Annotated in this window: 54 protein-coding genes and 2 pseudogenes (2 of these 56 cut by a window edge); 38 read left to right on the top strand and 18 right to left on the bottom strand. The window is 71.2% G+C overall.

From position 1 onward, the window contains the following. Positions 1-350 carry the beginning of an alpha/beta fold hydrolase gene (locus ACH4OW_RS20450; RefSeq protein ID WP_398029387.1) on the bottom strand. 541 nt of this gene lie to the left of the window's left edge, so only the first 350 of its 891 coding nucleotides appear in the window; its start codon is at positions 348-350; the stop codon falls past the left edge of the window. A 139-nt stretch (positions 351-489) separates the two neighbouring features. On the opposite strand from ACH4OW_RS20450, the gene ACH4OW_RS20445 reads away from it, so the two are divergent. Continuing rightward, positions 490-1,152, top strand: coding sequence for a TetR/AcrR family transcriptional regulator (locus ACH4OW_RS20445; protein WP_360124777.1), 663 nt, complete (start codon positions 490-492; stop codon positions 1,150-1,152). Positions 1,153-1,159: 7 nt separating this feature from the next. Here the strand turns inward: ACH4OW_RS20445 and ACH4OW_RS20440 are convergent, their stop codons facing one another. Next, complete coding sequence (locus ACH4OW_RS20440; protein ID WP_398029385.1) at positions 1,160-2,056, bottom strand: MaoC family dehydratase; 897 nt, start codon at positions 2,054-2,056, stop codon at positions 1,160-1,162. A 169-nt stretch (positions 2,057-2,225) separates the two neighbouring features. Here ACH4OW_RS20440 and ACH4OW_RS20435 point away from each other — a divergent pair, with 169 nt between their 5' ends. The 6 genes and pseudogenes from ACH4OW_RS20435 (at position 2,226) to ACH4OW_RS20410 (ending at position 8,030) form a co-directional block, all read left to right on the top strand. Next, positions 2,226-3,437, top strand: a complete 1,212-nt coding sequence (locus tag ACH4OW_RS20435) for a helix-turn-helix domain-containing protein (protein ID WP_398029383.1) — start codon at positions 2,226-2,228, stop codon at positions 3,435-3,437. A 94-nt stretch (positions 3,438-3,531) separates the two neighbouring features. Then, positions 3,532-4,017 (top strand): hypothetical protein, encoded by a 486-nt coding sequence (locus ACH4OW_RS20430; protein WP_398029381.1) that lies wholly within the window; start codon positions 3,532-3,534, stop codon positions 4,015-4,017. A gap of 27 nt (positions 4,018-4,044) precedes the next feature. Next, positions 4,045-4,737: pseudogene (locus ACH4OW_RS20425) on the top strand (methyltransferase domain-containing protein); the annotation flags it as partial. Between the two features lie 140 nt (positions 4,738-4,877). Then, positions 4,878-5,261, top strand: a complete 384-nt coding sequence (locus ACH4OW_RS20420; RefSeq protein WP_398029510.1) for a hypothetical protein — start codon at positions 4,878-4,880, stop codon at positions 5,259-5,261. A 59-nt stretch (positions 5,262-5,320) separates the two neighbouring features. Continuing rightward, positions 5,321-5,878: a signal peptidase II gene (gene lspA, locus ACH4OW_RS20415; protein ID WP_398029379.1), complete on the top strand. Its 558-nt coding sequence runs from the start codon at positions 5,321-5,323 to the stop codon at positions 5,876-5,878. 229 nt (positions 5,879-6,107) lie between these two features. Further along, positions 6,108-8,030, top strand: coding sequence for an AMP-dependent synthetase/ligase (locus ACH4OW_RS20410; RefSeq protein ID WP_398029377.1), 1,923 nt, complete (start codon positions 6,108-6,110; stop codon positions 8,028-8,030). A 137-nt stretch (positions 8,031-8,167) separates the two neighbouring features. Here ACH4OW_RS20410 and ACH4OW_RS20405 read toward each other — a convergent pair whose 3' ends face one another. The 3 genes from ACH4OW_RS20405 to ACH4OW_RS20395 all read right to left on the bottom strand — a co-directional run bounded on the left by ACH4OW_RS20405 (position 8,168) and on the right by ACH4OW_RS20395 (position 10,869). Continuing rightward, entirely contained in the window at positions 8,168-9,364 is a 1,197-nt protein-coding gene (locus tag ACH4OW_RS20405; RefSeq protein ID WP_398029375.1) for a lipase family protein, read from the bottom strand. A gap of 84 nt (positions 9,365-9,448) precedes the next feature. Next, a complete protein-coding gene (locus tag ACH4OW_RS20400; RefSeq protein WP_398029373.1) occupies positions 9,449-10,516 on the bottom strand; it encodes an AraC family transcriptional regulator in 1,068 nt (355 codons plus the stop codon). A gap of 149 nt (positions 10,517-10,665) precedes the next feature. Next, complete coding sequence (locus tag ACH4OW_RS20395) at positions 10,666-10,869, bottom strand: cold-shock protein (protein WP_003984261.1); 204 nt, start codon at positions 10,867-10,869, stop codon at positions 10,666-10,668. Positions 10,870-11,118: 249 nt separating this feature from the next. Between ACH4OW_RS20395 and ACH4OW_RS20390 the strand changes: the two genes are divergently transcribed. After that, positions 11,119-12,018 carry a menaquinone biosynthetic enzyme MqnA/MqnD family protein gene (locus ACH4OW_RS20390; protein WP_398029371.1) on the top strand — a complete coding sequence of 300 codons (900 nt, stop codon included), beginning with the start codon at positions 11,119-11,121 and terminating at the stop codon, positions 12,016-12,018. 138 nt (positions 12,019-12,156) lie between these two features. On the opposite strand, the gene ACH4OW_RS20385 is transcribed toward ACH4OW_RS20390, so the two are convergent. After that, entirely contained in the window at positions 12,157-13,248 is a 1,092-nt protein-coding gene (locus tag ACH4OW_RS20385; protein ID WP_398029370.1) for an alpha/beta hydrolase, read from the bottom strand. A 157-nt stretch (positions 13,249-13,405) separates the two neighbouring features. On the opposite strand from ACH4OW_RS20385, the gene ACH4OW_RS20380 reads away from it, so the two are divergent. The 5 genes from ACH4OW_RS20380 (at position 13,406) to ACH4OW_RS20360 (ending at position 18,746) form a co-directional block, all read left to right on the top strand. Continuing rightward, positions 13,406-15,220, top strand: a complete 1,815-nt coding sequence (locus ACH4OW_RS20380; RefSeq protein ID WP_398029368.1) for a serine/threonine-protein kinase — start codon at positions 13,406-13,408, stop codon at positions 15,218-15,220. A 94-nt stretch (positions 15,221-15,314) separates the two neighbouring features. Beyond that, complete coding sequence (mqnC, locus tag ACH4OW_RS20375) at positions 15,315-16,514, top strand: cyclic dehypoxanthinyl futalosine synthase (RefSeq protein ID WP_360124750.1); 1,200 nt, start codon at positions 15,315-15,317, stop codon at positions 16,512-16,514. 31 nt (positions 16,515-16,545) lie between these two features. Next, entirely contained in the window at positions 16,546-17,091 is a 546-nt protein-coding gene (locus ACH4OW_RS20370) for a hypothetical protein (protein ID WP_398029365.1), read from the top strand. A gap of 120 nt (positions 17,092-17,211) precedes the next feature. Beyond that, a complete protein-coding gene (locus ACH4OW_RS20365; protein WP_360124744.1) occupies positions 17,212-17,820 on the top strand; it encodes a Uma2 family endonuclease in 609 nt (202 codons plus the stop codon). A gap of 227 nt (positions 17,821-18,047) precedes the next feature. Next, a complete protein-coding gene (locus ACH4OW_RS20360; RefSeq protein ID WP_360124741.1) occupies positions 18,048-18,746 on the top strand; it encodes a demethylmenaquinone methyltransferase in 699 nt (232 codons plus the stop codon). 95 nt (positions 18,747-18,841) lie between these two features. On the opposite strand, the gene ACH4OW_RS20355 is transcribed toward ACH4OW_RS20360, so the two are convergent. Further along, positions 18,842-19,471: a GNAT family N-acetyltransferase gene (locus ACH4OW_RS20355; RefSeq protein WP_398029363.1), complete on the bottom strand. Its 630-nt coding sequence runs from the start codon at positions 19,469-19,471 to the stop codon at positions 18,842-18,844. A gap of 137 nt (positions 19,472-19,608) precedes the next feature. Between ACH4OW_RS20355 and ACH4OW_RS20350 the strand changes: the two genes are divergently transcribed. The 4 genes from ACH4OW_RS20350 (at position 19,609) to ACH4OW_RS20335 (ending at position 22,916) form a co-directional block, all read left to right on the top strand. Beyond that, complete coding sequence (locus ACH4OW_RS20350; RefSeq protein ID WP_360125017.1) at positions 19,609-20,892, top strand: geranylgeranyl reductase family protein; 1,284 nt, start codon at positions 19,609-19,611, stop codon at positions 20,890-20,892. A 118-nt stretch (positions 20,893-21,010) separates the two neighbouring features. Beyond that, a complete protein-coding gene (locus ACH4OW_RS20345) occupies positions 21,011-21,367 on the top strand; it encodes a hypothetical protein (RefSeq protein ID WP_398029361.1) in 357 nt (118 codons plus the stop codon). After that, entirely contained in the window at positions 21,364-21,615 is a 252-nt protein-coding gene (locus tag ACH4OW_RS20340) for a hypothetical protein (RefSeq protein ID WP_398029359.1), read from the top strand. The genes ACH4OW_RS20345 and ACH4OW_RS20340 overlap by 4 nt, the downstream gene beginning before the upstream one ends. Before the next feature lie 113 nt (positions 21,616-21,728). Continuing rightward, the gene (locus ACH4OW_RS20335; protein ID WP_398029358.1) at positions 21,729-22,916 is read left to right on the top strand and encodes a DUF418 domain-containing protein; all 1,188 of its coding nucleotides are present in this window, start codon (positions 21,729-21,731) and stop codon (positions 22,914-22,916) included. On the opposite strand, the gene ACH4OW_RS20330 is transcribed toward ACH4OW_RS20335, so the two are convergent. From ACH4OW_RS20330 to ACH4OW_RS20315, 4 genes and pseudogenes are all read right to left on the bottom strand, one after another. Continuing rightward, positions 22,837-23,817 carry a hypothetical protein gene (locus tag ACH4OW_RS20330; RefSeq protein WP_398029356.1) on the bottom strand — a complete coding sequence of 327 codons (981 nt, stop codon included), beginning with the start codon at positions 23,815-23,817 and terminating at the stop codon, positions 22,837-22,839. The genes ACH4OW_RS20335 and ACH4OW_RS20330 overlap by 80 nt on opposite strands. A gap of 237 nt (positions 23,818-24,054) precedes the next feature. Continuing rightward, complete coding sequence (locus tag ACH4OW_RS20325; RefSeq protein WP_398029508.1) at positions 24,055-24,204, bottom strand: hypothetical protein; 150 nt, start codon at positions 24,202-24,204, stop codon at positions 24,055-24,057. A 61-nt stretch (positions 24,205-24,265) separates the two neighbouring features. Further along, positions 24,266-24,457 (bottom strand): annotated as a pseudogene (locus ACH4OW_RS20320) (DUF397 domain-containing protein); the annotation flags it as partial. Next, the gene (locus tag ACH4OW_RS20315; RefSeq protein WP_360124727.1) at positions 24,447-25,280 is read right to left on the bottom strand and encodes a helix-turn-helix transcriptional regulator; all 834 of its coding nucleotides are present in this window, start codon (positions 25,278-25,280) and stop codon (positions 24,447-24,449) included. The pseudogene ACH4OW_RS20320 and the gene ACH4OW_RS20315, both read right to left, overlap by 11 nt. A gap of 128 nt (positions 25,281-25,408) precedes the next feature. Here ACH4OW_RS20315 and ACH4OW_RS20310 point away from each other — a divergent pair, with 128 nt between their 5' ends. Beyond that, positions 25,409-25,552, top strand: a complete 144-nt coding sequence (locus ACH4OW_RS20310) for a hypothetical protein (RefSeq protein WP_360124724.1) — start codon at positions 25,409-25,411, stop codon at positions 25,550-25,552. Between the two features lie 130 nt (positions 25,553-25,682). On the opposite strand, the gene ACH4OW_RS20305 is transcribed toward ACH4OW_RS20310, so the two are convergent. Together ACH4OW_RS20305 and ACH4OW_RS20300 are read right to left on the bottom strand one after the other, a co-directional pair. After that, entirely contained in the window at positions 25,683-26,789 is a 1,107-nt protein-coding gene (locus ACH4OW_RS20305) for a hypothetical protein (protein WP_398029353.1), read from the bottom strand. 414 nt (positions 26,790-27,203) lie between these two features. Next, complete coding sequence (locus ACH4OW_RS20300; RefSeq protein ID WP_360124715.1) at positions 27,204-28,019, bottom strand: NlpC/P60 family protein; 816 nt, start codon at positions 28,017-28,019, stop codon at positions 27,204-27,206. Positions 28,020-28,779: 760 nt separating this feature from the next. On the opposite strand from ACH4OW_RS20300, the gene ACH4OW_RS20295 reads away from it, so the two are divergent. From ACH4OW_RS20295 to nuoN, 14 genes are all read left to right on the top strand, one after another. Next, complete coding sequence (locus ACH4OW_RS20295) at positions 28,780-29,139, top strand: NADH-quinone oxidoreductase subunit A (RefSeq protein WP_030022241.1); 360 nt, start codon at positions 28,780-28,782, stop codon at positions 29,137-29,139. Positions 29,140-29,148: 9 nt separating this feature from the next. Then, positions 29,149-29,703, top strand: coding sequence for an NADH-quinone oxidoreductase subunit B family protein (locus ACH4OW_RS20290; protein ID WP_360124712.1), 555 nt, complete (start codon positions 29,149-29,151; stop codon positions 29,701-29,703). A 107-nt stretch (positions 29,704-29,810) separates the two neighbouring features. After that, positions 29,811-30,509: an NADH-quinone oxidoreductase subunit C gene (locus tag ACH4OW_RS20285; RefSeq protein ID WP_360125016.1), complete on the top strand. Its 699-nt coding sequence runs from the start codon at positions 29,811-29,813 to the stop codon at positions 30,507-30,509. Next, a complete protein-coding gene (locus ACH4OW_RS20280; RefSeq protein WP_360124709.1) occupies positions 30,509-31,831 on the top strand; it encodes an NADH-quinone oxidoreductase subunit D in 1,323 nt (440 codons plus the stop codon). Before ACH4OW_RS20285 ends, ACH4OW_RS20280 begins: the two co-directional genes overlap by 1 nt. Before the next feature lie 17 nt (positions 31,832-31,848). Beyond that, positions 31,849-32,703 (top strand): NADH-quinone oxidoreductase subunit NuoE, encoded by an 855-nt coding sequence (nuoE, locus tag ACH4OW_RS20275; protein ID WP_398029501.1) that lies wholly within the window; start codon positions 31,849-31,851, stop codon positions 32,701-32,703. Then, entirely contained in the window at positions 32,703-34,058 is a 1,356-nt protein-coding gene (nuoF, locus tag ACH4OW_RS20270) for an NADH-quinone oxidoreductase subunit NuoF (protein ID WP_398029349.1), read from the top strand. Before nuoE ends, nuoF begins: the two co-directional genes overlap by 1 nt. Next, complete coding sequence (locus ACH4OW_RS20265; RefSeq protein ID WP_398029347.1) at positions 34,055-36,583, top strand: NADH-quinone oxidoreductase subunit G; 2,529 nt, start codon at positions 34,055-34,057, stop codon at positions 36,581-36,583. The genes nuoF and ACH4OW_RS20265 overlap by 4 nt, the downstream gene beginning before the upstream one ends. Beyond that, positions 36,580-37,959 carry an NADH-quinone oxidoreductase subunit NuoH gene (gene nuoH / locus ACH4OW_RS20260; protein ID WP_360124700.1) on the top strand — a complete coding sequence of 460 codons (1,380 nt, stop codon included), beginning with the start codon at positions 36,580-36,582 and terminating at the stop codon, positions 37,957-37,959. Before ACH4OW_RS20265 ends, nuoH begins: the two co-directional genes overlap by 4 nt. Then, a complete protein-coding gene (gene nuoI, locus ACH4OW_RS20255; protein ID WP_398029345.1) occupies positions 37,952-38,599 on the top strand; it encodes an NADH-quinone oxidoreductase subunit NuoI in 648 nt (215 codons plus the stop codon). Before nuoH ends, nuoI begins: the two co-directional genes overlap by 8 nt. Continuing rightward, on the top strand, positions 38,599-39,408 hold the full coding sequence (locus ACH4OW_RS20250) for an NADH-quinone oxidoreductase subunit J (protein ID WP_398029343.1): 810 nt from the start codon (positions 38,599-38,601) through the stop codon (positions 39,406-39,408). Before nuoI ends, ACH4OW_RS20250 begins: the two co-directional genes overlap by 1 nt. Further along, a complete protein-coding gene (gene nuoK / locus ACH4OW_RS20245; RefSeq protein ID WP_003983361.1) occupies positions 39,405-39,704 on the top strand; it encodes an NADH-quinone oxidoreductase subunit NuoK in 300 nt (99 codons plus the stop codon). Before ACH4OW_RS20250 ends, nuoK begins: the two co-directional genes overlap by 4 nt. Before the next feature lie 12 nt (positions 39,705-39,716). Then, positions 39,717-41,663 carry an NADH-quinone oxidoreductase subunit L gene (nuoL, locus tag ACH4OW_RS20240; protein ID WP_398029341.1) on the top strand — a complete coding sequence of 649 codons (1,947 nt, stop codon included), beginning with the start codon at positions 39,717-39,719 and terminating at the stop codon, positions 41,661-41,663. A gap of 3 nt (positions 41,664-41,666) precedes the next feature. Continuing rightward, positions 41,667-43,298, top strand: coding sequence for an NADH-quinone oxidoreductase subunit M (locus ACH4OW_RS20235; RefSeq protein WP_398029339.1), 1,632 nt, complete (start codon positions 41,667-41,669; stop codon positions 43,296-43,298). Further along, positions 43,295-44,947 (top strand): NADH-quinone oxidoreductase subunit NuoN, encoded by a 1,653-nt coding sequence (gene nuoN, locus ACH4OW_RS20230; protein ID WP_360124685.1) that lies wholly within the window; start codon positions 43,295-43,297, stop codon positions 44,945-44,947. Before ACH4OW_RS20235 ends, nuoN begins: the two co-directional genes overlap by 4 nt. 178 nt (positions 44,948-45,125) lie before the next feature. On the opposite strand, the gene ACH4OW_RS20225 is transcribed toward nuoN, so the two are convergent. The 4 genes from ACH4OW_RS20225 to fahA all read right to left on the bottom strand — a co-directional run bounded on the left by ACH4OW_RS20225 (position 45,126) and on the right by fahA (position 48,157). Further along, positions 45,126-45,467 carry a hypothetical protein gene (locus ACH4OW_RS20225; RefSeq protein ID WP_398029337.1) on the bottom strand — a complete coding sequence of 114 codons (342 nt, stop codon included), beginning with the start codon at positions 45,465-45,467 and terminating at the stop codon, positions 45,126-45,128. A gap of 155 nt (positions 45,468-45,622) precedes the next feature. Continuing rightward, complete coding sequence (locus tag ACH4OW_RS20220; RefSeq protein WP_398029335.1) at positions 45,623-46,105, bottom strand: hypothetical protein; 483 nt, start codon at positions 46,103-46,105, stop codon at positions 45,623-45,625. A gap of 175 nt (positions 46,106-46,280) precedes the next feature. Next, positions 46,281-46,961, bottom strand: a complete 681-nt coding sequence (locus tag ACH4OW_RS20215) for a GPP34 family phosphoprotein (protein WP_398029333.1) — start codon at positions 46,959-46,961, stop codon at positions 46,281-46,283. Beyond that, the gene (gene fahA, locus ACH4OW_RS20210; protein ID WP_398029331.1) at positions 46,958-48,157 is read right to left on the bottom strand and encodes a fumarylacetoacetase; all 1,200 of its coding nucleotides are present in this window, start codon (positions 48,155-48,157) and stop codon (positions 46,958-46,960) included. The genes ACH4OW_RS20215 and fahA overlap by 4 nt, the downstream gene beginning before the upstream one ends. A 308-nt stretch (positions 48,158-48,465) precedes the next feature. Between fahA and ACH4OW_RS20205 the strand changes: the two genes are divergently transcribed. From ACH4OW_RS20205 to ACH4OW_RS20180, 6 genes are all read left to right on the top strand, one after another. After that, positions 48,466-49,722 carry an ATP-grasp domain-containing protein gene (locus ACH4OW_RS20205; RefSeq protein WP_398029329.1) on the top strand — a complete coding sequence of 419 codons (1,257 nt, stop codon included), beginning with the start codon at positions 48,466-48,468 and terminating at the stop codon, positions 49,720-49,722. Positions 49,723-49,845: 123 nt separating this feature from the next. Beyond that, positions 49,846-51,045, top strand: coding sequence for an FAD-dependent oxidoreductase (locus ACH4OW_RS20200; protein ID WP_398029327.1), 1,200 nt, complete (start codon positions 49,846-49,848; stop codon positions 51,043-51,045). A gap of 518 nt (positions 51,046-51,563) precedes the next feature. Continuing rightward, positions 51,564-52,577: a polyprenyl synthetase family protein gene (locus ACH4OW_RS20195; protein WP_360124664.1), complete on the top strand. Its 1,014-nt coding sequence runs from the start codon at positions 51,564-51,566 to the stop codon at positions 52,575-52,577. Positions 52,578-52,861: 284 nt separating this feature from the next. Beyond that, the gene (locus ACH4OW_RS20190) at positions 52,862-54,154 is read left to right on the top strand and encodes a DUF2092 domain-containing protein (protein ID WP_360124661.1); all 1,293 of its coding nucleotides are present in this window, start codon (positions 52,862-52,864) and stop codon (positions 54,152-54,154) included. A 51-nt stretch (positions 54,155-54,205) separates the two neighbouring features. Beyond that, positions 54,206-55,189, top strand: a complete 984-nt coding sequence (locus ACH4OW_RS20185) for an ABC transporter ATP-binding protein (RefSeq protein WP_398029324.1) — start codon at positions 54,206-54,208, stop codon at positions 55,187-55,189. Beyond that, the gene (locus ACH4OW_RS20180; RefSeq protein WP_398029322.1) at positions 55,176-56,051 is read left to right on the top strand and encodes an ABC transporter permease; all 876 of its coding nucleotides are present in this window, start codon (positions 55,176-55,178) and stop codon (positions 56,049-56,051) included. The genes ACH4OW_RS20185 and ACH4OW_RS20180 overlap by 14 nt, the downstream gene beginning before the upstream one ends. A 51-nt stretch (positions 56,052-56,102) precedes the next feature. Here the strand turns inward: ACH4OW_RS20180 and ACH4OW_RS20175 are convergent, their stop codons facing one another. After that, positions 56,103-56,802: the 3' portion of a M28 family peptidase gene (locus tag ACH4OW_RS20175; RefSeq protein ID WP_398029320.1), read on the bottom strand. Its footprint extends 626 nt past the window's final position; the window shows 700 of its 1,326 coding nt (coding positions 627-1,326); its start codon lies off the right edge, out of view; it ends in the stop codon at positions 56,103-56,105.

Raw genomic sequence — 56,802 nt, 5'->3', positions numbered from 1 at the left:
TGGTCGGCGAGCACGAGCTGCGTCAGCAGCCCGCCCAGCGAGAGGCCCACCAGGTGGGCCCGCTCGATCCCGAGGCCGTCGAGGACCGCGACGGCGTCCTGTGCCAGGTCGGCGATGCGGTACGGCTGCCGGTCGAAGGACCAGGTGGAACGGCCGGTGTCGCGGTGGTCGTAACGGATGACGCGGTGGTGGACGGCGAGCGCGTCGACGAACGGCTCGGGCCAGCCCAGGCCGGACGCCTGCGCACCCATGACGAGCAGCAGCGCGGGCGCGTCCGCCGGGCCGCGCTGCTCGGTCCACAGGCGTACGCCGGGGGCCGCGTCCACGAACTGCTGGTGAACCTGCTGCATGGTGGGGTCCTCTCGTAGCTCTCAACGCGACGAACCGTATCGTCTCGTGAGGGGAGCGATCACGTCAAGACCCACCCGCCAAGCCGGGGATCCGTAAACTTACTTGGCGGTAAAGGGGTGGGAAGGAAGGTCAATCGGCGTGGGAGCTGTGAAGAGCAAGCGGATGCCACGAGCCGTACGGGAGCAGCAGATGCTCGACGCGGCCGTGCTGACCTTCGCGCGGCGCGGTTACCGCGCGGCCTCGATGGACGAGATCGCCGAGGTGGCCGGCGTGTCGAAGCCGCTGGTCTACCTGTACCTCAACTCCAAGGAGGAGCTGTTCAGCGCCGTGCTCCGGCGGGAGTCGGCGGCACTGGCCGCGGCCGTGCGGGCGGCGGTGGAGCCGGACGCGCCCGCCGACCGGCAGCTGTGGAGCGGGCTGAAAGGTTTCTTCGCGCATACGGCCGAACACCCGGACGGCTGGGCGGTCCTGCACCAGCAGGCCCGCACGCACGGCGAGCCGTTCGCCCGTGAAGTCGCCGCGATGCGGGCGGAGATCGTCACCTTCGTCACCGCGATGATCGGCGCGGCCGCCCAGGAGGCGGGCTGCGACCGGGAACTGGCCGCACGGGAGGTCTCGGGCCTGGCCCACGCCCTGGTGGGCGCGGCCGAATCGCTCGCCGACTGGGCCAACGTCCGCAGCGGCGACCTGCCGACGGGCGAACGCCCCCCGGCCAAGGACACGGCGGCCACGCTGATGAACTTCGCGTGGGCGGGCCTGGGCCGCCTGATGGCGGGCGAGCGCTGGTCGCCGGAGCGCTGACCGCTCCTCACGCCCCCGTCTCCACCTGCCCCTCCAGGTGGACGCGCGCCCGGTCGTCCGGGCCGCCGAGCAGCTGGAACGAGCCGCCGGTGCGGGTGGTCTCGTACGCGTACGAGACGGTGGCCGGAAGCAGCACCGGTGCGCGGAAACCGGCCGAGATGCGAAACGCCGGCGTACCGGGCGGCACGGCCTCGGCGGCGCAGCGCGCGAACGTCCACATGCCGTGCGCGATGGCGCGCGGGAAGCCGAGCGCGCGGGCCGTCAGGGCGTGCAGGTGGATCGGGTTGTAATCGCCGGACACGGCGGCATGCCGGCGGCCCAGGTCCGCGGGCAGCCGCCAGGTGGCCCGCACGGGAAGGCTCCGCGGCTCCGGTTCCGGCTCCTGCTCCGGGGGTGCGGCGCTCTCCGGCATGCGGTGCCGCGCCAGGTAGCCGCTCCGGTCGTGCCAGACCAGCGCCCCCGCCCGGCGCGCCTCGGTGATCATCACGACCTCGGTGCCCCGCCGGTGCGCCCGCAGCCCGCTCGCGAACACCGTCAGCTCCAGCGTGTCGGCGGGGTGCAGCGGAACGTACTGCGTGATCTCGATACCGGTGTGCACGAGCCCGAGCATCGGCAGCGGAAACTCCCGCGCGCTCATCAGCCGGGCGGCCAGCGGGAACCCGAGCACGTGCGGGTATGTGACGGGCAGCGGCTCGGTGGCCTGGAACCCGCAGACCCGCGCGTACGAAGCGGCCCGCCCCAGCCCGACCCGCACCGCGGGCAGCACCAGCCGCGTGCGCGGCACCCCGGCGTCCGCCCGCGGCCGCTTGCCGAACCCGGTCAGCACCCCTTTGGCCAGCACCGGCAGCAGACGCGGCGCCCGCGGCAGATCCACCCTGGCGGCCCCGGGCGCCATGTCGGTCATGAACCCACCTCTGCCTCCGCACGCGACTTTACTTCGAAGTAAGGTTACTGGCTGGTCAGTTGTTGGTCGAGGGGGTTGGTCACGACGCGTGGTGAGGCGCCTACGTACGGCCCTACCATCGGCAGCGGGAGCCCACTCCTCCCACCCGCGCCGACCCGCCGAGGTGAACGTGAGCAACTGGGCCGAATTGACGACCGGTAAGCGGATCAAGCACCTAAGGGGCTGCGATCTCACTCAACAAGGGCTGGCAGATGTCGCAGGCGTCTCCCTCGCTCTGGTGCAGAAGGCCGAGCAGGATCGCGGTGAGCTGTCCGTCGGTTCGCTGCTCAAGATCGCCGGCGCGCTCAAGACCGACGTAGGAGTGATCCTCGGGCAGCAGGCGCCGCGCCGAGGTATGAACCGGGGCGACCGAGCGTCGTTGCGGCAACTGTCCGACGCCGTGCATGAAAGTGCCCTCGGCGAGTGGGAAGGGGTCGACGATCCGAGCACCGTGGGCGAATTGAGCAAGGTCCGGGACCTGGCCTGGGATGCCTACTGGCGCAGCGACACTTCGAAGGTGAGTGCTCTCGCGGCGCAAGTTCTCATGGAGGGGCAAGTTCGGTACGCCGGCGCGACGGGTGCCGAGCGGGAGAGGCTGGGGCTGGTCCTGGCCAGCACGTACCGAGTAGCCGCTTCGTGCGCGACTGGGTTCGGACAACGGGACCTCGCGCTCAGTGCCCTGACGTCGGCGAAACTGCTCGCCCGGGATGCCGGCGATCCGATGATGACGGCACTGCTCGAATCCACGTTGTCCTGGGTGTACTTGCGTAGCGCCAAGACGCCCCGGGCTGTGGCTGTGGCCGAACGGGCGGCACTCGCGATCGAGCCCTCGTTCAGCAAGGTGAACCGACCTCAACTGCTCGCATACGGGCGGCTTATGATTTCGGCAGCCGTGGCGTCTTCCCGGCGCGACGATGAAAGCGCTGCCGACGACTACATCTCGCAGGCGCATGCCGCTGCGGCGAGGCTCGGCCGTGACGAAGCCCTGTACGGGACGCACTTCGGGCCGACAGCGGCAAAGGCGGAGGCTGTCGGTATTCATGTCGCCCTCGGCAACTACGGCCGCGCGCTCAACCTCGCCAATCAGCGCGACATGACTGACCTGCCCAAGCACATGTCCAAGGTGGCGCGTAACCGCTACAAGCTGGATGTCGCGTTGGCGCAGTGCGCATCCGGCTTGCATGACCAGGCGGGCAACACCCTCGTCGAGGTCGGCCTCGACGCCCCGGAGTGGGTCAAGCACCAAGCGCTGCCCGGTGTCATCGGCAAGCGTCTCGCCAAGGTGTCGACGGCGCGCGTCCGTACCATCAGCGAACTCATCGGCGTTCCCTTGATCAGCTGAGCCCTACGGAGCGTAGGAGCGGCAGTTGGGCAACCTCGTGAGGTCGTATGACTCGTCACTTCACGGTGTGTAATCAGGCCGCCACGATAAGCGCGTGTCCAGCACTCAAAGCACACCACGACAGGGGCCGCCGACGCCGGCCCGACGAACCACAGGCGACCTGCGCCGCCGTCGCGGTATCGCAGACGCCGCGACCGGCCTCGCATCGAGCGGTCCCGAAGTGCCCGCCGACGACTCGGGGGTCGAGCGGTTCCGTTGCGTCATCTACCTGTGCGGAGCTCCGAGCACCGACATGGACGGCCCGCGCGAGGAGTGCGAGGGGTACGCCGAGATGTTCGGCTGGGAGGTCGTGGCCGTGGTCGAGGAGCGTCAAGGGCTGCTGTCGCCGACGGGGCGCCCCGGGCTTCTGCGGGCCGTCGGCCGGATCGCGTGCGGCGAGGCGGGCGCGCTGCTCACACCTCTTCGCACGATGATCTCGCCGCTTTCCCGCGAGTACGACGAGGTGGCGCGCGAGATCGAGAAGGCGGGCGGATTCCTGCACGTCATGGACCGGCTCGGACGAGGGTGGCAACGCCAATGACGGCCAGGGCCCGGCGGAGGGCGGCCAGTGAGTGAGCGCGGTGGCGCGGAGGCCGGGCCGGGTGGGCTGGCCTCCGCGCTTGTGGAGAAGGGGGCCCTGTCCTCCGACTGGCTGGCCGCGTACGAGGCGGTGCCTCGCCACCTGTTCGTGCCCGACAGGCTGTGGCCGGGGCGGGCGAGCGGGGTCGGCCAGGGCGAGTGCGTCGACCGGCGGTCGGATCCGGACCTGTGGTGGCGGAAGGTCTACGCGGACATCCCCCTGACCACGCAGTGGGACGACGGTGCGTACGCGGGCGACGGCAAGGGGCGGGCTCCCACCTCGTCCAACTCCATGCCGCGCATGGTGTTCTCGATGCTTGCCGCGCTGGGTGTGGAGGACGGGGACCGGGTGCTGGAGGTCGGCACCGGAACTGGTTGGAACGCCGCGCTGCTCGCACATCGGCTCGGCTCCGAGCGTGTCGTGACCGTTGAGGTGGACGCGGCCGTGGCGGAGGAGGCCCGGCGGCGGTTGGCGGCGAGCGGCCTGGCGCCCTGGTCGGTGGTCGGCGACGGGGCGACAGGGCATCCGGAGCGGGCCCCTTACGACCGGGTGATCGCGACGTGCTCGATCGGTTCGCTTCCGTACGCGTGGGTGGAGCAGTGCCGGCCCGGCGGGGTCGTCGTCGCTCCGTGGGGGCCTCCGTACGGCGGGCAGGGCATCGCCCGCCTGGTGGTCGCCGAGGACGGTACGGCGTCCGGTGCGTTCGTCATGCCCTCGGCGTTCATGCGCATGCGGGACCAGCGGGAGGCGGTCCCGTCGCGACGGGCGTACCTGGGTGACGCCGAGTGGCCGGCGGGGGGGGGCGGGAGGGCGTGTCGTGCTTGTCGCCCGACGACATGGGCGACTGGATTCACATGTTCACCATCGGCGTCCAGGTGCCGGATCTGTTCTGCCGCCCCGAGTGGGGCGAGGACGGTGCCTACCGGCTGTGGCTGTTCGACAGGGCGGCCACCTCCTGGGCCACGGCGGATTTCGAGAAGGGCCGAACCCGTTACGCCATGGTGCAGTCCGGGCCGCGGCGGCTGTGGGAGGAGGTCGAGGCGGTCATGGAATGGTGGAAGGAGAACGGCGAGCCGGGGTTTGACCGGTACGGGCTGACCGTTTCGCGGCAGGGGCAGCGGGTGTGGCTCGACGAACCGGGCCATGCGGTGCCGGTGCGGCTGCCGCCCCCCGCCCCCGGGCCTCTCGCGGAGGCCGTGTCGTAGTCTCGTTCACGATCAGGGCCGGGCAGGGTGTGCCGGTGGGGACAGTTCGGGGGAGTTTCGTGACAGAGGCTGAGCAGGCCGCCGGGGCGGCTGTGGGCGGCCGGGACGGGGAAACGGCGGCCGTGGAGCGGCGCGGGCGGCGCATTCCCATGCTGCTGGCGGTCACCGCGTTCGTCTACCTTCTCGACCTGGGCAGCAAGCTGCTGGTGGTCGCGAAGCTGGAGGACCACGATCCGGTCGAGTTGATCGGTACGTGGCTCAGGCTGCGGGTGCTCCGCAACCGTGGTGCCGCCTTCGGGTTCGGCGAGGCGATGACCATCGTCTTCACGCTCGTCGCCGCTGCCGTCATCGTCGTCGTCATCCGCCTGGCCCGCAGGCTCTACAGCGCGCCGTGGGCCATCGCGCTCGGGCTGCTGCTGGGCGGTGCCCTGGGCAATCTGACCGACCGGGTCTTCCGCTCGCCCGGCGGCCTCCAGGGGGGCGTGGTCGACTTCATCGCCGCCGAGAGTTTCGCGGTGTTCAACATCGCCGACTCGGCGATCTGCTGCGGCTGCGTCCTGCTGGTGTTCCTGTCCTTCCGCGGTGTGGAGGCGGACGGCACGGTGCGCAAGGACTGAGGCACCGGCTTCCAGGCCCTGGCGGGTGCCGCGCGGGAAATGTGCGCGGACTCTGGCCAACTTCCCGGCCCGGCGCTAACTTACGCCCAAGTAAGGTTACTGATCGGTCAGGCGTGGGCGTAGGGCATGGCCACCGGTGCGGCGGCGGCCCTCGGGCTGTGAACGGCGCGTGTTCTCGGGGGGTCGGAGCCGTCCGGCGAGTGCCCCACCGTGAGACGAGGAGCCGCTCGTGTCGAATCGGGAACTGCAAGGCGAACCTCCGGCCCCCGCACTGGTGGAGCCGCGCAAGGCGGTACGGGGCGGGGTCGTGCGGGAGGTGTCCGTACCGCCGCTGGCGCCGCGGGTGCGGACCGGGTCGCTGGGGGACATCCCTTTCGACAACGCGGCGCAGGCGCCCGGCGAAGCCGTGCTGTCGCGCAAGAAGGCGGCGCGCGAGTCCGGGGGCGCGTGGCGGGACGTGAGCGCCGCCGAGTTCGCCGGCGAGGTGCTCGCCCTGGCCAAGGGGCTGATCGCGCACGGTCTGCGCCCCGGCGACCGGCTGGCGATCATGGCCCGTACGACCTACGAGTGGACCCTCGTCGACTTCGCCGCCTGGGCGGCCGGGCTGGTCACCGTCCCCATCTACCCGACCTCCTCCGCCCACCAGGCGCACTGGATTTTGCACGACTCCGGCGCCGCGGCCTGCGTCGTGGAGAGCGTCGAGCAGACCCGGCTGGTGAGCGGCGTGCGCTCGCACCTGCCGGGGCTGGAGCACCTGTGGCAGTTCGACACCGGGGCGGTGGCGCAGATCGTCTCGGCGGGTCGGGGGCTGCCGGACGATCTGGTGACCGAGCGGCGGGCGGGCGTCGGCCCCGGCAGCATCGCCACCCTCGTCTACACCTCCGGCACCACCGGCCGTCCCAAGGGCTGTGTGCTGACCCACGCCAACTTCTTCACCGAGGTGGACAACGCGACCGAACTGCTGCACCCGGTCTTCAAGTCGGTGAGCCGGGAGCCCGCCTCGACCCTGCTGTTCCTGCCCCTGTCGCACGTCTTCGGGCGGATGGTCGCGGTCGGCTGCCTGCGCGCCCGGGTACGGCTCGGCCACGCGCCCAGCATCCGTACCGAGGACCTCCTCGCCGACCTGGCCGCCTTCCGGCCGACGTTCCTGCTGGCGGTCCCGTACGTCCTGGAGAAGGTCTACAACACCGGGCGCGCGACCGCCGAGAAGATGGGCCGGGCCGCCTCCTTCGACCGTGCGGCCCGCATCGCCCGGCGGTACGGGGAAGCCGTCGAGGCCGGGGAGCACGGCACCGGCAGCGGGCCCGGCGTGGCGCTGAAGGCCGCCAGGCAGCTGTACGACCCGCTGGTCTACCGCCGTATCCGCGCCGCGCTCGGCGGCAAGGTCCGCTACGCGATCTGCGGCGGCTCGCCGCTCGGGCACCGGCTGGCGGCCTTCTACGCGGGCGCGGGCATCGAGATCTTCGAGGGCTACGGGCTGACGGAGACCACCGCCGCGGCCACCCTCACCCCGCCGCTCAAGCCCCGGATCGGCACGGTGGGCTGGCCGCTGCCCGGCAGCGCCGTACGGATCGCCGAGGACGGCGAGGTGCTGCTGCGTGGCGGCCAGGTCTTCTCCGGCTACTGGGACGCGGCGGCCGGCGGCCCGCGGCCGGCCGGGCACGGCGACTGGCTGGCGACCGGCGACATCGGTGCGCTGGACGCCGACGGCTACCTCACCATCACCGGCCGCAAGAAGGAACTGATCGTCACGACCGGCGGCAAGAACGTCGCGCCGGCCCCGCTGGAGGACCGGCTGCGGGCGCACCCGCTCGTCGGCCAGTGCATGGTGGTCGGCGACGGCCGCCCGTACGTCACCGCACTGATCACGCTGGAGGCGGACGGGCTGGCGCACTGGCGGCAGATGAAGCGGAAGCAGGGGGTCGCGATCGATGAACTGGTGCACGACCACGCGCTGTTGGCAGAGATGCAGGCGGCGGTGGACGACGCCAACAAGCTGGTGTCGCGGGCCGAGTCGATCCGCCGGTTCACCGTGCTGCCGGTGGACTTCACGGAGGAGAACGACCACCTCACCCCGTCCTTGAAGCTGAAGCGGGCCGCCATAGCGCGCGACTTCGCCAAGGAGATACAGGAGTTGTACGAGCGCCGTTGAGCCGCCCGTCTCCTGACGCGCCGTTAACTGACCCCCGGGTAACCTCGGACGGGGCCGGCCCGGCAGACTGGAACCCCGTGTCACCTCTGTGGGGGAGGTGGCACGGGGTTCCCCGCCGCGGGCCGGTCGCCCAGCTCTCAGCCGCAGTTGCCGCCGTCCGGTGCGCCGGCGAAGCGCGCGGCCAGCCAGTCGGCGGCCGGGACGGCGCCCGCGACCGCGCCGGCGACGTGCTCGCCCAGCGGTACCGCGGACCACCGCACGCCCGCGCCCCTGCCGCACCAGTCGGCGCGCAGCCGCTTGCCGACGCCGTACGGGATCAGCTCGTCGAGCGTGCCGTGGTAGAGGAAGACCGGCGCGTCCGGCTTGCGCGTGCCGAGGTCGGAGGAGCGCAGCCGCCGCTGCCAGTCGGCCTCGTGCAGCGGGTTCCTGACGGTGACGTCGGAGATCTTCTTGAAGGCTCCGGCGATGGCGTCGATCGCCACGCAGTGCTTCTTCACGAAGCCGACGTAGTACCGGCCCTTGTCGTTGAGGTACTTCGCCAGGTCCAGTTCGGGGAAGGCGGCGTCCTGGCCGACGGCGGCCATCAGGATCAGCCCCGCGCCCACGTTGCCGTCGTTGAAATCGGCGACCTTGAGCAGGTCGGCCGGGACGCCGCCGGCCGCGGTGCCCTTGACCTTCAGCTCGGGCGCGTACGCAGCGTGCAGCTCGGCCGCCCAGCCGGACGCCTGGCCGCCCTGCGAATAGCCCATGATCCCGACAGGGGAGTCCGCGGTGACGCCCGCCGCGACGGCGCCGGGCAGCCGCTGGGCGGCGCGGGCCGCGTCCAGGACGGCCTGCCCCTCGGCGCGGCCGACGGTGTACGTGTGCTCGCCCGGCGTGCCCAGACCCTCGTAGTCGGTGACGGCGACCGCCCAGCCGCGGGCCGTGAGCAGCTGGACGAGGTTGGCCTCGGCGGTGGTGCCCTTGGGGAAACCGGCCGAGGGCGCGCACTGGTCCGCGATGCCGACCGTGCCGACGGCGTAGGTGACCAGCGGGCGGGGCCCCGTACGGCCGTCGTCGGGGACGATGACGGTGCCGGACACGACGTTCGGGGCGCCTTCGGCGGTGGTCGAGCGGTACTCCACGTGCCAGGCGCGCGTGTGCGTCGGCTGGCCCGGCAGGGGGTGGAACGAGGTGGGGGAGGAGGTCACGATGTCGCCGGGGCGCGCGCTGTCCCGCTGGGCGGCCGCGGTGTTCGTGAGGCCGAGCGAGAGGGCGAGCGCCGTGGCGGCGGCGAGGGCGGTGGAGCGCAGCGCGCGGGGCGCGCGCCGCGCATGGGGGGTGCGTGGCACCATGCGGCTCTCCCAACGGTCCGGAGGTGCGAAACGGTTGGGGTGACCGTAGTGACGGGAGGGCGGGCCGGGAGCTGACCGGGACGCTCAGCTTTGCTGACCCGGCGGAGCGCTCCACGCGACGTCCCGGGCGGTGTGCGGGCGCAGCCGGTACGCGCCCGGCGTGGTGCCCGTCCACCGCCGGAACGCCCGGTGGAACGCGGTGTCAGCGGAGAACCCGAGCCGCGCCGCCAGCTCGGCGATCGGCTCCCGCCCCGCCACCAGCGAGCTGATCGCCGCGTCCCGGCGCACCACGTCCTTCAACCGCCGGTACGAGGTCCCCTCCTCCTGGAGCCGGCGGCGCAGCGTCGCCGGGCTCACCGCCAGGCGGGCCGCCACCTCGGCGGCTTCCGGCAGCCGCGCCGGGCCCGCGGTGCGCAGCGCCTGGCCGAGCGTGCGCCGCACCCGCTCGGTGACGGTCGTGCCGTACTCCCGCAGGCTCAGCAGGTCGGCGGGCGCCCGCCGCAGCAGCGCCGTCAGCGCGGCCTCGTCGCGTACGACCGGGGCGGCCAGCCAGCGGGCGTCGAAGGCCGCCGCGGTGCAGGGCGCCCCGAACCGCACCTCGCAGCCGAACAAAAGTCCGTATTCGTGGGCGTGGGCGGGCGCCGGGTAGGCGAAGTGGGCCCGGCGCAGCGGTATGCGGCGGCCGATCAGCCAGCTGGAGAGCCGGTGCCAGATGATCATCACGCACTCGGAGAGGAAATCGCCCTCGTCGTACGGGCGCAGATCGCTGCGGAGCGCGAAGACCGCGGCGCCGTCGGCGGACCCGGGTGTCACCGCCATCTCGGGCCCGCCGGGGAACAGCCCGTAGAACTGCACGGCCCGCTCCAGCGCCGTACCGAGGTCGGGGCAGCCCAGGCAGGCCAGGCCCATCATCGCGAAGGTGCCGTGCCGGCTGGGCGCCGGGCCGAGCCCCAGGAACTCGTCGCCGGTCGCCCGCCGTACCTCCCTGACCAGCCGGGAGAACCGGTCCGGGGCGACGCGCGCCCGCTCGTCCCCGAGGAGCAGCGGTGGTATCCGGGCCGCCTGGAGGAGGGGGACGGTGTCGATGCCGAGCCGCCGCGCACCGCTCAGCGCGGCCCGTACGTGGTGCACCGCGATGGTTGCCCCGGTCATGACAAATCACGGTAGCCGCAGTGCGCGCGGAGGTCAGGGGTGGCGACCGCGAAAAAGCAAAGGCAGGGGCCCCGTCCCCCTCCCCGAAGGGAGGGAGCGGGGCCCCTTGGGTACTGCTAGAACGACCGCGATCGGTCGGACCGGGCAAATCAGACCGGCGTGACGTTCTCCGCCTGCGGACCCTTCGGGCCCTGCGTGACGTCGAAGTTCACCTGCTGGTTCTCCTCCAGGGAGCGGAAGCCAGAGGCGTTGATCGCAGAGTAGTGAACGAAGACATCCGGGCCGCCGCCGTCCTGGGCGATGAAGCCGAAGCCCTTTTCAGCGTTGAACCACTTCACGGTTCCGGTAGCCATAAGCCCTCCTTGGGCCAAAGGGTTGCCCTGCTCCAGAACCTGCAAGAAGTCTGAAAACTACAAAAGCCTGCGGCGTCACATGCTCCGCAGGCTCTGTACTGCAAGGGAAACCAAACTGCAACTTGCGCTGAGCCTAGCACGGGCCGCTGTTGAGGCGGAAGAGCCAAAGATCACGTTTACCGGTGCGGTGCGGCGGCTACAGACGGACCCGCCGCATCGTTCGGCGCACATCAGGTCTAGCCTCCGCATGTGGACAATTCAACCGTTGGAGACGCATCCGCAGGAGCCGCCGCCGGCCACCGCCGGTCTCGGCCGCGGGTGGGTCACATCCAGTTCCTGAACTGCATGCCCCTGTACTGGGGCCTCGCGCGTACGGGCACGCTGCTCGACCTGGAGCTCACGAAGGACACCCCGGAAAAGCTCAGCGAACAGCTGGTTCGCGGCGATCTCGACATCGCCCCGGTGACCCTCGTGGAGTTCCTGCGGGCCGCCGACGACCTGGTCGCCTTCCCCAACCTGGCGGTCGGCTGCGACGGCCCGGTCATGTCCTGCGTGATCGTCTCGCAGAAGCCCCTGGAGGAGTTGGACGGGGTCCGGGTCGCGCTCGGCTCGACCTCCCGTACGTCTGTACGGCTGGCCCAGCTGCTGCTGGCCGAGAAGATCGGCGTGACCCCCGACTACTACACCTGCCCGCCCGACCTCGGCCTGATGATGCAGGAGGCGGACGCCGCGGTGCTGATCGGGGACGCGGCGCTGCGCGCGAACCTGCACGACGCGCCACGGCTCGGCCTCCAGGTGCACGACCTGGGGCAGATGTGGAAGGAGTGGACGGGCCTGCCGTTCGTCTTCGCCGTGTGGGCGACCCGGCGCGACTACCTGGAGCGCGAACCGGAGGTCGTGCACAAGGTGCACGAGGCGTTCCTGGCCTCCCGCGACCTGTCGCTGGAGGAGGTCGGCAAGGTGGCGGAGCAGGCCGCGCGCTGGGAGACCTTCGACGAGAAGGTGCTGGAACGCTACTTCACGACGCTGGACTTCCGTTTCGGTCCGGACCAGTTGCGCGGTGTGGCGGAATTCGCCCGCCGGACGGGAGAATCGACCGGGTATCCGGCGGATGTGCGGGTGGATCTGCTGGCGGAACCACCGCGTTAGGCACCGAATGCCGGGCGGTGAATTCCGGGCATACGGAAGGCGTACAGAACGCGTACGGAGGGCGTAGGAGTTCCGTAGGGAAGCCGGACGCCCTCCGTAGCGAAAATGGAGAAAGTCGTACGAATTGCCGTTCGCGGGTTATGCCGCGGGCGTCGGCCCCGGCATCACCTTGCTGATCCATTCCATGGTTCCGTCATCCATGCCGCGCACATACGTCTTGGCGTTGTGGTCGCCACCTTCGATCACCTGTAGGCGGGTCTTGATCGGCCCCTTGCCGTAATTCTTCATAAAAGCCTCCAGCTTGGCCCGGCCGCTCTCCTTGGTCCCGATCTGGAAGGCGATGTGCACGTCCGGCGCCCCCGGCTTCGCCAGCAGTTCCTTGGCCAGCTGTGCCGGGTCGTTGGCCCGCTGCTCCTTCGGGTGGCCGCGCCACAGCGGCGAGTCCGGCCGGGTGTCGGGGCCGCTGGCGATCACGGCCTTGAAGCGGTCGGGGTGCTGGAGCACCTGCTTGAGGCCGACGAAGCCGCCGGACGAGGAGCCCATGAACGCCCAGCCGTCCCGGGACGCGAAGGTACGGAAATTGGCCTTGACCAGGTCCGGCACGTCGTCCGACATCCAGGTGCCCATCTTCGGCTGCCCCGGGATGTCGCTGCCGTCGTAGTAGTTCTTGTCGTCCGCGTTCAGGACCGGCATGACGACGATGAACGGCTTGCTCTTGCCCGACTTCGCCCACTCGCTGATGCTGCTCTGCAGCTTCAGGTCGGTTCCCATCCAGTAATTGACCGGGTAGCCGGGGCCGCCGGGCAGCGCGACGAGCACCGGAAACGCGCTCTTGGCGTACCTCTCCTCGTAGTACTCCTTGGGCGCCCACACCCAGACCTTGCCCGTGAAACCGGACTTCTTCCCGTGCAGCGTGGTCACACCGATCCTGGTCCCGTCGTCCAGCGTGTTCGCCGTCGTGAACCGCGCCGGCGGGCCCGTGGGCATCCGCACACCCGGGTCGGCCGCGCCGGCGGACCCGCCGCCCGCACCGCCGCCCTCCGGACGGGGCTGGTCGAACGACATCGGCTTGCCGTTGCCGGAGAAGACGCCGAAGTGCTTGAGCACGGGCACGGCGGCCAGCCCGAGGACGGCCACGACCGCACCGGCCAGAAGCAACCGCCGCTTGCGCCGGCGCGGCCCGCGGTGGCCGGGCCCGCGCGGGGGCCGCTCCCCGGAAGGATGCTGCACTGAGGTACTCCGGTCGGTGCGCTGCCCCGTAGGACAAGTCGGACGGTTGCTGGCGTTTCACCTCTTTGGAGCCGCAAACGGCTGTACGGGTTCACCGGACCTGGCATGACCTGGGTCATAGGCTGGGGCGTCCGGGCCGGCAGGGGGAGGCGAAGCCATGGAGCCGCTGGGAGCGGACGATCCGCGCGTCATCGGTGCGTACCGGCTGCTGGGCCGGCTCGGCGCGGGCGGCATGGGCCGGGTCTACCTCGGACGCAGCGCGGGCGGCCGCACCGTCGCGGTGAAGTCCGTACACGCCAGGTTCGCGGTCGACGACCGGTTCAGGGCCCGCTTCCGGCGCGAGATCGAATCCGCGCGCCGGGTCGGCGGCGCCTGGACCGCGCCCGTACTGGACGCCGACCCGGACGCGCCCGTCCCCTGGGTGGCCACCGGCTACGTGGCCGGCCCCTCGCTCACCCGGGCCGTCGACGACTTCGGCCCGCTGGACGAGCACGCCGTACGGGCGCTGGGCACCGGGCTCGCCGAGGCGCTGGCCGTCGTGCACGCCCTCGGCCTGGTGCACCGTGACGTCAAACCGTCCAACGTCATGCTCACCCTCGACGGCCCGCTGCTGATCGACTTCGGCATCGCCCGCGCCACGGACGGCGGCGCCTCCCTGACCACCACCGGCGTCTCGGTCGGCTCGCCCGGCTACATGGCGCCCGAGCAGATCCTCGGCCGGGACGTCACCGGCGCCTGCGACGTCTTCTCGCTCGGCGCGGTGCTGGCCTTCGCGGCGACCGGCACCGGCCCGTTCACCGGGGACAGCTCCGCGGCCCTCCTCTACAAGGTCGTCCACGAGGAAGCCGAGCTGGGTGCGCAGCTCACCGGCGAGCTGCGCGAGGTGACCGCGGCCTGCCTGGCGAAGGAGCCCGGCGACCGGCCCACCCCGCAGGACATCGCGCGGCGGCTGGGCCGGGCAGCGGACGGGGCGGCCGCGCCGGGGCGCACCGGATGGCTCCCGGCGCCCCTCGTGGAGCGGGTCAGCCGGCAGGTGGTGGAGCTGCTGAACCTGGACGCGCGCACCGGGGACCCCGGCAGCGCCGGCTCCTTCGGCCCGCCCGACCCTTCGTACGACGCGCTCCCGGCCGCCTCGAACGGTGCGGTTTCGAACGGGGCGGCCTCGAACGGGGCGGTCTCGCACGGTGCGGCCTCGCCCACCCCGCCCCCGCCCTCGTACCAAGCGACGAACCCGCACCCCTCCTACGCCGCCCCCACCGCCCCCACCGCCTCCGCCCAGCGCCCGGCCCCCGTGGCAGCCGCCATCCCGCCCCAGCAGCCCGCCTGGCCGGCCGCCGGGCCGCCCACGCCGCCCCCCATGCCCGCCGAGCCGCCCGCCGCCGTCAAGGAACGCCGCCTCAGCCTCGGCGGCGTCGCGGGCCGCCGCCGGCTCAGCTGCACGCTTGTACTCTCCGTGGCCGGCGCGCTCGCCGCGGCGACGACCGCCGCGTTCGTCTTCCAGGTGCTGCCCGGTCAAGGCGGTGACGACCACAAGGACGCCACCGCGAAGCCGCCCGGCAGCGGACAGACCCCGTCCCCGGGGAACACCCGGCCGCCCGGGGACGCCCTCCCCGGGAAGACGGCCGTTCCCCAGCCCTTCCTCGGCACGTGGACCGGCACGGTCCTCACCCGCCACAACCTCCCCAACGGCACCATCACCAGCACCATCACCCCCGGCGTCAAGGGCGACTACGTGGTCCGCACCACGTACGACTTCGTGATCGCCCAGTGCGAGGCCAAGGCGAAACTGGTGTCCGCCACCGCCACCACGCTGACCCTGGAGGAGCGCGCGGACGGCAAACCGGGCCCCGGCTGCACCGGCGCGAAGGCCGCCGTGACGTACACCCTGGACAAGGACGGCACGCTCTCCTTCGCCTCCGACGACGAGGCGGGCGGCCGGCCGCGCGCGTCCTTGAAGAAGGCCGGCGGCTGAGCGGCCGGCGGTGCCACCCCGGCCGCCGCAGGTGGTGTCAGAGTGCTGGCGTACGCTGGTTCGGTCGTTATGCCCGCCTCCGAAGGGACGCCCGGTGACCGAGAACGCCGACCTTCAGTCCGTACTCGACCGCGCCGCGGCAGGCGGGCGGATCACGCCCGAGGAAGCGCTCGACCTGTACCGCTCCGCGCCGCTGCACGCGCTGGGCGCCGCCGCCGACGCCGTGCGCCGCCGCCGCTACGCCGGCACGGAGCACATCGCGACGTACATCATCGAGCGCAACATCAACTACACCAACGTGTGCGTGACGGCCTGCAAGTTCTGCGCGTTCTACGCCGCGCCCAAGGACACCGCCAAGGGCTGGACCCGCGACCTCGACGACATCCTGCGCCGCTGCGCCGAGACCGTCGAGCTGGGCGGCACCCAGATCATGTTCCAGGGCGGCCACCACCCCGACTACGGCGTCGAGTACTACGAAGAGCACTTCTCCGCCATCAAGAAGGCGTTCCCCCAGCTGGTCATCCACTCCCTCGGCGCCTCCGAGGTCGAGCACATGGCCCGCATCTCCAAGGTCTCCGTCGAGGACGCCATCCGCCGCATCCACGCCGCGGGCCTGGACTCCTTCGCCGGCGCCGGCGCCGAGCTGCTGCCGGAGCGCCCGCGCAAGGCCATCGCCCCGCTCAAGGAGTCCGGCGAACGCTGGCTGGAGATCATGGAGACCGCCCACAACCTGGGCGTCGAGTCGACCTCCACCATGCTCATGGGCACCGGCGAGACCAACGCCGAGCGCATCGAGCACCTGCGCATGATCCGCGACGTCCAGGACCGCACGGGCGGCTTCCGCGCCTTCATCCCGTACACCTACCAGCCCGAGAACAACCACCTCAAGGGCCGCACCCAGGCGACGATCTTCGAGTACCTGCGCATGATCGCCATCGCCCGGATCTTCCTCGACAACGTCGCCCACATCCAGGGCTCCTGGCTGACCACCGGCAAGGAGATCGGCCAGCTCTCCCTGCACTACGGCGCCGACGACCTCGGCTCGATCATGCTGGAGGAGAACGTGGTCTCCTCCGCCGGTGCCAAGCACCGCTCCAACCGCCAGGAGATCATCGACCTGATCCGCAAGGCCGGCCGCGTCCCCGCGCAGCGCGCGACCACCTACGAGCACCTGGTCGTGCACGACGACCCGGCCAACGACCCGGTCGACGAGCGCGTCGCCTCGCACATCTCCTCCACCGCCATCGAAGGCGGCACGGCGCACCCCGAGCTGAAGCTCGTCGAAGCCAACTGAGGCCAGGCCAGGACCCGCCCGTGAGCCCCGCGTGCTGACGATCCACCGCGTGCACGGCGTCCGCCGCGCCCCCGACGGCGCCACGGACCCCGGGCACGCGGTCGTCGTCTCCGGCGACCGCGTCGAGGCCGTCGGCCCGTACGAGGAGCTGTACGAGCGCTACGGCGACCGTGCCCGCGTACGCGACTGGAACGGCGTCCTGACACCGGGACGCCACGAACCCGACGGCGCGGCGCTGCTCGAAACCGCCTACCACCCCGACCCGCGCGAGGCCGGCGACCTGGGCACCGCCCCCCTCACCGGCGCCGCGCTCACCGCCCTCGGCATGACCGAAACCCGCTGGGGCGCGAGCGCCCGCCGGGGCGTGCAGCGCCTGCTCGCCACCGGCACGACATCCATCGCGGGCCCCTTCACCCGCCCCGCCGTCCGCACCGCGGTAGCCCGCTCCGGCCTCCGCGACCAGCCCGGCCCGCGGCCCCTCACCCCCGGCGCCCCGGCCGACTTCGCCGTGTTCGCGGAGGACGGCCGGTGCCTGGTGACGGTGCTGGGCGGGCGGCTGGTGTACCGGGGACGCTGAGCGCCAACCCCGCCAACCCGTCACCGCCGAGAAGCCCGCCCGTCACTTCGTGTGACGGTACTGTCGTATTCAGGACCGTGATCCGCACTCGCGTCCACACTCGCGTCCATGGGAGCAGTGATGAGCACTGACCGGCGGCTGGAGAAGGCGACTCCGGAGACCTGGATGAACCCGCCCGGGGGGCGGTGGGCATACGACCAGGTGAAGCATCTGGAGCTCCCCTTCGACTGGGAACTCGTGGACGGAGTGATCGTGGTTCGGGGGATGGCCAATTGGTGGCACGACGAAGTCCGGGACGAACTGCGAGACCGCTTCAAATCGGCCGTGCCCGACCCGGACCACGGGGTCAACGTCGAGCGCTGCGTCATGCTGGACGACTTCATCGTGATCAAGCCTGATGTCGTGATCTACGACAGGCGTGGCCTCGACCTCTTCACCATGGACTGCACACCGGCCGCCCACGTGAGACTCGCGGTGGAAGTGGTGTCGCCCGGCTCGGCGGTCGACGACCGGGTTCGCAAGCCGGCGCTCTACGCAGCGGCGGGAGTGCCGTACTTCTGGCGCGTGGAGCGGGGTGCCGACAATTGCCCCGAGGTGCACGAGTACTGGCTGCACTCCGGCACGGGCGAATACGTGTCGGCCCCCGAGCACCCTTGCCACAAGGGAAAGCTGGAGACCGACCGCCCCTTCCCGATCGGCATCGACCTGATGAGTGTCGTCGGCTTCTGACCCCGTCAGAATCCCGTGAAGGCGCCCGCGTCCTGCGTCAGGGCCCCGTCAACACAACCGGAACCCCGCCTCCCGCCCGGCAGGATCTTTCTCGCGGGGACGGCCGATTCGGCCGCTCACGATGCTTCGCGCACGACGCTGCACCGCTGGACCGCCCGGATGTTCTGAGGGGGGCATCGGGCCGTCCCCGTCCAAAGCCTTCCGGAGCCGTAGGGGACAATGGCCGGGTGACCCGAGCCTCTCTGGACAAGCAGCCGCACGACGTCGCCGCGATGTTCGACGACGTGGCGGCGCGCTACGACCTCACCAACGACGTGCTCTCCCTCGGGCAGGCGCGGCTGTGGCGCAAGGAGGTGGAGCGGGCCGTCGCGGCACGCCCCGCCGAGCGCGTGCTCGACCTCGCCGCCGGTACGGGCACCTCCTCGCTGCCCTTCACCCGCACCGGCGCCTACGTCGTCCCCTGCGACTTCTCCGTCGGCATGCTGGGCGAGGGCAAGAAGCGCCGCCCGTGGATGCCGTTCGTGGCCGGCGACGGGATGCAACTCCCCTTCGCCGACGACGTCTTCGACGCCGTCACCATCTCCTTCGGGCTGCGCAACGTGCAGGACACCGATGCCGCGCTCGGCGAGCTGTACCGGGTCACCAAGCCCGGCGGCCGCGTCGTCATCTGCGAGTTCAGCGAGCCGACGTGGGGCCCGTTCCGTACGGTCTACACCGAGTACCTGATGCGCGCGCTGCCGCCGGTCGCGCGCGCGGTGAGCAGCAACCCCGACGCGTACGTCTACCTGGCCGAGTCCATCCGCTCCTGGCCCAACCAGCCGGCGCTGGCGGCACGCCTCCAGCAGGCGGGCTGGGCGGAGGTGGCCTGGCGCAACCTGACCGGCGGCATCGTCGCCATGCACCGGGGCACGAAGCCGGGCGCGTAACGACACGTAGCGACGCGCAACGGCGGAGGGGGCCACGGCCGCACGGACCCGACGGCCCCCTCACCTCTCGCCCCCCTCGCCCCCCTACCTCCTCCTCACAGGTCCAGCCGGAAGCAGTACCCCTCCCGCCCGGACGGCGTACGGAACGTTTCCGCATGCCGCATCCCGAGCCGCCGCGTCACCGCGACGGACCGCTCGTTGCCGGCCGCCACCATCGCGACCACGCTCCGTACCCCCGCGGCCCGTACGGCCTCCAGGGCCGCATGCGCGGCCTGGGTGGCGTACCCCCGGCCCCAGTACGCGCGGCCCAGCCGCCAGCCGATCTCGACCTCACCCACCGGCCCCCAGTCGTGCGGCCACGGCTGCGCGCCCGTGAAGCCCAGGACGGCGCCGTCCGCCTCCCCCTCCGTACCGACCATCGAGTACATACAGAACCCGTGCTCGGCGTGGTGGCGGCGCTGCCGCGCGGCCAGCTCCTGATACTCGGACAGCTCGGCCGGGGCGCCGCCGTGGAACTCCATCACCTTGGGATGGTCGAACACCCGGTGCCAGTGCCAGGCGTCCTCCTCGGCCGGGACCCGCAGCGTGAATCCCGTGGCGGACTGCGGCGCCGACGCCGACTGCGACTGCGACTGCGACTGCGACGGAGGCTGTGACTGCGACGGAGGCTGTGACTGCGACGGCGGCTGCGTGTGCGGCTGTGCCTCTTGCCGTGGTTCGAGCATGGACCAACCAACCCTTCAGATCCTGATCACATACGCCCCCATAGACTGCAGGGGCCCAGTGCCGGTCGGCACCCAGATATCGACTTCCGGGAGACCCCGCCGTGACCGAGTCCGCGACTGAGTCCGTGAGCGAGTCCGTGACCACCCCCCGCTCCGAGTACACCGCGGACGTCATCGTCGTCGGGGCCGGCCCCGCCGGCTCGACGACCGCGTACCACCTCGCCAAGTCGGGCCTGGACGTCCTCCTCCTGGAGAAGACAGCCTTCCCGCGCGAGAAGGTCTGCGGCGACGGCCTCACGCCCCGCGCCACCAAGCAGCTGATCTCCATGGGGATCGACATCTCCGAGGAAGCCGGCTGGCTGCGCAACAAGGGCCTGCGCATCATCGGCGGCGGCAACCGCCTCCAGCTCGACTGGCCCGAGCTGGCCTCCTACCCGGACTACGGCCTGGTCCGCAAGCGCGACGACTTCGACGAGCAGCTGGCGCAGCAGGCGCAGAAGGCCGGTGCGCGCCTGTACGAGCGCTGCAACGTCGGCGCGCCGGTGATCAACGACCTGACCGGCCGTATCGAGGGCGTCCAGGCCAAGCTGGGCGAGGAGAAGACGCCGGTCACCTTCCACGCCCCGATCGTGGTCGCCGCCGACGGCAACTCCACCCGCCTCTCCCTGGCGATGGGCCTGCACCGCCGCGAGGACCGCCCGATGGGCGTCGCGGTCCGCACGTACTTCACCTCGCCCCGCCACGACGACGACTACCTCGAATCCTGGCTGGAACTGTGGGACCGCCGCGGCGCCCAGGACCGCCTGCTCCCCGGCTACGGCTGGATCTTCGGCATGGGCGACGGCACGAGCAACGTCGGACTCGGCGTCCTGAACACCTCCGCCGCCTTCAAGGAGCTGGACTGGCGCGAGATCCTCAAGGCGTGGTGCGCTTCCATGCCCGCCGACTGGGGCTACACCCCGGAGAACATGACCGGGCCGATCCGCGGCGCCGCGCTCCCCATGGCCTTCAACCGCCAGCCGCACTACACCAAGGGCCTGCTCCTGGTGGGTGACGCGGGCGGTCTGGTCAACCCGTTCAACGGCGAGGGCATCGCGTACGCCATGGAGTCCGGCGCCATCGCCGCCGAGGTGATCGTCCAGGCCCAGGCCCGCGCCACGTACGCCCAGCGCGAGCTGGCCCTCCAGCGCTACCCGAAGATCCTCAAGGAGACCTACGGCGGCTACTACTCCCTCGGCCGCGCCTTCGTGAAGCTCATCGGCAACCCGAAGGTCATGAAGATCGCCACCCAGCGCGGCCTCACCCACCCCCTCCTGATGCGCTTCACCCTCAAAATGCTCGCCAACCTCACCGACCCCACCGGCGGCGACGCCATGGACCGCGTAATCAACGGCCTGAGCAAGGTCGCCCCCAAGGCGTAGGGGGGGCGGTCGTACGGGGCGAGTGCGCGTATTCACGCCCGGGCAGCGCGGGTGGGCGTAGCGTGGATGTCCCAGCGAGCGTGGCGCCTCAGGGGGCGCGCGGTGAGGGAGGTGCGGTGTGACTGAGCCCGCAGGCCGGGGGGACGGCGACGCCTACGCCCCGAGGCCCGGCCGGAGCCCCGACGCGCTGCGGCTGGCGTTGGCGCGTCTCGCACCGCACCGGCTGGCCGAGATGGAGCAGCAGAAGAACGAAGCCTTCGAACTCGCCGCCAAGACGGAAAGCCTCGGCCCGATCCGTGGGTGGCTGACCGTATGGGCGGGTGAGGTCGAGGTGGAGCGGCGCCCCGACCTGCTGTCCAGGCGCCGTGCCGCGGAGCACTCCCTCCAGACGCTCGACCGCGGCGACCCGGATTGGAGCGCTGCCAGGGACGAACTGGTGGCCGTCCTCCGCGAGGCCCGCGAGGCGTCGGGGTGAGCTGGGGCTGGGAGTACAGCCCAAGCGAGGAACACGTCGCCGACGGTGCTCCTCCTGCTCTGTTGGTACAGATCGAGGAGAAGGCGGCCGAGCTGCTCCGCGCTGCAGAAGCTCTGTACGTGCACGGGACGGCGTACGAAGGTCTGTCGCCACAGGGCGGTACCGCCTTCGTCGAGGGCGGCATGTTCGATTACCAGGTGCTGCCGAGGCACGAGCGGGTCTACATCCTCCAAGTGACCGCCTGGTAGAGCGCCGTTCCTGCATCGAATGATGTACCCCCTTCTCGTCGTTGGGGACGAAGAAATGGGAGGTTGGCGCCCTGACGATGGTGTGAAAGTGGGCACCGGGGGCGGGAGACGGCGTGGTGGAGACGGTTGGGGTTGCGGGGCGTCCGGTGGCGGGCGGGGTGGGGGCTCGCGGGGCGCGGTTGCCGTTGTTGGACGTGTTGCGCGGGGTGGCGATCCTCGGGACGTTGATGACCAACGTCTGGATCTTCGCGTCGCCCGGCGCGGAGTGGGGCGGCGTCCTCAACGGCAGTGCCGCCGGGGCGGGGGCGGCGGAGGGGGCCTTCCGGTTTCTGGCGGACGGCAAGTTCCTGTCGATGCTGACGATTCTCTTCGGCGTCGGCCTGGCCATCCAGTTCCAGTCCGCCGCGAAGCGCGGCCTGCGGTGGCCCGGCCGGTACAAGTGGCGCGCGCTTTTCCTGTTCGTCGAGGGCACCGTGCACTTCGTGCTCGTCTTCGCGTGGGACGTGCTGATGGGGTACGCGGTCGTCGCCCTGTTGGTGGCCTGGCAGCTCACTCGTTCCGTACGTACGCAGCGGGTCCTGATGTGGACGGCGGCAGCTGTGCATGTGGCGGTGTTGGGGTTGTTGACCGTCTTCGCGATGGGGGGCGGAAAGGGAGAGGGAGATGGCGGGAGTGGGGGTGGGGTTAGTGGGCTTGTTGTCGGGTTGTATGCCGAGGGAGGGTATGGGGAGCAGGTCCTGTTTCGGTTGGAGAACGCGATCGCTCTGCGCATGGAGCCGGTGATCTCTTTCGCGTTGCTGGTCTTTCTCTTTCACCTCGGCGTGCGGCTTTTCCGTGCGGGCGCGTTCCGGCCGGACGCGGACGGCCGGCGCATCCGGCGGCGGATGTGCGGGTGGGGGTTGGGGGTTGGTGTTCCGCTGAACTTGGCCGCTGCGGCGGGTGGTTCGGAATTTTTCATGGTGGGTCGGTACGGGGCTGCTCCCATCGTCGCCATCGGCTACATCGGCCTGGTCGGTTTGATCGTCGACCGTGTGCGCCGTCCGGGCCCGCTGACGGCCGGACTCACCGCCATCGGCCGTACGGCACTGTCCTGCTACGTGCTCCAGAACGTGCTGTGCGTGCTGGCCTGTTACGGCATCGGTCTCGGCCTGGCCGCGCGCTGGGCGGACTACGGCCCGTGGTGGGTGATGGGCTTGTGGGCCGTGGTGTGCGTGGTGCTGTTCACGGGGGCCCAACTATGGCTGCGGCGCTTCGAGTACGGGCCGCTGGAGTCCGTGCAGAAGCGGTTGCTGCGCCGCTGAGCGGGAGCGCCACGACCGGGTGGGTTTCCGTCGTACGGCGGTCGCGGCAGTCGCGGCAGTGGCCCGGGGTCGGGGAGCGGAAGGGCCGGTCGCAGCCGTCGCAGTCCTGGAACGGTATGGGCCGCGCGGCGTCCGGGGCGTCCGGTACGGGCGCCAGGGGGAGCGGCGGCGGCAGCCACTCGGTGAGGCGGTGCTCCAGGAGGGCGGCCGGGCGGTAGATGGTGCCTTCGGGGAGTGCCGAGGCGAGCGTGCGGGTGATGTGTTCCGGGGCCACGCCGCGGTCGAGCCAGGCCGTCACGGCTGGGGCCAGGCGGTGTACGTCGCGTACGGAGAGCGTCAGGCGCGCGTCCTTGGTGCGCAGCCGGGTGAGGAGGTCTGTGGCCGGGGTGGGGATGAGGGTGGGCGGCTGCGGCGGCGGCTGCGGTTGCAGTTGCGGGAGAGGCTGCGGGGGTGGTGGTGGGGGTGGCTGCGGTTGTGGGGGCGTCTGTGGCTGTGGTGGTGGGGGTGGAGGGGGGTCCGGCGGGGGCGGAGTCGGTGAGGGTGGGGTCGAACCCGGGCGTTCGTAGTACGTGGTTCGGGTGACAATCCGCTGGCCTGGCGCGCGCTCGCGGCGGCGTTCCAGGTAGCCCGCCTCCTCCAGCTCGTTGAGGGCCTGCGCGATCCGGTACTCCGACTCCGGGAAGTGCGCGGCGAGCATCCGGATGCTGATGAGGGCGCCGTCGGGCAGTGCCTGGATGCGTACGGCGAGGCCGATGGCGACGGCGGAGAGGGTGGGGTGGAGGGCGAGGTGGTTGCCGACCACGGTGAAGCAGGAGGTGTGGCGGTGACGCACATGGGTGACACCGGCGGACGAACGGGCGGCGGCCGCGGTGGGGCGCGCGTTAGACTCACGTCGAGTCATGGGGAAGAGGTCGCTTCCTCTTGATAGGCCCTCGGCAATGGGATGGCAGTCCCGTCGGGGGCCGTTCTTTTTGGCCTTGTGGCGCGAACGTACAGCTTCCGGGCCCCGTAAGCGAGCTGGTCACCTGATCAGGTGACAAAGCCCAATTGAGGGGGAAGGGGGGAGGGTTGGTGGGTTCTTTCCCCGGTTCTTTAAGGGGCTCGCGGATCACCGGGGCGCCGTTCGCCGGGACACCGCTCACCGGGTCACGAATACCGCGACCCGGTGGGGCGCGTCACACGGAACGACCAGCGGAATGACCACCGGAACGGCCAGCGGGACGGCCAGCGGAACGGCCACCGGAACGACCAGCCAAATGGCCACCGGAACGGTCATCGGGACAGTCATCGGGACAGTCACAGGGACAACCATCGGGCCGGCCGCCGAAGCGGTCGTCTTTTACGGCTCCGACGAACCCCCTCCACGCGTCCTGCGAAAACAACAACGCCGGCCCGGCAGGGTTTTTGCTGTCGCGGACGGGGGTGACGGCGCCCGGTCCGTTGTCGGCGACCTCGACGCAACTGCCCCCTTCGCCACCGCTGTAACTGGACTTGCGCCACGCGGAGAGGCCCGACGTGTCGGACAAGTGGTTAGTGGTCACGTGCGTACTCCTCAGCGACTGCTTCGAGCAGGTGGTGGGAGGCCGGCAGGGACAGTGCGGCGGCCCGCGCGAGATCGTATGAGTACCGGTACTTCTGCACCGTGGCCGGATCGTCCTCCAGCCACCCGGTGTGCAGCGCCTCCACGTAGGCCACGTCGGGCTCTTCCGCGAAGCGCATCAGGCTGAGCATGCTGCTCATGGTCGCGTGCGCTCCCGCGCCGTGCGGCACGACCTGCACCTGCACCCTGCCGCTCTGGGCGAGCCGCGCGAGCGCGGCGACCTGGTCGCCCATGACCGCCGGCCCGCCGACGGCGGCGCGGATGACGTTCTCGCTGAGGATGACCCACACCCTCGGCTGTCCCGCCTTGTCGAGGATGCGGGCCCGGCCGCGCCGGTTGACGACGAGCTGGTCGATCTCGGCGGGCGGGCGGCTCGGCTGGTAGGCGCGGAAGACGGCGCGGGCGTACGCCTCCGTCTGTAAGATCCCGGGAACCAGGGTGGCCGCGTATTCCTCGATGACGGTGGCGCGTTGTTCCGCTTCCGCGGCCGCCGCGAAGAAGTCGGGAAAACGTACCGCATTCAACGTCCGCCGCATTCGGTAGAAGAACGTGCCGGTGCCCAGGGCGTCGTCCAGCCGCATGGCCACATCCGACGGCGGCTTTCGGCGGCCCGCCTCATAGTGGGCGATCAACGAGCCCGAGCAGAATGCCCGTTCACCCAGTTGCTCTTGAGTCATTCCGGCGTCCTCGCGCCGGATTCTCAGCTCCTCCCCGTAGAACTCCCTCGGAGATTGCGTCGGTTCGGCGCCACGTGCACACCCCATGGCTCAACGCCCTTCTTGACAAGCAAGGTTGGAGGGTCGCGCGCACTCCTCAGGCTACGCATCCCCCGCCACGCTGAGGAAAGCACGTACAGCGCCGAGTGAAGCACGGAATGTGAGGAGTGAGCGTGATGAACGAGGAAAGCGAGTCCGAGGATCGGACATCCGGCGAGGCGTCTTCGCGCAGCGCGGACGAGGAGAAAGAGCGGCTCGACGCCGAGCTCAGGGCCAAGGTGCGGGAGGCCAATCGGCAGAGCACGGAGCGGCCGAGGTGAGGGAAGGGAAGGGCGGCCGCGGCGATGCCGGATCCCCCTGCGCATACGGTCCGGTACGTACGCGACGTACGCCCGGACCGTAAACGCGGGGAATTCCGGGACGGCAACGGCTACGCCGTGGGGCGGTGCCTCACACCCGGCGGCCCGGGGCCCTGAGCAGCGGGGCGCCCTTGGGGACGGGCACGGAGGCGAAGATCTGGTTCTGCCGTGCGGCGAGCTGCGCCCTGCGCTGGGAGGTCGTGCCCGGCCTGCCCGTCTCCTCGTGCAGTTCCCGGCTCTCCTTCTGTGCGGCCCGGCTCCGGGGGGTGTGGAACTGGAGCTCGTAGGGGTGTGTGGAGTCGCCCGCGCGCCACGCGGTGTTGATCGCCCTGTAGCCGCGGGGACGCCCCCAGGTGTTGGACCAGCGGATGTTCGGGTTCTTCCACCGGCCGAGCATCGCGCTGGTGTCTTTGACGGCCTTGACGTAGTGCGCGTCCGGCCACTGGAGGATGTAGCGGACGGAGTCGTTGATCTTGCCGAGGGCGTCGTCGACCGTCTGGGTGGGATTGTCCTGCAGATCCCGGGCGACCGATCGTTTGACCGATTCGGGGGAGCGCAGGCGGTCGTCGTAGCCGAACATGGTGGCCTTGGTCCGGCGGGCGATGGCCCGGACCTGGGGGCTGATGGTGCGTTCGGCCTTCTTCGCGCGGACGAGGTAGACGTTGACCTTCCGCAGGTCGGCGGCGTCCAGGTAGAGCCCTTCCCAGCTCCAGCCGTGGTCCCTGCGCTGCGGCTTCTTCGGCGCGGGCTTCCTGGCCGGCGGCTTCCTCGCCGGGGGGCGCTGGGAGGAGGGCTTCTGTGTGGAGGGCTTTCTGGGGGGTTGCTCCCTGGGTGCGGTCCCTCCGCAACCCGCCGAGGGCTTCGGCTTGGGCTTGGGCATGCGGCAGGGGGCGCCCTGGGCCGCCTGCTTCTTCTTGGCCGGTTTCTTCGCGGCGGGCTTCCCGGCCTGGGCTTGCTTGGGGGCGGACTGCCCGCACGTGACGGTCGGCCTCGGCTTGCGCTTGCGGTAGGGGCACGAACCGGAGGGCCGCCGGGATGTCTGCTTCCTGGCGGCCTGCTTCTTGGGCCGCTTTTTGGCCGTCTGCTTCTTCGCCGCCGGGTTTTTGGCGGAAGTCTTTTCGGCAGCCGCGGCGGAACAGGAATTGACGGGCTTGTGCTTGGGCTTCGGAGGCGGACAGGCGAGGTCGGCGGCATACACCGCGCCGAGGCTGAGAGTGGAGGCAAGTGCGGTAGCAGTCAGGGTCCAGGTAACGGCTCTAATAGTCAGGGCCCGGTGGATTCTCATGTAAGAAGTGCTTCCTCTCGTCAGCCGCCGTCCGGCGCCACGGGAAAGGGTGCGGGGCATTTCGGGGCGGAAGGGATGAGTACGGCGAGAGGTACAACTGAGACAAGGGGGATGCGGTAGTTGTGCCGAACGGGCGTTGCTATCGAATGGGCGCGCCGAGCATATCGGATGATTGGCCGTCAAATCCGCAGTTAAGTTCCACGGGGGTGTCGCGCATTGGCGGGGCGCGGGGCCGTTCACCCGAATGCCGCGGCGCCGCGTACGCGAAAGGGCCGCCGTTCCCGAGCGGTGGGAACGACGGCCCTCTGCCGTATGTGGGTGCGCGTTCTACAGGACGCGGACCGCGCCGGTCGGCTGGCTGTAGCTCAGCGGCCGCTCGACGATGCCGGTGCTGGGGTTCTGGGCACCGATGAAGTGGCCGTTACCGATGTAGACGCCGACGTGGTAGGCGCTGCCGGCGCTGCCCCAGTAGAGGATGTCGCCGACCTGAAGGTTGCTCAGGCTCACCTGGGAGCCGGCGGTGGACTGCGGCTGCGAGGTGCGCGGCAGGTCGATGCCGATGGTGCGGTACGCGGCCTGGACCAGGCTGGAGCAGTCGTACGCGGACGGGCCCGAGGCGCCGAGCACGTAGGACTTGCCCAGCTGCGCCCGCAGGAAGCTGACCAGCGAGGCGGTGCTGCCGGTCGCGCCGGAGACGGGGGAGTCGGCGGAGGGCGCGGACAGCGAGCGCAGCGAGGTGCGCTCGGAGGAGCGGGAGGCGCGCTCCTGGGCGGCCTTCTCCTTGGCCTGGCGGGCCTCTTCGGCCTTCTTCTCGGCCGCCGCCTCGCGGTCGGCCTCGTCCTTGGCCTTGGTGGCGGCCTCGGTGGCCTCGGCGGTGGCGGTGTCCTGCGCGGCCTGGCGCTCGTAGTCCAGGGCCATCTGCTGCGCCGTGTCCGCGCTCTTGGCGAGGCTGGTGGCCAGTGCCGACGTGATGGTCGGCATTTCCTGGGTTTCGGAGACGGGCTTCTCCGCGGCGCCGGCCGGCATGCTCGCGCCGGTCACCGCCAGGGTGATGATGCCACCGGTGACCCCTGCGCGCAGTGCCCGCGAGGACGCGGAACGGCGGGGCTTCCGGTGGCTGGGTATGACTGCGTTCGGGGACATGGCACCACGGCTATCAGGAGCCACAGGTTGCTGCCAACAAAGGTGGTGTGCGCCACACTTGACGCGTACGCGATGAATAAAAGGGACTTTTCGCCGGTCGAGTGCCCGGCGGCGGACTGTCCGGATTTCGTGATCATGTTCCTACGCATGGCATTTACGGGCCGATGCGCACCCCGAAGGCGCTTATCACCTACTGATCCGCCACGCCAAGGCTTCCCGCGAGTCAAGCATGCAAGACAGCAAGCCGCGTGGGATAGCTCACTCGTGAGTGCCCGTTATGTACCCGTGATGTTCCTGTGGCGGGAGTGCTCGTGAACGCGAGCACGTACCGGCGATCACGGAACGATCACGACGGTCTCGGGACGGTCACGGCGGAACGGCCCCGGCCGGCCCTGGTCACCCGGCGCCGCAGCGCTATCAGTTGGCGGCGTCCAGCGCCAATTTGCTTGCATCCGCCATCGCTTGATAACGGGCGCCCCATCCTGACCAGCGGAAACGCCGCCGAATGTCACTTCTGGTGATCACTTGCGCGCTGCTCGTACGAAGATCGCCGTTCATCGGACCGGATGACCGTCCGTCAGGTGGTGGAGATCACAAAGACGTTGTCGCACCCCGTGTCGCAGATCACAGACCAGCGGGCATAAGATGCAGGCGGCTCGGGCTTGTGAACTGCCTCACATAGGCGCGATCTTCGTGGGGCCGGTGAGCGGGACCGGGCGGACCGCCATCCAGTCATCGTCGACTGAAGGGAGCGAGGACGGTGAACGCTTACGCGCCCATCCTCGTACTGGGAGCCCTCGGGGCAGGCTTTGCGATCTTCTCTGTCGTGATGGCCACGCTCGTCGGACCCAAGCGCTACAACCGGGCGAAGCTAGAGGCGTACGAATGCGGGATCGAGCCCACACCGCAGCCGGCCGGCGGCGGTCGATTTCCGATCAAGTACTACCTCACGGCGATGCTCTTCATCATTTTCGATATCGAGATCGTCTTCCTCTACCCCTGGGCCGTCACCTTCGACGCGCTCGGGCTTTTCGGGCTCGTGGAGATGCTCCTCTTCGCGCTCACCGTCTTCGTCGCCTACGCCTACGTATGGCGTCGTGGCGGCCTGGAATGGGACTAGGGGCCACCAATGGGACTTGAAGAGAAGCTGCCGAGCGGCTTTCTGCTTTCCACCGTCGAACAGGCCGCGGGCTGGGTCCGCAAGTCGTCGGTCTTCCCCGCCACCTTCGGCCTCGCCTGCTGCGCCATCGAGATGATGACGACCGGCGCCGGGCGCTACGACCTCGCCCGCTTCGGCATGGAGGTCTTCCGCGGGTCGCCGCGCCAGGCGGACCTGATGATCGTGGCCGGCCGGGTCAGCCAGAAGATGGCGCCCGTGCTGCGGCAGGTCTACGACCAGATGCCGAACCCGAAATGGGTCATCTCCATGGGCGTGTGCGCCTCGTCGGGCGGGATGTTCAACAACTACGCGATCGTCCAGGGCGTCGACCACATCGTCCCGGTGGACATTTATCTGCCCGGCTGCCCGCCGCGTCCGGAAATGCTGATGGACGCCATTCTCAAGCTGCACCAGAAGATCCAGGGCACCAAGCTCGGGGTCAATCAGCGGCAGGCGGCCCGCGAGGCGGAGGAAGCGGCGCTCAAGGCGCTCCCGACGATCGAGATGAAGGGGCTGCTGCGGTGAGCGACGGCACCAAGGGAACCGGCGGGAACGGTGGTACCAACGGCACTGGCGGTGGCAACGGGAACGGCGGGACCGGAGGGACCAACGGGGTCAACCCCGACAAGGACCTGAACGCACAGAACCTCCCCGGCCAGCGCGGCGACCACGGCGAGGTCATCGGCACCCGCCGCGGCATGTTCGGCGCGAGCGGGGGCGGCGACACCTCCGGGTACGGCGGCCTGGTGCGGTCCGTACGCCTGCCGGGCGCCACGCCCCGGCCGTACGGCGGCTGGTTCGACGAGGTGGCGGACGAACTCGAAGGCGCGCTGGACGAACAGGGGCTGGTCCCCGAGAACGTCATCGAGAAGACGGTCGTCGACCGCGGCGAGCTGACCTTCCACATCGAGCGGGAGTACCTGCCGGTCGTCGCCAAGACCCTCCGCGACGACCCCGCGCTCCGCTTCGAGCTGTGCACCGGCGTCAGCGGGGTGCACTTCCCCGGCGACCAGGGCCGCGAGCTGCACGCCGTCTACCACCTGCGCTCGATCACCCACAACCGGCTGATCCGGCTGGAGGTCTCCGCGCCGGACGCCGACCCGCACGTGCCGTCCGTCGTGAGCGTCTACCCGACCAACGACTGGCACGAGCGCGAGGCGTACGACTTCTTCGGGCTGATCTTCGACGGCCACCCGGCGCTCACCCGGATCATGATGCCGGACGACTGGCAGGGCTTCCCGCAGCGCAAGGACTACCCGCTCGGCGGCATTCCCGTCGAGTACAAGGGCGCCCAGATCCCGGCTCCCGACCAGCGGAGGTCGTACACCTGATGTCCACCAGCCATGCGACCCCTCGGGAGACCACCGAGGGCACCGTCTACACGGTCACCGGCGGCGACTGGGACGAGATCGCGGCCGCCGCGGCCCGCGCCGACGACGAGCGGATCGTCGTCAACATGGGCCCCCAGCACCCCTCCACCCACGGCGTGCTGCGGCTGATCCTGGAGATCGACGGCGAGACCGTCACCGAGGCCCGCTGCGGCATCGGCTACCTGCACACGGGGATCGAGAAGAACCTCGAATTCCGTACGTGGACGCAGGGCACCACCTTCGTCACCCGGATGGACTACCTGACGCCGTTCTTCAACGAGACGGCGTACTGCCTGGCCGTGGAGAAGCTGCTCGGCATCACCGACGACGTGCCGGACCGCGCGTCCGTCATCCGGGTGATGCTGATGGAGCTCAACCGCCTCTCCTCCCACCTGGTGGCCATCGCCACCGGCGGCATGGAGCTGGGCGCCACCACCATCATGATCTACGGCTTCCGGGACCGGGAACTGATCCTCGACATCTACGAGTTGATCACCGGGCTGCGGATGAACCACGCGTACGTCCGGCCCGGCGGGCTCGCCCAGGACCTGCCGCCCGGCGCGGTCGACCAGGTGCGCGAGTTCGTGAAGAAGATGCGCAAGAACCTGGGCGAGTACGACAAGCTGGCCACCGGAAACCCGGTCTTCAAGGGCCGCATGCAGGACATCGGCTACCTCGACCTGGCCGGCTGCCTGGCCACCGGCGCCACCGGGCCGGTGCTGCGCTCCGCCGGACTCCCGCACGACCTGCGCAAGACCCAGCCCTACTGCGGCTACGAGCACTACGACTTCGAGGTGCCGACCACCGACACCTGCGACTCCTACGGGCGCTTCCTGATCCGCCTGGAGGAGATGCGCCAGTCGCTGCGCATCGTCGAACAGTGCCTGGACCGGCTGGCACCCGGCCCGGTGATGGTCGCCGACAAGAAGATCGCCTGGCCCGCCCAGCTGGCCATGGGCCCCGACGGGCTCGGCAACTCGCTCGACCACATCAAAAAGATCATGGGGACCTCGATGGAGGCCCTGATCCACCACTTCAAGCTGGTGACGGAGGGCTTCCGGGTGCCGCCCGGCCAGGCGTACGCGGCCGTGGAGTCCCCCAAGGGCGAGCTGGGCGTGCACGCCGTCAGCGACGGCGGCACCCGCCCCTACCGGGTGCACTTCCGCGATCCGTCCTTCACCAACCTCCAGGCCATGGCGGCGATGTGCGAGGGCGGCCAGGTGGCCGACGTCATCGTCGCCGTCGCGTCCATCGACCCCGTGATGGGAGGCGTCGACCGGTGACAGACGTCAGCTTGGGGATGCCGCAGCTCCCCGCCCCCGACTATCCCGCCGAGGTCAGGGCCCGGCTCGAAGCGGACGCCAAGGAGGTGATCGCCCGCTACCCGGGCTCGCGCTCCGCGCTGCTGCCGCTGCTGCACCTCGTCCAGGCGGAGGAAGGGCACGTCACCCGCACCGGCGTCCGCTTCTGCGCCGAGATGCTGGATCTGACGACGGCGGAGGTCACGGCGGTCTCCACCTTCTACTCCATGTACCGGCGCGGGCCCAGCGGCGACTACCAGGTGGGGGTGTGCACCAACACCCTGTGCGCGGTGATGGGCGGCGACGCGATCTTCGAGACGCTCCAGCAGCACCTGGGCGTCGGCAACGGCGGGACCACCGAGGACGGCAAGGTCACGCTGGAGCACATCGAGTGCAACGCGGCCTGCGACTTCGCACCCGTGGTGATGGTCAACTGGGAGTTCTTCGACAACCAGACGCCGGACAGCGCGAAACGGCTGGTGGACGACCTGCGGGAGGGACGGGCCGTCGAGCCGACCCGGGGCGCGCCGCTGTGCACGTACAAGGAGACGGCCCGCATCCTCGCCGGGTTCCCGGATCAGCGGCCCGGCGCGGTCGAGGCCACCGGAGGCGCAGGGCCCGCCTCGCTGGTGGGGCTGCGGCTGGCCAAGGGCGAGGCCGTACCGGGCGCGGGCTCCGCCGACCACGTCGTGCCGCAGCGGGGCGCGGGCCCGGCCGAGGGCGACGGCGAACACGCCGGACGGGCACCGGGCGAGGCTCCGGCCACCCACCCCAGCTCGCACGACGCGCCACGCGACACCTCGGCCAGCGACCCTGCGCACCCGGCCGGCCCGACCGCCGAGGAGGGGGAGTGATGACCGTGGCCGCCGAGGTCAGCAAGGCCAACCCGGAGAAACTGCTCGCGCCCGTGCTGTCCGCCTTCTGGGACCAGCCCGGATCCTGGACGCTGGAGACCTACCTGCGGCACGAGGGCTACGAGGGCATGCGCAAGGCCCTCGCGATGCCGCCGGACGACGTCATCGCGTACGTCAAGGACGCCGGACTGCGCGGCCGCGGCGGCGCCGGCTTCCCCACCGGGATGAAATGGCAGTTCATCCCGCAGGGCGACGGCAAGCCGCACTACCTCGTCGTCAACGCCGACGAGTCCGAGCCGGGCACCTGCAAGGACATCCCGCTGCTCTTCGCCAATCCGCACTCCTTGATCGAGGGCATCGTCATCGCGTGTCACGCGATCCGGTCGAACCACGCCTTCATCTACCTGCGCGGTGAAGTCGTGCCCGTCCTGCGGCGGTTGCACGAGGCCGTCCGGGAGGCGTACGAGGCGGGCTACCTCGGCCGCGACATCCTCGGCTCGGGCCTGGACCTGGACGTCGTCGTGCACGCGGGCGCGGGCGCGTACATCTGCGGCGAGGAGACCGCGCTGCTGGACTCCCTGGAGGGCCGTCGCGGACAGCCCCGGCTGCGTCCTCCCTTCCCCGCGGTGGCGGGCCTGTACGCCTGCCCCACTGTCGTCAACAACGTCGAGTCCATCGCGTCGGTTCCCGCCATCATGAACAAGGGCAAGGACTGGTTCAGGACCATGGGCAGCGAGAAGTCCCCGGGCTTCACGCTGTACTCGCTCAGCGGCCACGTCGCCAACCCCGGCCAGTACGAAGCCCCGCTGGGCATCACCCTGCGCCAGCTGCTCGACATGAGCGGCGGCATCCGGCCGGGCCACCGCCTCAAGTTCTGGACACCCGGCGGCTCCTCCACGCCGATGTTCACCGACGAGCACCTCGACGTACCGCTCGACTACGAAGGCGTCGGCGCGGCCGGCTCGATGCTCGGCACCAAGGCGCTCCAGTGCTTCGACGAGACCACCTGCGTCGTACGGGCCGTCACCCGCTGGACCGAGTTCTACGCGCACGAGTCCTGCGGCAAGTGCACACCCTGCCGCGAAGGCACCTACTGGCTCGTCCAGTTGCTGCGCGACATCGAGGCCGGCAAGGGCCGCATGAGCGACCTCGACAAGCTCAACGACATCGCCGACAACATCAACGGCAAGTCCTTCTGCGCGCTGGGCGACGGCGCCGCTTCACCGATCTTCTCCTCGTTGCAGTACTTCCGCGCCGAGTACGAGCAGCACATCACCGGCAAGGGCTGCCCCTTCGACCCCGCCAGGTCGACCGCCTGGGCCGACACCAACGCTCACCTGGGGGTGAATGCATGACGGTCACCAGCGACGCCCCCGCCGGGGGCGGCGGGGCGGCCATCCCGCCCGAAGACCTCGTCTCGCTGACGATCGACGGCATCGAGATCTCCGTCCCCAAGGGGACGCTGGTCATCCGGGCCGCCGAACTCCTCGGCATCGAGATCCCGCGCTTCTGCGACCACCCGCTGCTCGACCCGGCCGGCGCCTGCCGCCAGTGCATCGTGGAGGTGGAGGGCCAGCGCAAGCCGATGGCCTCCTGCACCATCACCTGCACCGACGGCATGGTGGTCAAGTCGCAGCTCACCTCGCCCGTCGCCGACAAGGCGCAGCGCGGCGTGATGGAACTGCTGCTGATCAACCACCCGCTGGACTGCCCGGTCTGCGACAAGGGCGGCGAGTGCCCGCTACAGAACCAGGCCATGTCCGCCGGACAGGCCGACACCCGGTTCGAGGGCAGGAAGCGCACCTACGAGAAGCCGGTGCCGATCTCCAAGCAGGTGCTGCTGGACCGCGAACGGTGCGTGCTGTGCGCGCGCTGCACCCGCTTCTCGAACCAGATCGCGGGCGACCCGATGATCGAACTGATCGAGCGCGGCGCGCTCCAGCAGGTCGGCACGGGCGAGGGCGACCCGTTCCAGTCGTACTTCTCCGGCAACACCATCCAGATCTGCCCGGTCGGCGCGCTCACCTCGGCCGCGTACCGCTTCCGGTCGCGGCCCTTCGACCTGGTGTCCTCGCCCAGCGTCTGCGAACACTGCGCGGGCGGCTGCGCGACCCGTACGGACCACCGGCGCGGCAAGGTCATGCGGCGGCTGGCGGCCGAGGACCCCGAGGTCAACGAGGAGTGGGTCTGCGACAAGGGGCGCTTCGCCTTCCGGTACGCGCAGCAGCGCGACCGGCTGGAGCACCCGATGGTGCGGGACGCGGAGACCGGCGAGCTGGTGACGGCGAGCTGGCCGGAGGCCCTGGAGGCGGCGGCGCGCGGGCTGGGCGCCGCCAAGGGCCGCACCGGCGTGCTGACCGGCGGCCGGCTGACCGTCGAGGACGCGTACGCCTACGCCAAGTTCGCGCGGATCGCGCTGGACACCAACGACATCGACTTCCGGGCCAGGGCCCACAGCGCCGAGGAGGCCGACTTCCTGGCGGCCCGGGTCGCCGGGCGGGGCCGCGACCTGGACGGTGCCGGTTCGGTCACGTACACCGAACTGGAAAAGGCACCCGCCGTCCTCCTCGCCGGCATCGAGGCGGAGGAAGAGGCGCCCGGCGTCTTCCTGCGGCTGCGCAAGGCCCACCGCAAGAGCGGCCAGCGCACCTTCGGACTCGCGCCGTTCGCCACGCGCGGCCTGGTCAAGGCAGGCGGCACGCTGCTGCCCGCGGCGCCCGGCACGGAGACGGAGTGGCTGGACGCGCTGGCCGGCGGCATCGGACTGGAGGGCGCGGGGCAGAGCGCGGCCGAGGCGCTGCGGGGCGCCGGTTCGGTGATCGTCGTGGGCGAGCGGCTGGCGACGGTGCCGGGCGCGCTGACCGCCGCGGTACGGGCCGCCTCGGCGACCGGCGCCCGGCTGGTGTGGATCCCGCGGCGGGCGGGCGAGCGCGGCGCCGTCGAGGCGGGCGCGCTGCCGGGCCTGCTGCCCGGCGGGCGCCCGGCCACCGACCCGCGCGCCCGTGAGGAGGTTGCCGCCGCCTGGGGCGTCGCCGACCTGCCGCAGCGGCACGGCCGGGACACCGGCCAGATCGTCGCGGCCGCGGCCGCCGGGGAGCTGAGCGCCCTTCTGGTGGCCGGCGTCGAGGCGGCGGACCTGCCGGACCCGGCGCTGGCCCTGGAGGCGCTGGACTCGGTGGGCTTCCTGGTGAGCCTGGAACAGCGCCCCTCGGCCGTCACGGAGCGGGCGGACGTCGTCCTGCCGGTGGCGGCGGTGGCCGAGAAGTCCGGCACGTTCCTCAACTGGGAAGGCCGGGCGCGGCTGTTCGAGGCGGCCCTCAAACCGGACCAGATGACGCGGCGGCACCTGCTGCCGGACGCCCGGGTGCTGCACATGCTCGCCGACGCCATGGACGTCCACCTGGCGCTGCCCGACGTACGGGCCGTACGCCGGGAGCTGTCGGCACTGGGCCCGTGGGGCGGCACGTACGCCGCCGACCCCATGGAGGCCGGGCGCGCGCTGCCGAGGCCGGAGCCCGGCGAAGCCGTGCTGGCCGGCCACCGGCTGCTGCTCGACCAGGGGCGCATGCAGGAAGGCGACGAGGCGCTGGCCGGCACGCGGCACGCGGCCGTGGCCCGGCTGTCGGCGGCGACCGCAGCGGAGACCGGCGTCAAGGACGGCGACCTGCTCGCGGTCACCGGGCCGCGCGGGACCGTACGGCTGCCGCTGGCGGTCACGCCGATGCCCGACCGGGTGGTGTGGCTGCCGCTGAACTCGGTGGGCGGCGGGGTGGCCGCCGACACCGGCGCGCGGCCGGGGCAGTTGGTGAAGGTCGCGGCGGCGGGTGCCGCCGAGGCCGCCGGCGCGGCGGCAGGACCGGTCAAGGAGGTGGACGCGTGACGCAGCACCTGGCTCTCGCCGGCAGCACACTGGCCCAGGAAGACCTGTCGATGTTCGGCCGCGACCCGTGGTGGCTGATCGCCGTCAAGGCGGTCTTCTGCTTCGCGTTCCTCATGCTGACCGTGCTCTTCTCGATCGTCTGGGAACGCAAGGTCGTCGCCTGGATGCAGCTGCGCATCGGCCCCAACCGGCACGGCCCCTGGGGCATGCTCCAGTCCCTCGCGGACGGCATCAAGCTGATGCTCAAGGAGGACCTGGTCGTCAAGCGCGCCGACAAGGCGGTGTACGTGCTCGCGCCGGTCGTGGCGGCCGTACCGGCCTTCATGGCCGTCGCGGTGATCCCCTTCGGCCCGGCGGGCAACGAGGTCTCGATCTTCGGCCACCGGACGACGATGCAGCTCACCGACCTGCCGATCGGCGTCCTGTACATCCTGGCCACGGCCTCCGTCGGCATCTACGGCATCGTGCTGGCGGGCTGGTCCTCGGGGTCGACGTACCCGCTGCTCGGCGGCCTGCGCTCGTGCGCCCAGATGATCTCGTACGAGATCGCGATGGGCATCTCCTTCGCGGCGGTCTTCCTCTACTCCGGGTCGATGTCCACCTCGACGATCGTGGAGTCCCAGCAGGACAAGTGGTACGTGCTGCTGCTGCCGGTGTCCTTCATCATCTACATCGTCGCGATGGTGGGCGAGACCAACCGCGCCCCGTTCGACATGCCGGAGTCCGAAGGCGACCTGGTCGGCGGCTTCAACACCGAGTACTCGTCGATCAAGTTCGCGATGTTCATGCTCGCCGAGTACATCAACATGGTCACCGTCTCGGCGGTCGCGGTCACCCTCTTCCTGGGCGGCTGGCGGGCCCCGTACCCGGTCACGGCCTTCTGGGAAGGCGCGAACCACGGCTGGTGGCCGATGCTCTGGTTCGTCGTCAAGGTGCAGCTGCTGCTGTTCTTCTTCATCTGGCTGCGCGGCACGCTGCCACGCGTGCGCTACGACCAGTTCATGAAGCTGGGCTGGAAGGTCCTCATCCCGGTCTCCATGGTCTGGCTGATGCTCGTCGCGACCGTACGGGCCCTGCGGAACGAGGGCTACGACTTCCAGCGGATCGTGATGTACGTGGCCGGCGCGGCCATCGCCGTGCTGCTGGTCTCGCTCGTCGCGGACTTCTTCCGCCGGAGCGAGAAGGAGGAGCCGGACCAGGAGCCGGCCTTCGACCCGATGGCGGGCGGATTCCCCGTGCCGCCGCTGCCCGGACAGACCCTGCCGCCCGTGCCGCGACGGCGCCCGCGCAGGGACCGCGAGTTGATTGTCAGTGGCCGGGTGGACACTGTCGGTGACGGAAACGAGACGGACGGAAAGGGGGGCGACGGTGCCTGACTTCCAGAACCCCGTGGCCGGCTTCGGCGTGACCTTCAAGGCCATGTTCAAGAAGCGGCTGACCGAGCAGTATCCGGAGGAGAAGAAACCGACGGCGCCGCGCTTCCACGGCCGCCACCAGCTCAACCGGCACCCGGACGGGCTGGAGAAGTGCGTCGGCTGCGAGCTGTGCGCCTGGGCCTGCCCGGCCGACGCGATCTACGTCGAGGGCGCGGACAACACCGACGAGGAGCGCTACAGCCCCGGCGAGCGCTACGGCCGCGTCTACCAGATCAACTACCTGCGCTGCATTTTGTGCGGCCTGTGCGTCGAGGCGTGCCCCACCCGGGCGCTGACCATGACCAACGAGTACGAACTCGCCGACCGGTCCCGTGAGTCGCTCATCTACACCAAGGAGGAGCTGCTCGCGGGCCTGGAGGACACCATGGTCGACTCCCCGCACGCCATCTACCCCGGGATGACGGAGAAGGACTACTACCGGGGCCTGGTGACGGAGGCCGCGCCGGGGACGGTGCGGCAGACCGCCGTCTCCAAGGGCGAGACGACCGAAGGGGAGGGCGGCGCGGACACCACGGCGCCCCAGGAGGCCGCGTCCACCTTCGGGCCCGACGAGCCCGCCGCCCGGGAGGTGACCGGGTGATGACGACTTCCCTGGCCGCTGCGGCATCCACCGGCGAGGCGGTGCAGTTCTGGATCCTCGGCACGGTCGCCGTGATCGGCGCGCTGTGCACGATCCTGATGAAGCGCGCCGTGCACAGCGCCCTCTCGCTCGCCGGCACCATGATCATCCTGGCGGTGTTCTACCTCGCCAACGGCGCGTACTTCCTCGGCATCGTGCAGATCGTCGTCTACACCGGCGCGATCATGATGCTGTTCCTCTTCGTCGTCATGCTCGTCGGCGTCACGGCCGCCGACTCCCTCAAGGAGACGCTCAAGGGCCAGCGCTGGCTGGCCGCCGCCTGCGGCCTCGGCTTCGGCATCCTGCTCATCGCCGGCCTCGGCAACGCCTCGCTCCGGCACTTCAACGGCCTCGGCGAGGCCAACGCGGGAGGCAACGTTCAGGGCCTGGCGGCGCTGGTCTTCACCAAGTACGTCTTCGCCTTCGAGGTCACCGGCGCGCTGCTGATCACGGCGGCGGTCGGCGCGATGGTGCTGACGCACCGCGAGCGTACGGAGCGCGCCAAGACGCAGCGCGAGCAGTCCGAGGCCCGCGTCCGCGACGGCAAGCAGATCCCGCCGCTTCCCGCCCCCGGCGTCTACGCCCGGCACAACGCGGTCGACGTCCCCGGTCTGCTCCCCGACGGCACCCCGTCCGAGCTGACCGTCAACGCGACGCTGCGCGAGCGCGACCAGATCAGGGACGTCTCCGGTGAGTCCCTGGCCGAACTGAAGGCACTGGAGCAGCGCTCCGAAGACTGGCTGGGCCGCAGCGAGGAGGCGAAGCGATGAACCCGGTCAACTACCTCTATCTCGCCGCCCTGTTGTTCACCATCGGCGCGGCCGGGGTGCTGATCAGGCGGAACGCCATCGTGGTGTTCATGTGCATCGAGCTGATGCTGAACGCCTGCAACCTCGCCTTCGTGGCCTTCTCGCGGATGCACGGAAACCTGGACGGGCAGATCATCGCGTTCTTCACGATGGTCGTCGCCGCGGCCGAGGTCGTGGTGGGCCTGGCGATCATCGTGTCCATCTTCCGCACCCGCCATACGGCCTCGGTCGACGACGCCAGCCTGATGAAGCTGTAAGGGGTCGCAAAAGTGGAGAACTTGATCGCGCTGCTCGTCGCGGCACCGCTGGTCGGTGCGGCCCTGCTGCTGTGCGGCGGCAAAAGACTGGACCGGGCGGGCCACTGGCTCGGCACGCTGTTCGCGCTGGCGTCCTTCGCCCTGGCCGTCCCCCTGTTCACCGAGCTGCTGGGCCGCGAGGCCGAGCACCGCACCCTGCACCAGCACCTGTTCAGCTGGGTCCCGGTGGGCGGCTTCCAGGCGGACGTCGCCTTCCAGCTCGACCAGCTGTCCATGACGTTCGTCCTGCTGATCACCGGTGTCGGATCGCTGATCCACATCTACTCGGTCGGCTACATGGAGCACGACGAGCGGCGCCGCCGCTTCTTCGGCTACCTGAACCTGTTCCTCGCGGCGATGCTGCTGCTCGTCCTCGCCGACAACTACCTGCTGCTGTACGTCGGCTGGGAGGGTGTGGGCCTGGCCTCGTACCTCCTCATCGGCTTCTGGCAGCACAAGCCCAGCGCGGCGACGGCCGCGAAGAAGGCGTTCCTGGTCAACCGCGTCGGCGACGTCGGCCTGTCCATCGCGATCATGCTGATGTTCACGACGTTCGGGACGTTCGCCTTCGGTCCGGTGCTGGGCGCGGCGGGTGAGACGTCCGAGGGCAAGCTCACCGCCATCGGCCTGATGCTGCTGCTCGCCGCCTGCGGCAAGTCGGCGCAGGTACCGCTCCAGTCCTGGCTGGGCGACGCGATGGAGGGCCCGACCCCGGTCTCCGCCCTGATCCACGCGGCGACGATGGTGACCGCCGGCGTCTACCTGATCACCCGCTCCGGCGCGATCTTCAACGGGGCGCCGGACGCGCAGACCGCCGTCGTGGTGGTCGGCGCGGTGACGCTGCTGTTCGGTGCGATCGTCGGTTGCGCGAAGGACGACATCAAGAAGGCCCTGGCGGGCTCGACGATGTCGCAGATCGGCTACATGATCCTGGCCGCCGGGCTGGGGCCGGTCGGCTACGCCTTCGCGATCATGCACCTGGTCACCCACGGCTTCTTCAAGGCCGGGCTCTTCCTCGGGGCCGGTTCGGTGATGCACGGGATGAACGACGAGGTGGACATGCGCCGCTACGGCGGCCTGCGCAAGTACATGCCGGTCACCTTCGTCACCTTCGGCCTCGGCTATCTGGCGATCATCGGCTTCCCGGGGCTGTCCGGCTTCTTCTCCAAGGACAAGATCATCGAGGCGGCCTTCGCCAAGGGCGGCACGGAGGGCTGGATCCTCGGCGGCGCCGCCCTGCTGGGCGCCGCGATCACCGCGTTCTACATGACGCGCGTGATGCTGATGACGTTCTTCGGCGAGGAGCGCTGGCGCAAGGCGCCGACACCGTCCCCGGCCGAGCCGTCCGTGGAGCCCGCCGCCGAAACCAGCGGCGAGTACACCCCGCCGCACCCCCACGAGTCGCCCAAGTCCATGACGCTCCCGATGATCCTGCTGGCCGTCGGATCGGTGGCGGCGGGCGGCCTGTTCAGCATCAACGAGGCGTTCGTGAAGTGGCTGGAGCCGGTCACCGACTTCGACCACGGGCACCCGCCGCTGAGCGCCTCGGCGATCACCACCGCCACGATCGTGGTGATGGTCCTCGGCGTCGCGCTCGCCTACCTCCAGTACGGGCGCAAGCCGGTACCGGCCGTCGCGCCGCGCGGCTCGCTGCTGACCCGGGCGGCCCGCCGGGACCTGCTCCAGGACGACTTCAACCACGTCGTGCTGGTGCGCGGCGGCGAGCACCTGACCCGCACCCTGGTCTACCTGGACCACTCCGTCGTGGACGGCGCGGTCAACGGCACGGCCGCCTCGATGGGCGGCCTCTCCGGCCGGCTCCGCCAGGTGCAGAACGGCTTCGCCCGCTCCTACGCGGTACAGATGTTGGGCGGTGCGGCCGTGCTGATCGCCGCGACCCTGCTGATGAGGGGTGTCTGAGCCATGTCGTTTCCCCTTCTGACGGCCACCGCGGCGGTCCCGGCGATCGGCGCGATCGCCACCGCGGCCGTGCCCGCCGCCAAGCGCACCGCCGCCAAGTGGCTGGCGCTGCTGTTCTCGCTGGCCACGCTGGCACTGGCCGCGGTGGTCGCGGTCCGTTTCGACCCGGGCGCGAAGGGCCCGTTCCAGCTCACCGAGTCGCACGCCTGGATCAAGGACTTCGGTGTCCGGTACGAGCTGGGCGTGGACGGCATCGCGGTGGCGCTGATCGCGCTGACCGCGCTGCTGGTCCCGTTCGTGATCCTGGCGGGCTGGCACGACGCCGACCCCATGGAAGAGCCGACCCCCAACCGGCGCTGGCGGCCCACCCAGGGCTTCTTCGCCCTGATCCTCGCCGTCGAGGCGATGGTGGTCATCTCCTTCGAGGCCACCGACGTCTTCCTCTTCTACATCTTCTTCGAAGCCATGCTGATCCCGATGTACTTCCTCATCGGCGGCTTCGGTGACCGGGCCGGGGAGCACGGCGAGGAGCAGAGCGCGACCCAGCGCTCGTACGCCGCGGTGAAGTTCCTGCTCTACAACCTCGCCGGCGGACTGATCATGCTGGCCGCGGTGATCGGGCTGTACGCGGCCACCGCCCACCAGCTGGGCAGCGGCACCTTCTCCCTCACCGAGATCGTCCAGGCGCGCGCCGACGGCAGGCTGGAGCTGGCGGCCGGCACCGAACGGCTGCTGTTCCTCGGCTTCTTCTTCGCCTTCGCGGTGAAGGCGCCGCTGTGGCCGCTGCACACCTGGCTGCCCAACGCGATGGGCGAGTCCACCGCCCCGGTCGCCGTGCTGATCACCGCGGTGGTCGACAAGGTCGGCACCTTCGCGATGCTGCGCTTCTGCCTCCAGCTCTTCCCGGAGGCCAGCAGCTGGGCCACCCCGGTCATCCTGGCCCTCGCGCTGGTCAGCATCCTGTACGGGGCGCTGCTCGCGGTCGGCCAGCGCGACATCAAGCGCCTGATCGCGTACGCCTCCATCTCCCACTTCGGCTTCATCGTCATGGGCATCTTCGCGATGACGAGCCAGGGCCAGGGCGGCGCGACGCTCTACATGGTCAACCACGGCATCTCGACGGCGGCGCTGATGCTGGTCGCCGGGTTCCTGATCTCGCGGCGCGGCTCGCGGCTGATCGGCGACTACGGCGGGGTGCAGAAGGTCGCGCCGGTGCTGGCCGGCACGTTCCTGGTCGGCGGTCTGGCGACGCTGTCCCTGCCGGGCCTGGCGCCGTTCGTCAGCGAGTTCCTGGTCCTGGTGGGCACGTTCAGCCGCTATCCGGCCGTGGGCGTCGTGGCCACCGTCGGCATCGTGCTGGCCGCGCTGTACGTGCTGGTCCTCTACCAGCGGACGATGACAGGGCCGGTGAAGTCCGAGGTGCGGGCGATGCCCGACCTCAAGGCGCGGGAGCTGGCCGTCGTCGCCCCGCTGATCGCGCTGCTGCTGTTCCTCGGCGTCTACCCGAAGCCGCTGACGGACCTCGTCAACCCGGCGGTCGACCACACCCTGTCCGTCGTCGACCGGCACGATCCCCGCCCCGACGTACCCGTCAAGGCAGAACCCGGCACGGCAGATGCGGAGGCCGCGAAGTGAGTTCCGTGGCGAGCGTCCACAGCCTGTGGACCATTGCGGCCGAGGCGCCGGCCAAGATCCCGGCGCCGAAGATCGAGTATGCCCAGCTGGCCCCGGCCCTGATCGTGCTGGGTGCCGCGGTCGTCGGCGTCGTACTGGAAGCGTTCCTGCCGCGCCGCAGCCGGTACTACGCCCAACTGCTGCTGTCCGTGCTCGCGCTGGCCGCCGGGTTCGCGGCCGTCGTGGGGCTGGCGGCCGGCGGCTTCGGCACCACCAAGGCGAAGATCGCCGCGATGGGCGCCATCGCCGTGGACGGCCCGGCGCTCTTCCTCCAGGGCACGATCCTGCTGGTGGCGCTGGTCGCCACGTTCACCTTCGCGGAGCGCCGGCTCGACCCGGCGGCGCACGGCAGGAAGGTGGACTCCTTCGCGGCGCAGGCCGCGGCCGTGCCCGGCGGCGAGGCCGAACGGGCCGCCGTCAAGGCCGGGTTCACCACGACCGAGGTGTTCCCGATCGCGCTGTTCGCGGTCGGCGGCATGCTGGTCTTCCCCGCCGCCAACGACCTGCTGACGCTCTTCGTCGCGCTGGAGGTCTTCTCCCTCCCGCTGTACATCCTGTGCGCGCTGGCCCGCCGCCAGCGGCTGCTGTCCCAGGAAGCCGCGGTGAAGTACTTCCTGCTCGGCGCGTTCTCCTCCGCGTTCCTGCTCTTCGGCATCGCGCTGCTGTACGGCTACGCGGGCACGGTCACCTACTCCGGCATCGCCGAGGTCGTCGGCGACGGCGCCAAGCAGATCAACCCGGCGCTGGCCGACACGATGGGCAACGACGCGCTGCTGCTGATCGGCGCGGCGCTGGTGCTGATGGGCCTGCTCTTCAAGGTCGGCGCGGTGCCGTTCCACATGTGGACGCCGGACGTGTACCAGGGCGCGCCGACCCCGGTGACGGGGTTCATGGCGGCGGCCACCAAGGTCGCGGCGTTCGGCGCGCTGCTGCGGCTGCTGTACGTGGTCCTGCCGGGGCTGCGCTGGGACTGGCGGCCCGTCATGTGGGGCGTCGCGATCGTCACGATGCTGGGCGGCGCGATCGTGGCCATCACCCAGACGGACATCAAGCGGCTGCTGGCGTACTCCTCCATCGCGCACGCCGGCTTCATCCTCGCCGGTGTGATCGCCACCAACAGGGACGGCATCTCCTCCGTCCTGTTCTACCTGGCGGCGTACTCCTTCGTGACGCTCGGCGCGTTCGCGGTGGTCACGCTCGTACGGGACGCGGGCGGCGAGGCGACGCACCTGTCCAAGTGGGCGGGGCTCGGCCGGCGCTCGCCGCTGGTGGCGGCGGTCTTCGCGGTCTTCCTCCTCGCCTTCGCCGGCATCCCGCTGACCTCGGGCTTCGCGGGGAAGTTCGCGGTGTTCAAGGCGGCGGCGGAGAGCGGCGCCGGCTGGCTGGTCGTGGTCGGTGTGATCTCGTCCGCGATCGCCGCGTTCTTCTACATCCGCGTCATCGTGCTGATGTTTTTCAGCGAGCCGAAGGCGGACGGCCCGACGGTGGCGGTGCCCAGCCCGCTGACGACGACGGCCATCGCGGTCGGTGTGGCGGTCACGCTGGTGCTGGGCCTGGCGCCGCAGTACTTCCTCGACCTGGCGGGTCAGGCGGGGGTCTTCGTGCGCTGAGCGCCGGCCGTCGTCGGACGGCCCGCGGACGCGGCCGCCGCCCGGTGCCCTTGCGGGGTACCGGGCGGCGGCCGTGGCACATCTCAGCGTACGAAGGGGCGGCGCGGTGTGGGCGCAACGTGCGAAGAACACCGGCCGAGTGGGGAAGGCGCAGGTCAGCGCGGGGGCGGGGCGGGGCTCAGCGGGAGAACAGCACCGAGCGGACCAGGACCCGCTTCGGGGCGGCCTTGCCGGGGGGAACGACGAAGAAGGTGTCGCTGCTGCAGTCGTCGTCGGCGTAGAGGACGGCGGTGGCGTTGGTCCGGTTGCGCGCGGCGTAGGCGAAGTCGGCGCCGTCCGGCAGCTTGAGGGTGACGCACTCCTTGCCCGGCGGGTTGAAGACGGCCGCCCGCTGGTCCAGCTTGTTGCCGGTGTTGAAGCCGTAGGAGAAGACCCCGTCGGCGGCGTAGGCGGAGGTCGGGGTGGTCAGGGCGAGTACGGCCGCTCCGAAGGCGGCGGCGACGGAGGTACGCAGGCGCATCTGGTGACTCCTCGTGGTTGTCGGTGTCGAGCAACTACTCGGAGTGAATATGGCTCAGCGTATGGCGTCTTTCCCGGCGCCGCCCCGGAAACACCCCTGGTGGCGTAGCGCCCTGAGCCGTTCGAGCCGGTCAGGGGCTCCGCCGTGCGCGCCGGTCAGGAGTGCGGCAGGCCCGCGGGCAGACTGGGCATGTCCGGCAGCTTGAGCTTGCCTTCGGCCTTGGTGAAGTCGTCGGTGGGCCCGCCCTTCCAGCTCACCTTCATCGTCTTGCCGTCGGCGGACGGCTTGGCGGTGCCCATGGTGCGGGTGGTGTGGCCGCCCATGCACTTCAGCGCGATGACCGTGACGCCCATGGTCTCGGCCTTGCCCTGGCAGGCCACGTTGCTCCCGGCGCCGAGGCCCATCGAGGCGGTGCCCCGGTAGATGACGAGGGTCAGGTCCGAGTCGCCGGTCTTGGCCGTCCAGGCGCCGTCGAGCGCGCTGCCGGCCGCGGGCTTGTCCGCGCCCTGCGAGGGTGCGGTCGGCGCCGGGCTGGTGCTCGGAGCGTCGGCTCCGCCGGTCTTGCCGCTGCTGCCGCAGCCGCTGAGCAGCATGGCGGCGGCGGTGGCCGCCCCGGCGATCTGCGCTGCCTTGCGCACGTACGTCTCCTCCGTTGTGGGACAGGGAGACGTGAGGCTAGCAACGCGGCGCACGGACCGGGCGTGTAACGGGTGGGGCGGGAGGGATTGCGGCGCCGTCGCTACAGAGTTGGCGCGTGGCCGTGACCTTCCGCGGGCCGGACGGGCGGGTTGCGGGGGTCCGCCCCCTCGTGGCTCACCCGGCGCCGCCCGAGCCCACCGACTCGTCCTCGATCACCGCGGACCGGACCGCGCGGGCGATCCATTCCTCGCGGCCCAGCCGCTTGAGCTCGCGGTGCACGGAGCGCCGGTCGCGGCCGAGCGCCAGCCTGCGGTCCAGCCGGATGGCCGCGACGAGGGCCGCGAACGTCCGGTCGCAGGGGTCGGCGAAGCCGGTGGCCAGGGCACTCTTGAAGCGCGCGTGGGCCGGCCCGGCGAGATCCACCGGACCGGCCGTCAGGCGCTCGTACCGGAAGAGGCCGAGGGCCCGCCGGGACTCCCGGCGGATCGCGCCGCGCTCCTCCAGCCGCTGCCGGCACAGCTCGTCGACACCGCGCCCCGCGCTCCGCACCCAGCGCCGGGCCTTGCCCCCGTCGCCCTGTCCGCCCTTCGTGGGGTCGGGCAGGGCGGCCAGCGCGCCGTCCAGCACCGGGTCGCCGAGCGGCAGCGGGTTGTGGACGGTGATCCGGCCGCCGCGGCCCTCGCCGACCCGGCCGGCCCACTCCAGTTCCGCGAGGGCGGCGCCGGCCAGGGCGTAGCGCAGGTAGGACGACTCGCACAGCGGCTTGCCGCGCTCCGGGTCCAAGGCCAGGAGCAGCAGTTCCTCGGGCAGGGTGGGCCCCCGGTCCGGGCCGCCGGACGCGTCGCGCCCGGTCATGACGTTCGCGCGGGCCTGATCCGGCCGGTGACCTCGCCCAGGCCGATACGGGAGCCCTCGGGGCCCGGCGCCCATGCGGTCAGCGTGACCTCGTCGCCGTCCTCCAGGTACGGGCCCTTGCCGCCGGTGAGTTCGAGCAGGCAGCCGACCTGGTCCGGCTCGGGTCCGGAGACCGTGCCGGAGGCGTAGAAGTCGCCGGTGCGCAGCGACGCGCCGTTGACCGTCATGTGGGCGAGCTGCTGGGCGGCGGTCCAGTACATGGCGGAGAAGGGCGGGCGGGTCACCGTCTCGCCGTTGATGTCCACCTGGATGCGCAGGTCGATGCCGCCGGGTTCGGCGTCCGTGTCGTCCAGGTAGGGGAGGACGGGTACGTCGCGGGCGGGCGGCGCCGTACGCGCGTGGTCCAGGGCGTCCAGCGGCGTGATCCAGGCGGACACGGAGGTGGCGAAGGACTTGCCGAGGAAGGGGCCGAGCGGCACGTACTCCCAGGCCTGGATGTCGCGCGCCGACCAGTCGTTGACCAGGCAGACGCCGAAGACGTGGTCGCGGAAGCCGGCCAGGCCGACCGGCTCGCCGAGCGCGGACGGGGTGCCGACGACGAAGCCGACCTCCGCCTCGATGTCCAGCCGCGTGGAGGGCCCGAAGACGGGCGCCGCGTCGGCCGGGGCCTTGCGCTGGCCGTTGGGCCTTACCACCGGGGTGCCGGAGACGACGACCGTGCCGGACCTGCCGTGGTAGCCGATGGGCAGGTGCTTCCAGTTGGGGGTGAGCGCCTCGGCGTCCGGGCGGAAGATCCGGCCGACGTTGGTGGCGTGGTGCTCGCTGGCGTAGAAGTCGACGTAGTCGGCGACCTCGAACGGCAGGTGCAGCGTCACCGCGTCCAGCGGGAGCAGCAGCGACTCGGTGGTGGCGCGGTGCGCCGGCTCGGTGACGGCGGCGCGCACGGCGTCCCGTACGGCCCGCCAGACGTCGCGGCCCGCGGCGAGCAGCGGGTTGAGGTTCGGTGCGGCGAGCAGGCCGGCGTGCGGGGACTCGGAGGTGGTGGCGAGGGCGTTCAGGTCCAGTACGTGGTCGCCGTAGCGGACGCCGATGCGTCGCCGGTCCGGCTCGTCCGCCGTGCTGAACACGCCGTAGGGCAGGGTGTGCGGCCCGAAGGGGTGGCCTTCGGGCAGGTCGAGCGGGCTCTGCTCGGGCATGTACGGCTCCTCGCGTGGGTCGTCTCGCGTGCGTCGTCACCTGTGGCCGGCGGCCCGGCCGGTGGGCCGGGGGCTCGACGATCAGATTACGGCCCAACGGCCCGCGAGGGGATGGCCGGTCGGACGGCGGGTGCGGTCGCTCGCGGGGCGGTGCGAAAGGCGCCGGCGAAGCCACCTAAAGAGTTCGCAATGTCCTGAAAAGCGGTGCCGGAATGGTCAGTTCGGGCTTAGCGTCCTAGCCGGGCGCGGCCGGGGCGGGACGCGTGCCGTTGGGGGGTCAGGTGGCTCGTACCAGCACTACGTTCACGGTGGACCGGACCGTTCCGGGGCTCGTCGTGAAGATCGGCGATTACCCGCTGCACCACGGCGGGGTGGGGGCGATCCGCAGTCTGGGCCGCCTCGGTGTGCCCGTATACGCCATCACGGAAGACAGATTCACGCCTGCCGCCGTCTCGCGCTACCTGCACGGGCGCTGCGTCTGGCCGACCACCGGACGCGAGGACCCCGAGCGGCTCGTGGAGGTGCTGCTGCGCATCGGCAAGCGCATCGGCCGGCCCGCGGTCCTGATACCGACCGACGAAGAGGCCGCCGTCCTGATCGCCGAGTACGCCGACGCCCTCGGCGACCGCTTTCTCTTTCCGCGCACCGAGGCGGGCCTGCCGCGCCGCCTGGCGAGCAAACAGGGGCTGCACGAGCTGTGCGTGGAGCACGGCGTGCCGTCGCCCGCTGCCGCCTTCCCCCAGTCGCAGGCGGACATCGAGCGCTTCGCCGCGCAGGCGCGCTTTCCGGTGGTGGCCAAGAACCGCGAGGCGTTCCAGCGGCGCAGGAGCCCGGCGGTCGCCGGCACGACCCGGATCTCCGGCCCCGACCAGCTCGTCTGCCTGGCCCGCGACTGGGGGCAGCGGCCGGGCGTGATCCTCCAGGAGTACCTGCCCAGGGAGGAGGCCGAGGACTGGATCGTGCACGCGTACTTCGACGCGGAGAGCACCGCGCTGGCCCTGTTCACCGGGGTGAAGGTGCGTTCCTGGCCACCGCACGCGGGCATGACGGCCTGCGCGTACGTCGTGGACAACCCGGAACTGGCGGAGCTGACCGCGCAGTTCGTCAAGCGCATCGGTTTCAGCGGCATCGTCGACCTGGACTGGCGCTACGACCGCAGGGACGGCGAGTACAAGCTGCTGGACTTCAACCCGCGAATGGGCGCCCAGTTCCGCCTGTTCGAGAACGAGTCGGGCATCGACGTCGTACGGGCCCAGCACCTGGACCTGACCGGCCGCAGGGTCCCGGAGGGGGAGCAGCGCGCCGGGCAGCGGTTCGTCGTGGAGAACATCGACCTGCCGGCCCTGCTCGCGTACCGGCGCAGCGGCTACACGACGCCGCACGCGCCGCGCCGCGCCACCGGCACGGAGCTGGCGTGGCTGGCCGCCGACGACCTCAAGCCGTTCTTCACGATGCTGGCCAGGTTCGTGGGGCCGGGGGCCCGGCACCTGGTGCAGCTGCGGCGCGCGAGCAGACGCGCGCGGGAGGCGGCGCACAGCGGCGCGTTCCGGCAGGCGCGCCCGTAGCGGCGCGGGACGCCGGGATTCCGACCGGGCACCGGCCCGGGATTCAGCGGGGGCGCCCGGACGGGGGGCCCTGGGGCAGTGGGGGCACTGCCGGTCCGTAACACCCTGGGGAGGGGAACGCACGTGAACACTCCGGTAGCGGTCATCGGGGCGGGCCCGTACGGCCTGTCGACGGCGGCTCATCTTCGCGCGCGCGGGATGCCCGTGCGCGTCTTCGGCCGGCCGATGGTGAGCTGGCGCGAGCACATGCCCGCGGGGATGCTGCTCAAGTCGACGCCCGTGGCGTCCAACATCGACACCCCGCAGGCTGGGCACACGCTCCGGGACTTCTGCGACGCGGTCGGCGAGCGGCGCTACGAGTCCGACTGGGACATCGTCCCCGTCGAGGACTTCGTGCGGTACGGCGAGTGGTTCCAGGAGAAGCTGGTCCCCGACCTGGAGCAGGTGCGGGTGGTGTCGGTGGACCGTCGGGCCGGCGGTTTCGAGCTGAAGCTGGACAGCGGCGAGGAGTTCCGGGCGCGGGCCGTCGTCGTGGCGACCGGGCTGACCGGGTTCGCCAGGATGCCCCGCGAGCTGGCCGCCGCGGTGCCGGACGGGCCGTCCCCCACCGGGCCCGTCTCGCACAGCTCCCAGCACCGGGACCTGTCGGTCTTCGCGGGCCGGGACGTGGTGGTGGTGGGCGCCGGGCAGTCGGCGCTGGAGAGCGCTGTGCTGCTCGCCGAGTCCGGCGCCAAGTCCGTACGGGTCGTGGCGCGCGGCCGTACGGCAGTGGGCTTCGGCACGCCGCCGGACCGGCAGCCCAAGCTGCGGCCCGAGACGCCGTTCGGCAACGCCTGGTCGCTGTACGCGTTCACCAACTACGCGAGCGGCTTCCGGTACCTGCCTGCGCCCACCCGGCGGTTCCTGGTGCGCCGGGTGCTGGGGCCGCTGGGCGCCTGGTGGCTGCGGGAGCGCTTCGTGGGGCGCGTCCAGGTCACGGCCGGGCGGCGGATCGCGGGGGCGCGCGTCGAGGACGGCCGCCCCGTACTGACGCTGCGCGGCCCCGAGGGCCGGACCGGCGAACTGGCCGCCGACCACGTCCTGGCCGCCACCGGCTACCGGGTCGACCTGGCGGCGATGGACTTCCTCGGCCAGGGCCTGCGCACCGGGATCACGGTGCGCGGCGGCGGCCCCCGCCTGGACGCGGGCTTCGGCTCCTCGGTGCCGGGCCTGTACTTCACGGGCCTGCCGGCGGCGGCCTCCTTCGGCCCGGTGATGCGCTTCGTCTGCGGCACCGAGTTCGCGTCCCGGCGGTTGGCGGGGGCGGTGGTGCGGCGCCACTGACGGCAGCGCGGGCACGGCGGTGCCGGCTCGGTGCCGGCTCGGTGGTGGCCGACATGCCGGTGGTTTCCGGCCGGATGCCGCCAAGTCCGAGCTGCTCGTACGAGGCGATCCGTCACCAGGCGGCCTTCGGCTCGGCCGGAAACTCCCGTTCCCGGGACCGTTTCCGGCCGAGCGCCGCCGCACGGGGCCGCCCGGCGGGGTGCCGGCCCGCGGTCGGCGGAAGAACGCGTGGTCGTCGCGGGGGTGTGCGCGAGCGGTCACGGAATGTGGCGCCGGGGGCCATCGGGAAAACACTGGTACCGACTGCCCCGTCCCTCCCAGAGCAAATCGTGACGAACAGGCATGCGCGGACATAACGGGCGGTTGTTTGAGGGGTCCGGACGCCCTGCGCGCCGCCCGGGCGCTTCGGAGGGACGGGCGCTCACGGTGATCCAACTGCGACCGGATACGCTGGCCAATGGTGAAGACAGCGACAGATCGACAATCCGTTTGATCGTCAGCAGACAGGAGTACCCCTCGTGACCGTCGTCGGGCCCTTCGGGCTGAGCGTGCGGGACCAGGCTCTTGAGGCCGATGTCCAGGCCGGGTTGGCGGCTGTCGAGGAGGGCCTGCTGGAGGCCACCAAAAGCGACGTGCCGTTCATCACCGAGGCCGCGCAGCACCTCGTACGAGCAGGCGGCAAGCGGTTCCGGCCGCTGCTGGTGATGCTGGCCGCGCAGTTCGGCGACTCGCACGCGCCGGGCATCGTCCCCTCCGCCGTCGTCGTCGAGCTGACGCACCTGGCGACGCTGTACCACGACGACGTCATGGACGAGGCGGACGTGCGCCGCGGGGTGGCCAGCGCCAACGCCCGCTGGGGCAACTCCGTCGCGGTGCTGACCGGCGACTTCCTCTTCGCACGTGCCTCGCACATACTGGCCGACCTCGGCCCGGAGGCCGTACGCATCCAGGCCGAGGCGTTCGAGCGCCTCGTCACCGGCCAGATCCTGGAGACCGCGGGACCGCGCGACGGCCGCGACCCGATCGACCACTACCTGGACGTCATCGCCGGCAAGACCGGCTCGCTGATCGCCGTCGCCGGCCGCTTCGGCGCCATGATGTCCGGCGCCGACGAGTCCACCGTCAACATCCTGACCCAGTACGGCGAACGGCTCGGCACCGCTTTCCAGCTCGCCGACGACGTCCTGGACATCGCCAGCGACTCCCACGAGTCCGGCAAGACGCCCGGCACCGACCTGCGCGAGGGCATCCCGACCCTGCCGGTCCTGCGCCTGCGCGCCCTGGCCGAGGGGCCGGCCGGCACCGACCGGGACCGCGAGCTGCGCGACCTGCTGGCCGGCGACCTCACCGACGACGTCCGGCACGCCGAGGCGCTGGCCGGGCTGCGCGCCCACCCGGCGCTGGAGCAGGCCCGCCGCGACACGGTGCGCTACGCCGAGGAGGCGCGGGCCATGCTGGTGCCGCTGCCGGAGTGCACGGCGAAGGCGGCCCTGGAGGGGCTGTGCGACTCGGTGGTGCACCGGGCGGGCTGAGGCCGCGCCCGTTCCCGCGACGTGCCCTGTGAGACGTCGCGGCACCGGTGAGGCAGCCGGTGTCCCCTAGGGACCGGTCCGCCTTTGGTCTCATCCGCTCCGCCCTGTGACGGTGTGAGGTCATCCCACCGGAGTAGGAGGAGTTGGCCCCGGGGACTGACGCGTACGGCTGGCCGGTTTGGTGGGATTGGGGCACCACGCCACGGCGGAACGGGTCACAATGAGCCCGGGGGTGGACGAGTGCGTCGCAGAGCAGGCCGCCGCTTACGACGGAGGTAGGGCACATGCCACGGAACCAACCGACACAGGTCACCGACGAGTGGGACGGGGACGGGGGGCGCTCCGCGAAGCGCCGCAAGACGATGCGGTACGCGATCCCGGTCGCGGTGGTGGGCGTCGCGGCGGCCTCGATCGGGCTGGTCCCGGCTTTCGCGGGCGCCGGCTCCCCGGATCTGCCGAAGATCTCGGCGCAGGACCTCATAGCCAAGATCGCCAAATCGGATGTGCGGCAGCTGTCCGGCACCATCCGCACCAACACCGACCTGGGCCTGCCGGCCGGCCTTTCGGGCAGCGGCGCGGCCGCGTTCGGCGGGGCCGCCGACCGGGGCGGCAAGGCCGGTGCCGACAAGGACTCCTCGGCGAGCCCGCAGAGCCAGCTCATGGGCCTGGCGTCCGGGTCGAACACGCTGCGCGTCGCCGCCGACGGGCCCGACAAGCAGCGGGTCTCGGTCGTCGGCAAGGCCGCCGAGTACAACTTCGTGCACAACGGCCGTGACGTCTGGGGTTACGACAGCAAGAGCAACACCGCGTACCACGGCACGGTCCCGGCCGACGCGGGCAAGCGCGGCCCGGCCACGTCCGGCAAGGCCGGCGGTCCGCAGAGCATGACCCCGCAGGAGCTGGCCAAGAAGGCGCTGGACGCGGTCGGCGACACCACCTCGGTCTCGGTCGACGGCACGGCCAAGGTGGCCGGGCGCGACGCGTACCAGCTCGCGGTCAAGCCCAAGCAGGCCGGCTCCACGGTCGACTCGGTCCGCATCGCGGTGGACGCCGAGACCGGTGTGCCGCTGAAGTTCACGCTCACGCCCAAGGGCGGCGGGGCCGCGGCGGTCGACGTGGGCTTCACCTCCGTCGACTTCGCCAAGCCCGCGGCCGGCACCTTCGACTTCACGCCGCCGAAGGGCGCCAAGGTCGTCAACGGCGACCAGGCCGCCGCACGGCACCGCGCCAAGGGCGAGCAGGCCGCCGAGGGACTCCAGGGCATCCTGGGGCAGCACGGCCCGACCGGCAAGGGCAAGAACGGCAAGGACGGCGGCTTCGACGTCATCGGCAGCGGCTGGACCTCGATCGCCCACGTCAAGGGCGCCGGATCCGGCCTGACCGGCAAGGGCAAGAACGCCTCGGGTGACGCGGCCAAGCTGCTGGACAGCCTCGGCGAGAAGGTCAGCGGCGACTTCGGCTCCGGCCGGCTGTTCAGCACCCGCCTGGTCAACGCCCTGGTGACGGACGACGGCTCGGTCTACGCCGGTGCCGTGGACAAGGAAACCCTGATCAAGGCGGCCGACGCCGCGAAGTGACCGGGCGCGGGGCGGGCCGCCAGGGCCCGCCCCGCCACAGTGGGGGAGCCGATGACACAGCCGTCCGCCGTGGACCGGGTGATCGAGACCCGGGGCCTGACGAAGAGGTACCGCGGCGGGCAGCTCGCCGTCGACGGCCTCGACCTCGCCGTGCCACGCGGCAGTGTCTTCGGCTTCCTCGGCCCCAACGGCTCCGGCAAGACCACCACCATCCGCATGCTGCTGGGCCTGATCGAGCCTTCTTCGGGCGGCGCCCGGCTGCTCGGCGAGCCGATGCCGCGGGCGGCCCGCCGGGTGCTCCCCAGGGTCGGCGCCCTCATCGAGGGCCCGGCCCTGTACGGCTTCCTCAGCGGCCGCGACAACCTCGTCAGGTACGACGCGGCCGACCCGGACGCCGATCCCCGCACCCGCGCGCGGCGGGTGGGCGCCGCGCTCGAACGCGTAGGGCTGGCCGCCGCGTCCCGCAAGAAGGCCCGCGCCTACTCGCTGGGCATGAAGCAGCGCCTGGGACTGGCCGCCGCGCTCCTGCGGCCACGGGAACTGCTCGTGCTGGACGAGCCGACCAACGGCCTGGACCCGCAGGGCATGCGGGAGATCCGCACCCTGGTCAGGGAGCTGGCGGGCGACGGCACCACCGTCTTCCTCTCCTCCCACCTCCTCGACGAGATCGAGCAGGTCTGCACGCACGCCGCGGTGATGGCGCGCGGCCGGCTGATCACCCAGGGCACGGTTGCCGCGCTGTCCGCCGGCACGCGGGGGCGGCTGGTGGTCGGCACCACCGACACCGCCGAAGCGGTGCGGGTGCTCAAGGAGTACGGCGTGACCGACCTCGTGGTCACGGAGGAGCGGGTCAGCGGGGAGCCGCCCGCGCCGGCCGGCGGGCCGCCCGGAGCGGCCGCCCCGCCCGACCTCGCCGAGGTGAACGCCGCCCTCGTACACGCCGGGGTACGCGTACGGGCCTTCGGCACGGAACGGGCGTCCCTGGAGGACGTCTTCGTACGGCTCACGGGAGAGGGCTTCGATGTCGCGGGTTGAGACAGCCGGGGCCGGGGCCGCCCTCCGTATGCCGCGGTCGCCCGGCCTGCTGCGCAACGAGATCGGTACGACCTTCCGGCGCTGGCGCACCCTCGCGCTGCTCGGCGTCCTCGCCGCCGTACCGGTCCTGATCGGCGTCGCCGTGCGGATCGAGACGGGCGGCGAGAGCGGCGGGCCGGGCGCTTCGGGCGGCGCGGCCTTCGTCTCGCAGGTCACCAACAACGGCCTCTTCCTGGTCTTCACCTCGCTGGCCGCGACCCTGCCGGTCTTCCTGCCGCTGGCGGTGGGGGTGATCGCCGGGGACTGTGTCGCGGGCGAGGCCAACGCCGGGACGCTGCGCTACCTGCTCGTCGCGCCCGCGGGGCGGACGAAGCTGTTGCTGGTCAAGTACGCGACCACGGTGGCGTTCTGCCTGGTCGGCACGCTGGTCGTGGCGGCTTCGGCCCTGGTCGCCGGCGTACTGCTCTTCCCCGTCGGCGAGGTGACACTGCTGTCCGGCACCACCGTGCCGTTCGGCGAGGGGCTGCTGCGCGCGCTGGCCGTCGCGGGCGTCGTGGCCTGCTCCCTCGTCGGGTTCGCGGCGATCGGACTGTTCGTCTCGACGCTGACCAACAGCGGCATCGCCGCGATGGCCGCCACGGTCGGCCTGCTGATCATGGTCCAGATCCTGGACGCCATCCCGCAGTTGCACGCGATCCAGCCGTATCTCTTCCCGCACTACTGGCTGTCCTTCGCCGACGTACTGCGCGACCCCGTCTACTGGGACCAGCTCCAGAAGAACCTCGGCCTCCAGGCGCTGTACGCGGCCGTCTTCGGCTCCGCGGCCTGGGCACGCTTCACCGCCCGCGACGTCACGTCCTGAACGCCGGCCGGTGACCGCTGCCGCTCCGGCCGGAGCGGCAGCGGCCCGCCGTCAGAAGGTCAGCTTCCAGCTGTCGATGTAACCGGTGTCCTGCGGACCGATGTCCTGCACCCGCAGCTGCCAGGTGCCGTCGGCCGTCTCGGCGGACGCGTCCACGGTGTACGTGGCGACCACGTCGGCCGCCGAGTCCGAGCCGTCGGAGCTCTTGAGCCGGTACGCCCGCCCGCTCGGGCCGACCAGGTCGATCACCAGGTCGCCGCGGTAGCTGTGCTTGACGACCACGCCGACCTGGAGCGCGGCCGGCGCGTTGCCCGTACGCCCGGTGACCGTCACCGGCGAGGTCACCGCGGCGCCCGCGTCCGGGATCTGCACGTCGGCGGTGTTCTCGAAGACGGTGCCGCCGGGCGGGGTGGTCGTGCCGACGCCCAGCGTCCACACCGCGTGCGCGACGGCGTCGCTGTTGCGGTCCAGGGCGGTGTCGTCGATGTTCGACGAGGTGTCGCAGGAGCGGTGGTAGCAGCGGTCGAAGGGCTGGCCCGCCGTGCCGCCCCACTTCTGCGCCTGGGCGGCCGTCTTGGTGTAGTCGGCACCCGAGAACAGGCCGCCGACGGCGATGCCGGCGTTCTTGAACGGCGCGTGGTCGCTGCGGCCGTCGCCCTCGGTCTCGATCTCGGTGGGGATGTTGCGCGCGGCGTAGAAGTTCTTGAAAACGCCCTCGATCTGCGGGTTGTCGTCGTAGACGAAGTAGCCG

Origin of the sequence: Streptomyces sp. NPDC017056, assembly GCF_044332485.1 — a bacterium.
Taxonomy (GTDB): domain Bacteria; phylum Actinomycetota; class Actinomycetes; order Streptomycetales; family Streptomycetaceae; genus Streptomyces.
Note: the sequence above shows the minus strand (reverse complement) of the source record. Positions and strands in the feature narration are given on the sequence as shown.

Excerpts from the sequence above, each read along its gene's own strand:
- ACH4OW_RS20440 (WP_398029385.1), bottom strand. The coding sequence starts at position 2,056 with ATGACCGACATGGCGCCCGGGGCCGCCAGGGTGGATCTGCCGCGGGCG.
- ACH4OW_RS20405 (WP_398029375.1), bottom strand. The coding sequence starts at position 9,364 with ATGGTGCCACGCACCCCCCATGCGCGGCGCGCGCCCCGCGCGCTGCGC.
- ACH4OW_RS20400 (WP_398029373.1), bottom strand. The coding sequence starts at position 10,516 with ATGACCGGGGCAACCATCGCGGTGCACCACGTACGGGCCGCGCTGAGC.
- ACH4OW_RS20395 (WP_003984261.1), bottom strand. The coding sequence starts at position 10,869 with ATGGCTACCGGAACCGTGAAGTGGTTCAACGCTGAAAAGGGCTTCGGC.
- ACH4OW_RS20380 (WP_398029368.1), top strand. The coding sequence starts at position 13,406 with ATGGAGCCGCTGGGAGCGGACGATCCGCGCGTCATCGGTGCGTACCGG.
- ACH4OW_RS20365 (WP_360124744.1), top strand. The coding sequence starts at position 17,212 with ATGAGCACTGACCGGCGGCTGGAGAAGGCGACTCCGGAGACCTGGATG.
- ACH4OW_RS20355 (WP_398029363.1), bottom strand. The coding sequence starts at position 19,471 with ATGCTCGAACCACGGCAAGAGGCACAGCCGCACACGCAGCCGCCGTCG.
- ACH4OW_RS20330 (WP_398029356.1), bottom strand. The coding sequence starts at position 23,817 with ATGACTCGACGTGAGTCTAACGCGCGCCCCACCGCGGCCGCCGCCCGT.
- ACH4OW_RS20325 (WP_398029508.1), bottom strand. The coding sequence starts at position 24,204 with ATGACTGTCCCGATGACCGTTCCGGTGGCCATTTGGCTGGTCGTTCCG.
- ACH4OW_RS20315 (WP_360124727.1), bottom strand. The coding sequence starts at position 25,280 with ATGGGGTGTGCACGTGGCGCCGAACCGACGCAATCTCCGAGGGAGTTC.
- ACH4OW_RS20310 (WP_360124724.1), top strand. The coding sequence starts at position 25,409 with ATGAACGAGGAAAGCGAGTCCGAGGATCGGACATCCGGCGAGGCGTCT.
- ACH4OW_RS20300 (WP_360124715.1), bottom strand. The coding sequence starts at position 28,019 with ATGTCCCCGAACGCAGTCATACCCAGCCACCGGAAGCCCCGCCGTTCC.
- ACH4OW_RS20290 (WP_360124712.1), top strand. The coding sequence starts at position 29,149 with ATGGGACTTGAAGAGAAGCTGCCGAGCGGCTTTCTGCTTTCCACCGTC.
- ACH4OW_RS20280 (WP_360124709.1), top strand. The coding sequence starts at position 30,509 with ATGTCCACCAGCCATGCGACCCCTCGGGAGACCACCGAGGGCACCGTC.
- nuoE (WP_398029501.1), top strand. The coding sequence starts at position 31,849 with ATGCCGCAGCTCCCCGCCCCCGACTATCCCGCCGAGGTCAGGGCCCGG.
- nuoF (WP_398029349.1), top strand. The coding sequence starts at position 32,703 with ATGACCGTGGCCGCCGAGGTCAGCAAGGCCAACCCGGAGAAACTGCTC.
- ACH4OW_RS20265 (WP_398029347.1), top strand. The coding sequence starts at position 34,055 with ATGACGGTCACCAGCGACGCCCCCGCCGGGGGCGGCGGGGCGGCCATC.
- ACH4OW_RS20250 (WP_398029343.1), top strand. The coding sequence starts at position 38,599 with ATGACGACTTCCCTGGCCGCTGCGGCATCCACCGGCGAGGCGGTGCAG.
- nuoK (WP_003983361.1), top strand. The coding sequence starts at position 39,405 with ATGAACCCGGTCAACTACCTCTATCTCGCCGCCCTGTTGTTCACCATC.
- ACH4OW_RS20235 (WP_398029339.1), top strand. The coding sequence starts at position 41,667 with ATGTCGTTTCCCCTTCTGACGGCCACCGCGGCGGTCCCGGCGATCGGC.
- ACH4OW_RS20225 (WP_398029337.1), bottom strand. The coding sequence starts at position 45,467 with ATGCGCCTGCGTACCTCCGTCGCCGCCGCCTTCGGAGCGGCCGTACTC.
- ACH4OW_RS20215 (WP_398029333.1), bottom strand. The coding sequence starts at position 46,961 with ATGACCGGGCGCGACGCGTCCGGCGGCCCGGACCGGGGGCCCACCCTG.
- fahA (WP_398029331.1), bottom strand. The coding sequence starts at position 48,157 with ATGCCCGAGCAGAGCCCGCTCGACCTGCCCGAAGGCCACCCCTTCGGG.
- ACH4OW_RS20190 (WP_360124661.1), top strand. The coding sequence starts at position 52,862 with ATGCCACGGAACCAACCGACACAGGTCACCGACGAGTGGGACGGGGAC.
- ACH4OW_RS20185 (WP_398029324.1), top strand. The coding sequence starts at position 54,206 with ATGACACAGCCGTCCGCCGTGGACCGGGTGATCGAGACCCGGGGCCTG.
- ACH4OW_RS20180 (WP_398029322.1), top strand. The coding sequence starts at position 55,176 with ATGTCGCGGGTTGAGACAGCCGGGGCCGGGGCCGCCCTCCGTATGCCG.